53 protein-coding genes and 1 pseudogene (1 of these 54 cut by a window edge) are annotated in these 52,593 nt (G+C 69.4%); 17 read left to right on the top strand and 37 right to left on the bottom strand.

The window, feature by feature from the left end:
- The 6 genes from ABQE44_RS21030 to ABQE44_RS21005 all read right to left on the bottom strand — a co-directional run.
- The coding region (locus ABQE44_RS21030) for a hypothetical protein (protein ID WP_448431741.1) at window positions 1–594 on the bottom strand (594 nt) is incomplete at its 3' end.
- 49 nt (window positions 595–643) lie between these two features.
- Window positions 644–994 (bottom strand): hypothetical protein, encoded by a 351-nt coding sequence (locus tag ABQE44_RS21025; RefSeq protein ID WP_448394119.1) that lies wholly within the window; start codon window positions 992–994, stop codon window positions 644–646.
- 90 nt (window positions 995–1,084) lie between these two features.
- Window positions 1,085–1,315, bottom strand: coding sequence for a hypothetical protein (locus ABQE44_RS21020; RefSeq protein WP_448394120.1), 231 nt, complete (start codon window positions 1,313–1,315; stop codon window positions 1,085–1,087).
- Window positions 1,302–1,532: a DUF6400 family protein gene (locus ABQE44_RS21015; RefSeq protein ID WP_448394121.1), complete on the bottom strand. Its 231-nt coding sequence runs from the start codon at window positions 1,530–1,532 to the stop codon at window positions 1,302–1,304. The genes ABQE44_RS21020 and ABQE44_RS21015 overlap by 14 nt, the downstream gene beginning before the upstream one ends.
- A gap of 100 nt (window positions 1,533–1,632) precedes the next feature.
- Window positions 1,633–2,328: an MBL fold metallo-hydrolase gene (locus ABQE44_RS21010; protein ID WP_448394122.1), complete on the bottom strand. Its 696-nt coding sequence runs from the start codon at window positions 2,326–2,328 to the stop codon at window positions 1,633–1,635.
- Window positions 2,325–3,719 carry a xylulokinase gene (locus ABQE44_RS21005; protein WP_448394123.1) on the bottom strand — a complete coding sequence of 465 codons (1,395 nt, stop codon included), beginning with the start codon at window positions 3,717–3,719 and terminating at the stop codon, window positions 2,325–2,327. The genes ABQE44_RS21010 and ABQE44_RS21005 overlap by 4 nt, the downstream gene beginning before the upstream one ends.
- Window positions 3,720–3,799: 80 nt before the next feature.
- Between ABQE44_RS21005 and ABQE44_RS21000 the strand changes: the two genes are divergently transcribed.
- Window positions 3,800–4,309, top strand: coding sequence for a DUF6328 family protein (locus ABQE44_RS21000; protein WP_448431739.1), 510 nt, complete (start codon window positions 3,800–3,802; stop codon window positions 4,307–4,309).
- Window positions 4,310–4,358: 49 nt separating this feature from the next.
- The gene (locus ABQE44_RS20995; protein ID WP_448431737.1) at window positions 4,359–5,213 is read left to right on the top strand and encodes a DoxX family membrane protein; all 855 of its coding nucleotides are present in this window, start codon (window positions 4,359–4,361) and stop codon (window positions 5,211–5,213) included.
- Window positions 5,214–5,215: 2 nt separating this feature from the next.
- On the opposite strand, the gene ABQE44_RS20990 is transcribed toward ABQE44_RS20995, so the two are convergent.
- The gene (locus tag ABQE44_RS20990; protein WP_448431735.1) at window positions 5,216–6,649 is read right to left on the bottom strand and encodes a GntP family permease; all 1,434 of its coding nucleotides are present in this window, start codon (window positions 6,647–6,649) and stop codon (window positions 5,216–5,218) included.
- A gap of 14 nt (window positions 6,650–6,663) precedes the next feature.
- Window positions 6,664–7,155, bottom strand: coding sequence for a gluconokinase (locus tag ABQE44_RS20985; protein WP_448394127.1), 492 nt, complete (start codon window positions 7,153–7,155; stop codon window positions 6,664–6,666).
- Window positions 7,156–7,276: 121 nt separating this feature from the next.
- Between ABQE44_RS20985 and ABQE44_RS20980 the strand changes: the two genes are divergently transcribed.
- From ABQE44_RS20980 to ABQE44_RS20970, 3 genes are all read left to right on the top strand, one after another.
- Window positions 7,277–7,987, top strand: coding sequence for a FadR/GntR family transcriptional regulator (locus ABQE44_RS20980; protein WP_448431733.1), 711 nt, complete (start codon window positions 7,277–7,279; stop codon window positions 7,985–7,987).
- An 8-nt stretch (window positions 7,988–7,995) separates the two neighbouring features.
- Entirely contained in the window at window positions 7,996–8,874 is an 879-nt protein-coding gene (locus ABQE44_RS20975; protein ID WP_448431731.1) for an SCO6745 family protein, read from the top strand.
- A gap of 92 nt (window positions 8,875–8,966) precedes the next feature.
- The gene (locus ABQE44_RS20970; protein WP_448394312.1) at window positions 8,967–9,293 is read left to right on the top strand and encodes a YnfA family protein; all 327 of its coding nucleotides are present in this window, start codon (window positions 8,967–8,969) and stop codon (window positions 9,291–9,293) included.
- Window positions 9,294–9,411: 118 nt separating this feature from the next.
- Here ABQE44_RS20970 and ABQE44_RS20965 read toward each other — a convergent pair whose 3' ends face one another.
- Window positions 9,412–11,403: a DUF7064 domain-containing protein gene (locus ABQE44_RS20965; protein WP_448431729.1), complete on the bottom strand. Its 1,992-nt coding sequence runs from the start codon at window positions 11,401–11,403 to the stop codon at window positions 9,412–9,414.
- A 71-nt stretch (window positions 11,404–11,474) separates the two neighbouring features.
- On the bottom strand, window positions 11,475–12,983 hold the full coding sequence (locus tag ABQE44_RS20960; protein WP_448431727.1) for a carboxylesterase/lipase family protein: 1,509 nt from the start codon (window positions 12,981–12,983) through the stop codon (window positions 11,475–11,477).
- Window positions 12,984–13,059: 76 nt separating this feature from the next.
- On the opposite strand from ABQE44_RS20960, the gene ABQE44_RS20955 reads away from it, so the two are divergent.
- Entirely contained in the window at window positions 13,060–13,719 is a 660-nt protein-coding gene (locus ABQE44_RS20955) for a hypothetical protein (protein WP_448394132.1), read from the top strand.
- Window positions 13,720–13,731: 12 nt separating this feature from the next.
- Here the strand turns inward: ABQE44_RS20955 and ABQE44_RS20950 are convergent, their stop codons facing one another.
- Window positions 13,732–14,061 carry a hypothetical protein gene (locus ABQE44_RS20950; RefSeq protein ID WP_448394133.1) on the bottom strand — a complete coding sequence of 110 codons (330 nt, stop codon included), beginning with the start codon at window positions 14,059–14,061 and terminating at the stop codon, window positions 13,732–13,734.
- A 127-nt stretch (window positions 14,062–14,188) separates the two neighbouring features.
- Here ABQE44_RS20950 and ABQE44_RS20945 point away from each other — a divergent pair, with 127 nt between their 5' ends.
- Window positions 14,189–14,530 (top strand): RNA polymerase-binding protein RbpA, encoded by a 342-nt coding sequence (locus ABQE44_RS20945; protein WP_448394134.1) that lies wholly within the window; start codon window positions 14,189–14,191, stop codon window positions 14,528–14,530.
- Here ABQE44_RS20945 and ABQE44_RS20940 read toward each other — a convergent pair.
- Genes ABQE44_RS20940 through ABQE44_RS20925 form a run of 4 tightly spaced genes read right to left on the bottom strand, consistent with a single transcriptional unit; the run spans window position 14,527 to window position 18,999 of the window.
- Window positions 14,527–15,303, bottom strand: coding sequence for a polyprenol monophosphomannose synthase (locus ABQE44_RS20940; RefSeq protein WP_448431725.1), 777 nt, complete (start codon window positions 15,301–15,303; stop codon window positions 14,527–14,529). The two genes, ABQE44_RS20945 and ABQE44_RS20940, sit on opposite strands and share 4 nt — an antisense overlap.
- Complete coding sequence (gene lnt / locus ABQE44_RS20935) at window positions 15,300–16,946, bottom strand: apolipoprotein N-acyltransferase (protein WP_448431723.1); 1,647 nt, start codon at window positions 16,944–16,946, stop codon at window positions 15,300–15,302. The genes ABQE44_RS20940 and lnt overlap by 4 nt, the downstream gene beginning before the upstream one ends.
- Window positions 16,939–18,525 carry an amidohydrolase gene (locus ABQE44_RS20930; protein ID WP_448431721.1) on the bottom strand — a complete coding sequence of 529 codons (1,587 nt, stop codon included), beginning with the start codon at window positions 18,523–18,525 and terminating at the stop codon, window positions 16,939–16,941. Before ABQE44_RS20930 ends, lnt begins: the two co-directional genes overlap by 8 nt.
- Window positions 18,526–18,999, bottom strand: a complete 474-nt coding sequence (locus tag ABQE44_RS20925; RefSeq protein ID WP_448394138.1) for an FxsA family protein — start codon at window positions 18,997–18,999, stop codon at window positions 18,526–18,528. It lies immediately after the preceding gene.
- 48 nt (window positions 19,000–19,047) lie between these two features.
- Here ABQE44_RS20925 and ABQE44_RS20920 point away from each other — a divergent pair, with 48 nt between their 5' ends.
- Window positions 19,048–19,743: a dienelactone hydrolase family protein gene (locus ABQE44_RS20920; RefSeq protein ID WP_448394139.1), complete on the top strand. Its 696-nt coding sequence runs from the start codon at window positions 19,048–19,050 to the stop codon at window positions 19,741–19,743.
- On the opposite strand, the gene ABQE44_RS20915 is transcribed toward ABQE44_RS20920, so the two are convergent.
- The 4 genes from ABQE44_RS20915 to ABQE44_RS20900 form a co-directional block, all read right to left on the bottom strand.
- Window positions 19,740–20,126 carry a PPOX class F420-dependent oxidoreductase gene (locus tag ABQE44_RS20915; protein WP_448394140.1) on the bottom strand — a complete coding sequence of 129 codons (387 nt, stop codon included), beginning with the start codon at window positions 20,124–20,126 and terminating at the stop codon, window positions 19,740–19,742. The genes ABQE44_RS20920 and ABQE44_RS20915 overlap by 4 nt on opposite strands.
- Before the next feature lie 2 nt (window positions 20,127–20,128).
- Complete coding sequence (locus tag ABQE44_RS20910) at window positions 20,129–20,509, bottom strand: PPOX class F420-dependent oxidoreductase (RefSeq protein WP_448394141.1); 381 nt, start codon at window positions 20,507–20,509, stop codon at window positions 20,129–20,131.
- 99 nt (window positions 20,510–20,608) lie between these two features.
- Window positions 20,609–24,193 (bottom strand): cobaltochelatase subunit CobN, encoded by a 3,585-nt coding sequence (gene cobN, locus ABQE44_RS20905; RefSeq protein ID WP_448394142.1) that lies wholly within the window; start codon window positions 24,191–24,193, stop codon window positions 20,609–20,611.
- Between the two features lie 340 nt (window positions 24,194–24,533).
- On the bottom strand, window positions 24,534–24,755 hold the full coding sequence (locus ABQE44_RS20900; RefSeq protein ID WP_448431719.1) for a hypothetical protein: 222 nt from the start codon (window positions 24,753–24,755) through the stop codon (window positions 24,534–24,536).
- A 118-nt stretch (window positions 24,756–24,873) separates the two neighbouring features.
- On the opposite strand from ABQE44_RS20900, the gene cobG reads away from it, so the two are divergent.
- The 3 genes from cobG to ABQE44_RS20885 are packed head-to-tail and all read left to right on the top strand — an operon-like array spanning window position 24,874 to window position 28,088.
- Entirely contained in the window at window positions 24,874–25,992 is a 1,119-nt protein-coding gene (gene cobG, locus ABQE44_RS20895; RefSeq protein WP_448394144.1) for a precorrin-3B synthase, read from the top strand.
- A 9-nt stretch (window positions 25,993–26,001) separates the two neighbouring features.
- A complete protein-coding gene (locus ABQE44_RS20890; protein WP_448394145.1) occupies window positions 26,002–26,628 on the top strand; it encodes a precorrin-8X methylmutase in 627 nt (208 codons plus the stop codon).
- Window positions 26,625–28,088 carry a precorrin-2 C(20)-methyltransferase gene (locus ABQE44_RS20885; RefSeq protein WP_448431717.1) on the top strand — a complete coding sequence of 488 codons (1,464 nt, stop codon included), beginning with the start codon at window positions 26,625–26,627 and terminating at the stop codon, window positions 28,086–28,088. Before ABQE44_RS20890 ends, ABQE44_RS20885 begins: the two co-directional genes overlap by 4 nt.
- 75 nt (window positions 28,089–28,163) lie before the next feature.
- On the opposite strand, the gene ABQE44_RS20880 is transcribed toward ABQE44_RS20885, so the two are convergent.
- From ABQE44_RS20880 to ABQE44_RS20865, 4 genes and pseudogenes are all read right to left on the bottom strand, one after another.
- Complete coding sequence (locus ABQE44_RS20880) at window positions 28,164–28,658, bottom strand: cupredoxin domain-containing protein (RefSeq protein ID WP_448431750.1); 495 nt, start codon at window positions 28,656–28,658, stop codon at window positions 28,164–28,166.
- Window positions 28,659–28,880 (bottom strand): annotated as a pseudogene (locus ABQE44_RS20875) (multicopper oxidase domain-containing protein); the annotation flags it as partial.
- 1,837 nt (window positions 28,881–30,717) lie between these two features.
- On the bottom strand, window positions 30,718–31,806 hold the full coding sequence (locus ABQE44_RS20870) for a DUF8744 domain-containing protein (protein WP_448431715.1): 1,089 nt from the start codon (window positions 31,804–31,806) through the stop codon (window positions 30,718–30,720).
- On the bottom strand, window positions 31,799–32,440 hold the full coding sequence (locus ABQE44_RS20865) for a helix-turn-helix transcriptional regulator (RefSeq protein ID WP_448431713.1): 642 nt from the start codon (window positions 32,438–32,440) through the stop codon (window positions 31,799–31,801). Before ABQE44_RS20865 ends, ABQE44_RS20870 begins: the two co-directional genes overlap by 8 nt.
- A 115-nt stretch (window positions 32,441–32,555) precedes the next feature.
- On the opposite strand from ABQE44_RS20865, the gene ABQE44_RS20860 reads away from it, so the two are divergent.
- Both ABQE44_RS20860 and ABQE44_RS20855 read left to right on the top strand, forming a co-directional pair.
- A complete protein-coding gene (locus ABQE44_RS20860) occupies window positions 32,556–33,311 on the top strand; it encodes a DUF2249 domain-containing protein (protein ID WP_448431711.1) in 756 nt (251 codons plus the stop codon).
- 34 nt (window positions 33,312–33,345) lie between these two features.
- Complete coding sequence (locus ABQE44_RS20855) at window positions 33,346–34,410, top strand: phosphotransferase family protein (protein ID WP_448431709.1); 1,065 nt, start codon at window positions 33,346–33,348, stop codon at window positions 34,408–34,410.
- On the opposite strand, the gene ABQE44_RS20850 is transcribed toward ABQE44_RS20855, so the two are convergent.
- Genes ABQE44_RS20850 through ABQE44_RS20835 form a run of 4 tightly spaced genes read right to left on the bottom strand, consistent with a single transcriptional unit; the run spans window position 34,394 to window position 37,839 of the window.
- Window positions 34,394–35,119, bottom strand: coding sequence for a cobalt-precorrin-6A reductase (locus ABQE44_RS20850; RefSeq protein ID WP_448431707.1), 726 nt, complete (start codon window positions 35,117–35,119; stop codon window positions 34,394–34,396). The two genes, ABQE44_RS20855 and ABQE44_RS20850, sit on opposite strands and share 17 nt — an antisense overlap.
- Window positions 35,119–35,874 carry a precorrin-4 C(11)-methyltransferase gene (gene cobM / locus ABQE44_RS20845; RefSeq protein ID WP_448394153.1) on the bottom strand — a complete coding sequence of 252 codons (756 nt, stop codon included), beginning with the start codon at window positions 35,872–35,874 and terminating at the stop codon, window positions 35,119–35,121. The genes ABQE44_RS20850 and cobM overlap by 1 nt, the downstream gene beginning before the upstream one ends.
- Window positions 35,871–37,052, bottom strand: coding sequence for a precorrin-6y C5,15-methyltransferase (decarboxylating) subunit CbiE (gene cbiE, locus ABQE44_RS20840; protein WP_448431705.1), 1,182 nt, complete (start codon window positions 37,050–37,052; stop codon window positions 35,871–35,873). Before cbiE ends, cobM begins: the two co-directional genes overlap by 4 nt.
- A 28-nt stretch (window positions 37,053–37,080) precedes the next feature.
- The gene (locus ABQE44_RS20835; protein ID WP_448394155.1) at window positions 37,081–37,839 is read right to left on the bottom strand and encodes a decaprenylphospho-beta-D-erythro-pentofuranosid-2-ulose 2-reductase; all 759 of its coding nucleotides are present in this window, start codon (window positions 37,837–37,839) and stop codon (window positions 37,081–37,083) included.
- 35 nt (window positions 37,840–37,874) lie between these two features.
- Between ABQE44_RS20835 and ABQE44_RS20830 the strand changes: the two genes are divergently transcribed.
- The gene (locus tag ABQE44_RS20830; RefSeq protein WP_448394156.1) at window positions 37,875–38,300 is read left to right on the top strand and encodes a F420-dependent biliverdin reductase; all 426 of its coding nucleotides are present in this window, start codon (window positions 37,875–37,877) and stop codon (window positions 38,298–38,300) included.
- 7 nt (window positions 38,301–38,307) lie between these two features.
- Here the strand turns inward: ABQE44_RS20830 and ABQE44_RS20825 are convergent, their stop codons facing one another.
- Window positions 38,308–39,447: a M24 family metallopeptidase gene (locus tag ABQE44_RS20825; RefSeq protein WP_448431703.1), complete on the bottom strand. Its 1,140-nt coding sequence runs from the start codon at window positions 39,445–39,447 to the stop codon at window positions 38,308–38,310.
- Window positions 39,448–39,485: 38 nt separating this feature from the next.
- Between ABQE44_RS20825 and ABQE44_RS20820 the strand changes: the two genes are divergently transcribed.
- Entirely contained in the window at window positions 39,486–40,445 is a 960-nt protein-coding gene (locus ABQE44_RS20820; RefSeq protein WP_448431701.1) for a 5'-3' exonuclease, read from the top strand.
- 6 nt (window positions 40,446–40,451) lie between these two features.
- Here the strand turns inward: ABQE44_RS20820 and ABQE44_RS20815 are convergent, their stop codons facing one another.
- From ABQE44_RS20815 to pafA, 8 genes are all read right to left on the bottom strand, one after another.
- Window positions 40,452–41,237 (bottom strand): DUF4333 domain-containing protein, encoded by a 786-nt coding sequence (locus ABQE44_RS20815; protein WP_448431699.1) that lies wholly within the window; start codon window positions 41,235–41,237, stop codon window positions 40,452–40,454.
- A gap of 54 nt (window positions 41,238–41,291) precedes the next feature.
- Entirely contained in the window at window positions 41,292–44,054 is a 2,763-nt protein-coding gene (locus ABQE44_RS20810; RefSeq protein WP_448431697.1) for a DEAD/DEAH box helicase, read from the bottom strand.
- On the bottom strand, window positions 44,038–44,988 hold the full coding sequence (gene tatC, locus ABQE44_RS20805) for a twin-arginine translocase subunit TatC (RefSeq protein WP_448431695.1): 951 nt from the start codon (window positions 44,986–44,988) through the stop codon (window positions 44,038–44,040). Before tatC ends, ABQE44_RS20810 begins: the two co-directional genes overlap by 17 nt.
- A 51-nt stretch (window positions 44,989–45,039) precedes the next feature.
- Entirely contained in the window at window positions 45,040–45,294 is a 255-nt protein-coding gene (tatA, locus tag ABQE44_RS20800) for a Sec-independent protein translocase subunit TatA (RefSeq protein WP_448431693.1), read from the bottom strand.
- Between the two features lie 30 nt (window positions 45,295–45,324).
- Window positions 45,325–46,311 (bottom strand): helix-turn-helix transcriptional regulator, encoded by a 987-nt coding sequence (locus ABQE44_RS20795; RefSeq protein WP_448394163.1) that lies wholly within the window; start codon window positions 46,309–46,311, stop codon window positions 45,325–45,327.
- Window positions 46,308–47,312, bottom strand: a complete 1,005-nt coding sequence (locus ABQE44_RS20790) for a helix-turn-helix transcriptional regulator (protein ID WP_448394164.1) — start codon at window positions 47,310–47,312, stop codon at window positions 46,308–46,310. The genes ABQE44_RS20795 and ABQE44_RS20790 overlap by 4 nt, the downstream gene beginning before the upstream one ends.
- Before the next feature lie 84 nt (window positions 47,313–47,396).
- On the bottom strand, window positions 47,397–48,284 hold the full coding sequence (locus tag ABQE44_RS20785; RefSeq protein ID WP_448431691.1) for an endonuclease domain-containing protein: 888 nt from the start codon (window positions 48,282–48,284) through the stop codon (window positions 47,397–47,399).
- 133 nt (window positions 48,285–48,417) lie between these two features.
- A complete protein-coding gene (gene pafA, locus ABQE44_RS20780) occupies window positions 48,418–49,776 on the bottom strand; it encodes a Pup--protein ligase (RefSeq protein ID WP_448394166.1) in 1,359 nt (452 codons plus the stop codon).
- A gap of 113 nt (window positions 49,777–49,889) precedes the next feature.
- Here pafA and ABQE44_RS20775 point away from each other — a divergent pair, with 113 nt between their 5' ends.
- Together ABQE44_RS20775 and ABQE44_RS20770 are read left to right on the top strand one after the other, a co-directional pair.
- Window positions 49,890–51,503, top strand: coding sequence for an alpha/beta hydrolase (locus ABQE44_RS20775; RefSeq protein WP_448394167.1), 1,614 nt, complete (start codon window positions 49,890–49,892; stop codon window positions 51,501–51,503).
- Between the two features lie 94 nt (window positions 51,504–51,597).
- Window positions 51,598–52,476 (top strand): alpha/beta fold hydrolase, encoded by an 879-nt coding sequence (locus tag ABQE44_RS20770; protein WP_448394168.1) that lies wholly within the window; start codon window positions 51,598–51,600, stop codon window positions 52,474–52,476.
- On the opposite strand, the gene prcA is transcribed toward ABQE44_RS20770, so the two are convergent.
- Window positions 52,473–52,593 carry the end of a proteasome subunit alpha gene (prcA, locus tag ABQE44_RS20765; protein ID WP_448394169.1) on the bottom strand. It continues 602 nt past the right edge of the window, so 121 of the gene's 723 nt are visible here — the last part of the coding sequence; its start codon lies off the right edge, out of view; its stop codon occupies window positions 52,473–52,475. The genes ABQE44_RS20770 and prcA overlap by 4 nt on opposite strands.

Here is a 52,593-nt window from a genome sequence, read left to right as displayed (position 1 = left end):
GTCCTCACCTCGCCACCACGCGCGTGACCCGGCCACCGCCCACAATTGCGTCGGCGCGATCATGAACCGCTGACCGTTGGGAGCAAGACCGGCAAGCCTGACCCGCCCGCTGCGCAGCACCGGCCCGACGACCCGTCCGATCACCGCGAGCGCCGACCGGTTCGTCCACGTCGCAGCCGGCAGCCGCCGTCCGATGCTGCTCATCAGCCGCGTGCCGGGGGTCGTCTCCAGCTCGATCGTCCAGTCGAGCAGCCCCGCGATCCGCACCAGCAGCGACCACGGCGTCAGCCAGGCGACGTCGATATCGCATTCGATCGGGTCCCCCGTCGCGGCGCTGAAGTACCGCGAGCAACTCTGCTGGCCGGGCGTGGTGGCATAGAACGACCACTCTCCGGATGGACCGCGATGCCATACCGATCGGTAGGCGGGTGAGAAAGAGGTTGCCGGGAAATCCCGCAGGGCCAGGTAGTGCCCACTTCGAAACGGCAGGCCCATCACGCCATAGCCGACGAACCGTTCGTCGTCGCCGGGGGGCAGGGTGGCGTTGCGCGTGACGGCCGCGGCGGCCTCTGAGGGTGTGAGTGTGTTCGTCATACCCCGTATGGTTGGCCGGCCGCCGGCCGCGGCGCATGGGGCGGCTGCCTCATCTCGGGGTGACGGTGACCGTGACGCGGCCTTTGGCGTCACGGTGGGCCACGGCGTGCCCGGCGCGGTCCTGCCCGTCGAATCCGACCAGGGTGAGCGGGCCGCCGTCGTCGAGGAAGTTGCGCCACCAGGTCTTCGCGTCGGGGGCCATGACGTTGATGACGATGTCGTCGCCGGCGCGCCGGTAGTTCACCGGGGTCTCGAACGTCTTGCCTGATCGGCGGCCGACATAGCGAATCTTCACAAATCCTCTGCGCATGATCGAACCGAGCACCGGCGCATCGAGCAGGCCGACGACGAACCCGTTGAATCCATGGACGGCCGGCGAACCGAAGAACCCACGTCCCATGAGGCAAGGGTAACTAGCGAGACCTCCATGAGGGCTGCGATTCTCGCCGGTTCACGACCCGTTCGCAGCATTCGCGGCGATGCTGCTGCGTCAGGCGACCTGGCCCGCACCACCGCGGCGGTGCGTGTCCGTCGACCACAGATGGGCGCAGCCCGGACACTGCATGTGCACCACGGTGGCGTCGTTGCCCAGCAGGTATTGCCAGTGCTCCGAGCAGTTGCGGCGATCCTCGCAATCCTCGCATCCCACGCCGTGGCGGCAGTTGGGGCAGTCGAGCCATACCCGACGTGCGCGGTCGGCGGTGGGATCAATCGGCAGCACGGTTCACCGTCCGATCGGGCAGCACCCCGGCAGCGACCAGGTCGTCGTAGATCTGCTGCTGGTCGGCATCCAGATCGGAGTACAGCATCTCGTATGCGCGCTGCTCCTCGGCGAGCACCGCAATGGGGTCCCAGTCGTCGCCGATGGCCGCCAGCACGGCGGTTCGCCGTCTGGCCTCGTCGAGGGTCAGGTCATAGACGAAGTCGAGACCGGCCATACCGGCACCTCCAAACCATTCGTGACAAAGCGAACGGTTAGGGTGGCCTAAGTAGGCCGCGCCCGGCAATGACGCACGTCACATGTCGTCGCCGACTACGTCACACCTGCTCAGCCAGCCAGCGTCGTTGCCGGCGGACGAATTCCGCGTCGACGACGGCGCCGTGCCCGGGCACGTAGACCGCGTCCGCGCCGCCCACCTCGAGCAACCGGTCCAGCGTGGCGGGCCATGCCACCGGATCGGAGTCATCGTCGATGCAGGGGTCACCGGACTCCTCGACGAGGTCTCCGCAGAACACCACCGCGGTATCTGATGCGGGCACGATCGCGATCAGGTCATGGTCGGTGTGGCCGGGCCCCGGGTGCCCGATCGTCACGGCGATGTCGGTCAGGTCGATGACGGCGGCGTTGGTCAGGTGCTGCGGTACGGACAGGCCCTGGATCGCGCGGTCCACCTCTGCGACGTCGGCGCCGTGCCGGACGGCGTCGTCGCGAAGGTGGTGCCGACCATCCGACATGGTCGCCGCCACTTGCGACGCACAGTAGATCCGCGCGTCGGGGAACGCCGACGATCCGAGGATATGGTCGAAGTGGTTGTGGGTCAGCAGGATATGGCTGACATCGCGGTGCCCCATCGCCGCGATGTCGGCGGTGATGGCCTCGGCTTCGGTCAGGGTGGTGCCGGTGTCGATCAACAAGGTTCCCGCGCTACCGGCCACCACGCCGATAGTGACGTCGAGAAACGGTAGGCGGCAGCGGAATACGGCGTCGGCCAGACGCTCCCACGAGTAGTTCACCGCAGCGTCAGCGGTTGCGCCGATCGGTATTGGTCGAGCACCTGCGGAGTCGGTTCAGCGGTGTAGGGCGTCGTCACGCCATATGACCATACCGGTGGTGAATCCTGTTGTGTCAGAGTCCACGCCGCCTGTCTGGCCGCGCCGAGCGCGACGTACTCGGCGGGTTCCGGCACGTCGACCGGCCTGCCCCACACCGCGGGCGCGATGCGGCGAACGGCTTTCGAGCGCATGGCGCCGCCGACCAGGATGAGACGTCTGACGTCGACGCCCTGCGCGGAGATCTTCTCGATGCAGTACGCCATCGAGGCGAGCAAACCCTCGACTGCGGCGCGGGCAACGTTGGCCGGCACCAGGTTCCGCGTGGTCACGCCGTGCAGGGCGCCCGCCGCTTCCGGCAGGTTCGGTGATCGCTCGCCCTCGAAGTAAGGCACCAGCGTCAGCCCCTCCGCGCCCGCGGGCGCCGACAACGCCAGCCTGTCGAACTCGGCGAAGTCCACGTTGAGCATGCGCGCGACCGCCGCCAGCACGGGTGCGCCGTTGAGCGTGCACACCAGCGGCAGTTGGCGCCCGGTCGCGTCGGCGAATCCGGCGACCAGTCCCGCGGCGTCGTGTGGGGCGGTGTCGCTGACGGCGCTGACCACCCCCGAGGTGCCCAGCGATACGACGCCGTCGCCCAGCGCCGCCCCGAGGCCGAGCGCCGCAGCGGCGTTATCCCCGGCACCCGGGCCGAGCACTGCCCCGGATGCGGTGCGTCCGGCTTCGTCGTGCGGACCCAGCACGGTCGGCAGCAACGGGCGGCGGCCGCGCATCGCCAGCTCGAGCAGATCGGGATGGTAGGCGTCGTGCTCGGCGGAGTAATAGCCGGTGCCGCTGGCGTCGCTGCGGTCGGTACGCAGGTCCGCCACATCGGCGGAACCGGTCAGCCGCCACGTCAACCAGTCGTGCGGAAGACACACCGCGGCTGTCGCGTCGGCGTGCGCGGGTTCATGGTCGGCCAGCCACCGCACCTTGGCTGCGGTGATCGCCGCGACCGGCACCACGCCGACACGTTTGACCCATTCGGCTGCGCCGCCGAGCTCGCGGACCAGTTCGTCGGCCGAGGCGCTGGACCGAGTGTCGTTCCACAACAATGTATCTCGAACGGCACGCCCCGATGCGTCCAGGCACACCATGCCGTGTTGCTGGGCGCCAACCGACAGCGCCGCCACGTCGTCGAGGCCGCCTGCCTCACCGATGGCGGTTTGCAACGCGGACCACCACGACTCGGGGTCCACCTCGGTGCCGGCTGGATGCGGCGAGGAGGCCGATCTGATGATCTCCCCGGTGTCGGCCCGGCACACCACGACCTTGCACGACTGGGTGGACGAATCGATGCCCGCAACGAGATCCACCCTTACGAACCTACCTCGACGGGCGGAGGTGAATGCGTGATCGATATGCACCGTGCCGGTGGTGCTGCGAGAATCGCCAGGTGGATATCGAGCACCCCGGCGCCGTCGAGCGATGGGACGAGAACCGCAACGAGACGGAAGCCCAACGGCTGGACCGCAATTGGACCAGTCTGCTGCAGGAGCTCAGGGTAGCCCAAACCGGTGTCCAACTGCTGACGGGCTTCCTGCTGATCCTGCCGTTCTCCGACCGGTTCGACAAACTCGACGTCCTGATGCGCGGGGTCTATCTGGCCACGGTCGTCTCTTCGATCGGTGCGACCGTCCTGCTTGTCGCGCCGGTGACCTTGCACCGGATACTGTTCCGCCGCCATCGGCTCAAGACGCTGGTGGCCACCTCACACCGGTACGCCGTGGTGGGAACACTGCTGTTGGGTATCACGCTGGCCGGGGTGGCGACCATCATCTTCGACGCCGTGACGGGCCGAATCTTCGCCTGGGTCGCCGGTGGCTTCGCGCTGCTGGCCCTGGGCGTGTTCTGGTACGCGATACCCCTGCTGCGACGCCGACGTTCACAGGGCGACCCATACTGAGGATTGGTCCGGGCGTTTGTCCCGGCGTGGCCCGGGGAACACACGGTTCATGTTGATCCGACGAATCGCGCGCCCCATGCTCTCAGCGGTGTTCATCACACGGGGCGTCGACGCCCTCCGTAGCCCCAAACCGGCGGCCGACGCGACGCGCCCAACCCTCGAGGGGCTGAGCAAGCTGCCCGACCCTGTCGGCACGAACGTCCCCTCCGACGCCGAGACCGTCGCCCGCATCAATGCCGCGGCACAAATCGGCGGCGGCCTGCTGTTGGCCACGGGCAAACTGCCCCGGCTGGCGTCGGCGGCGCTGGCGCTCAGCGTGGTACCGGGCAGCCTTGGCGGCCACGCCTTCTGGCAGGAGACCGACCCGCAGCGCAAGACCGACGAACGACGGGCCTTCGTCACCGACATCAGCCTCATCGGCGGGCTGATCATCGCGGCCGTCGACACCGAGGGCAAACCGTCGCTGGGCTGGCGGGGCCGTCGCGCCGCGCACAAGGTCACCGGAGCCGTCGGCGCCGCGCTGCCCGCCGGTGCGGCCACGGGCGGAGCGCTGGCCGACAGTGCGCTCGCCGAGAAGGTCGGCCACGGGCTTCAGGTCGGCGCCGAACGGGGTCGTGAACTCGCCCACGTCGCACGTGAGCGGGGCACCGAACTGGCCGAGGTGGCTCGCGAACGCGGCCCGGAGTGGGCCGAGGTGGCGCGCAAGCGCGGTGCCGAGCTAGCCGACGTGGCTCGCGAGCGCGGTGCGGAACTGGCCGAGGTCGCCCGCGAGCGGGGCCCCGAACTGGCGGAGACCGCGCGCAAACGCGCGCCCGAACTGGCGGAGACCGCGCGCAAACGCGCGCCCGAGTTCGCCGGCACCGCGCGCGCACAGGTCAAACAACGTCGCGGCCGCAAGCGCTGACGTCACACCACCATCCAGAGGGCCAGCGCTAGTAGGAACGCGCTGAGACCGAGCGTCGTCTCCATCACGGTCCAGGTCTTCAGGGTGGTCTTGACGTCCATCCCGAAGAACCGGCTGACCAGCCAGAAGCCCGAGTCGTTGACGTGTGAGAGCACGGTCGCACCCGCGGCGATGGCGATCACCAACAAGGTGAGGTGCAAGCTGGTCAGGTCGGCCTCGGCGGCCGCGGCGGCGAGCAAGCCGGCCGTCGTCGTCAAGGCGACCGTGGCGGACCCCTGCGCGACGCGCAGCAGCGTGGCGATCACGAAAGCCTGCACGATCAGCGACATTCCGAGGTCAGACAGTGAGTCGGACAGCGCATCGCCGATACCGCTGAGTTCGAGCACACCACCGAACATGCCGCCGGCGCCAGTGATCAGGATGATCGAGCAGATCGGGCCGAGCGCGTTGTCCAGGATCGTGTTGACGTCGGCCATCCGGTGCTCGCGCAGGCCCAGCACGACGATGGCCACGATGACCGTGATCAGCAGGGCAACCGTGGTGTTGCCGAGCAACATCAGGTACCGCGCCCAGGTGGCGTCGTCGGCGACCACACCGGCGGTGATGAGCGTGTTGAACACGGTGTTGAACGAGATCAGCACCATCGGCAGCAGCAACAACGCGAGCACGGTCGGAAACGACGGAGCCGTCCGGGTCCGGGTCTGTGTCCCCGCACCGCTGCCCGCGGCGTCGTCGCCGCCGGCGTCCTCGTCACGTCCGCCGTTCAAGGAACCGAACAGCGTCTCCGGAATGTCGACGTGCACCCGGTGTCCGAGCACCCGTGACACGAGCATCACACCCACGAACCACGACACGATCGCGATCGGCGCACCGACAAGCAACGTCAACCCGATGTCGGCGTCGAGTGCCTCAGCGGCCGCGACGGGCCCGGGGTGCGGCGGCACCAGGGCGTGCATCGCGGCGAAGGCGCCGGCGGCCGGCAGCGCGTACAGCAGAAGCGAACCGCCGAAGCGCCGCGCGACCGTCATGATGATCGGCAGGAAGACGACAAGACCGGCGTCGAAGAAGATCGGAAAGCCGAACAGCAGCGCGGCCACCCCGAGCGCCAGCGGTGCGCGCTTCTCGCCGAACCGGCCGATGAGCGTGTCGGCGAGCACCTGTGCGCCGCCGGTGATCTCGAGCAGGCGCCCGAGCATGATGCCGAAACCGACGAGGATAGCCACCGAGCCGATCGTGTCGGCGAAGCCGAACGAGAGCGCGTCGGGGATGTCACCGACGGGGATGCCTGCGGCGATCGCGGTCAGCACGCTCACCAACACCAGCGCCACGAACGCGTGCAGCTTCAACTTCATGATCAAGAGCAGCAGAAGGGCGACAGCTGCCGCGGCGATCAAGAGCAGTGTGCCGGCGCCGTACGCCGGTTCGATTGCTTGCACCAGGCCTCCCAGACCTATTCGGTTGTGCTGACGTAGGTCTCGATAATCGAATCGATGCTCTGATCGACGTCGATGGTGACGCCGTCCTCATCGCTCTCGAGCGGCTCGAGGGTGGCGAACTGGGATTGCAGCAGTGATGCGGGCATGAAGTGGCCGGGACGGCTGGCCTGGCGCCTGCCGATCACCTCCGGGGTGCCGCTGAGGTGCACGAATTCAATGGCGGGACAGTGACGGCGCAGTTGGTCGCGATACCTGCGCTTGAGCGCCGAGCAGCTCATCACCCCGCCGCGATCGCCCCGCTCGGCCAGCCACTCCCCGATCGCGTCCAGCCACGGCCGGCGGTCGTCGTCGTCGAGCGGTTGGCCCGACGTCATCTTGGCGATGTTGGCCGGCGGGTGGAAATCATCGGCGTCGGCGTACGGCACCCGCAACCGCTGCGCCAACGCCGCCCCGACGGTCGACTTGCCCGACCCCGATACGCCCATCACGACGATTGGCGACGTCATCTATTGCACCTATCCGTTGTGGCTGACGTCACAACCATGCCGCGATGGTCATATGATTGCAAGGCTGTTACAGAAAGATATGCCTTTAAGTGTTGCGATGCAGTTATGACAGGATGTATCCGTGTCGTCGGAATCGAACGTCGGCGCCTTGCACGCCAGTTTGCTCACCGCATTGGGCACCGCGATCGTGTCCGGTGCATATCCGGCGGGCCATGTGCTCACGCTCGACGGGGTGAGCACACAGCACGGTCTGTCGCGCAGCGTCACCCGTGAGGTCGTGCGCGTGCTCGAATCGATGGGTCTGGTCGAGTCCCGCCGTCGAGTGGGGCTCACGGTCCAGCCGGTCGAGAAGTGGAATGTGTTCGATCCCATGCTCATACGCTGGCGCATCGACGTCGGCGACCGCACCGCCCAGCTGATGTCACTGTCGGAGTTGCGGCGCGGCTTCGAACCCATCGCCGCCGCCCTGGCCGCGCGACGCGCGAACCCCGACCAGTGCCGGACCATGGCCGCGGCCGTCTCCGACATGGTGGTGCACGGCCGATCCGGCGACCTCGAGTCATACCTATTGGCCGACAAGCTCTTTCACCGAACCGTGCTGGAGGCCAGCGGCAACGAGATGTTCCGCGCGCTCGACGGCGTCGTCGCCGCGGTGCTCACCGGCCGCACCCACCACGGCATGATGCCCAGCACACCCAACCCGGACGCCATCGAACTGCACGACGAGGTGGCCCGCGCCATCAGAACCGGCGACGGGGCCGCCGCCGAGAAGGCGATGCGTGCCATCATCGACGAGGCGGCGGCCGACCTATGTCGTGAGCTGAATGGTTAACTGCCACCGTGGACAGGGAACCGAAACTCGCCCGGCGATTCTTCGATCGAATCGAACCAGTGCACGCCGTCACCTACTTCGCGCCGGAAGCCCGCGCCGCCCTCGATGGGCTTGGCTTCAAAGGCTTCTGGATGGGTTACTTCGCGGCCCGCTCGGCCCCATTCGGGATCGTGCCGCCGCAAGTGGTGACCGCCGCGTTCTACAACTTCGCGCCGCTCCGAGTGGCCAGGGCCCTGCCCGCCGCCTGGGACGTCGCCACGCCGGCCGACGCGCTTCAGGCGCGTAGGGAGGCAGCGGTGGCGGCGCTGCGCCGCAACGGCGTCGCCGACGACGAGAACGTGCGCCAAGCCGCCGAACTGGCCGCCAAGGCCGCCCGCAGCGCACCGCTGGACGGCCGCGCGCTGTTCGCCGCCAACGCGGCGCTGGACTGGCCCGACGAACCGCTGGCCAAGCTGTGGCACGCCGCCACGCTGCTGCGTGAACAACGCGGCGACGGCCACATCGCCGTGCTGGCGGCCTGCGGGATCTCCGGACGCGAGGCCAATGTCCTGCATGCGGCCGCGGGCCGGGTGCCCAAAGAGATGATCATGCGCAGCCGCGACTACGACGACGAACAGTGGCGGCTCTACAGTGACCGGTTGGCCCGGCGTGGCTTGCTCGACGGCGACGAACTGACCGCGGCCGGACGCGAACTCAAAGCCCATATCGAAGACACCACCGACCGGCTTGCGCTGTCGGCGCTCGAGGCGTTAACCGACGACGAGGTGGAGACGCTGTTCCGGGCGTTGACGCCGATCACCCGTGCCGTGGTGGCCGGCGGCGATCTGCCCGCCGCGACGCCGATGGGGCTGAACCGCGACGACCTCGACAACGACTCGGCCCGCTAGTTGGCGCATTTGGCGCGAGCGTGCGGGTTTGCGGGCGACACGCCGTGGAATAGCCGAAGTTTGCGCACGCTCGCGGCACGCTGGAAGCCGTGATAGTGCTCAAGTCGATGCTGTTGTTCGCGTTGGCCGCGGTGCTCGAAATCGGCGGCGCCTGGTTGGTGTGGCAAGGGTTTCGCGAACATCGCGGTTGGCTGTGGATCGGCGCCGGCGTCATCGCGCTGGGCACCTACGGGTTCGTTGCGGCGTTTCAGCCCGACGCCCACTTCGGAAGGGTGCTCGCCGCGTACGGCGGCGTCTTCGTGGCCGGCTCGCTGGCGTGGGGAATGGTCGCCGACGGCTTCCGGCCCGACCGGTGGGATCTCGCCGGGGCGGCGATCTGCCTACTCGGCGTCGGCGTCATCATGTACGCGCCCCGATGATGCTGCTGCGAGGCCGCCGTGAGCGTGCGCAAACTCCGGCGATCTCTCGGCGTGTCGCCCTCAAACTCGCACGCTCGCGGGAATGGGGTGGGCTCGCGGCTAAGGGGGCTACGCGGCCCTATTGGTTGCGATTCCATTCCAGCCATCCGACGCCGGTGCGGCCATCGACGGCGGTGACGGCGGCCCACGCCCGCGGGAACTGGCTGACCCGACCGTCGGGTGAGGTCAACCGCACCGGTGCGTGACCGTGCACGGCGATGCTCACCGTGACGTCACCCGGCGCCAACGTGAGCGTCGTCTGCAGTGGTAACCCGTTGTCGCCCATCTCTTCTCGCGCCGCCACCGTCTGCAGTTCGATCAGCTCGCGGTCCGGGTGCTGGATGTAGCCGATACCCACCGGCGGTGCGCCCGGGACCCGGACGTCGACGCCGTGCAGACGAGTGCCGTCGTCGAGGTGCAGCGCGCTCCACACCCACTCCATGGACCACCAGTCGCGCACCCCCCACGAGTGGTCGCGCTGGCCGGGCACCGAATCCAGTTGGTAGCTCTGCCCGTCGGCGGACACGGTGCCCGACACCCCGCACGGGATCTCGTAGCGCGGCGTGATCCGGTACTGGTATGGCACGCCCTCGGTACGCAACACCAGGTCCATCGTCAGCTCGGTCGGCCGGCCGGCCTCGCCGCGCAGCAGCGCGGCCGGATCGTCGTAGGCTTGCGCGGGCCCGCGCAGTGTCACTCGGTAGCTCTGCAGCGGCTCGGTGATCTCCATCGTGAGATCCCCTGCCGCACAATGCACCTGCATCGGATCGTCCGGCAGCGGGGCCTCGAGGTCGACGATCGCGATGGTGGGCATATCCGGCCCGCACAGCAGCCCGTTGATCCACGCGACGTTCTGGTTCGGCACTAGGCCCAGCCGGATCCAGCCGCCGATCTTCTGCGCGGGGTCGACGAAGTCGAAGTACCAGCTCTCGTTCCACAGCTCCTCATCACCAGGTGCGTGGGCGCCTTCGTCGGTGGGCTCGGGCCGCAACGGTTCGAGCCCAACGGGTTCTGGCAGGATCGCCGCGGCGTCGGTGTCCAGCACATGGTGGCAATGCCGATCCAGCATGGTCATGAACATCTGATCGCCGCGCTCGGTGCGCTCGACCAGCATCGAGGACACGATCGACATGACCACCCCGAAGTAGCTCTGCCTGCGTACGCCCTCGCGGACGTCGTCGAGGGTCAGCGGCGCGTCGGGGCCCAGGGCCTCGTGGTAGGCGCGCAGCAGCGCGTCGTAGTGCTCGCGGCGGTCTTCGACGGGCAGGGCGCAGCCGAGGAAATAGGCGACGTCGGTCAGCGCCGGTCCCCACGTGACGGTCTGCCAGTCCACCACGGTCAGCGCGCGGTCGGCGCCGGGTCCGCCGAAAAGCAGGTTGTCCAGCCGATAGTCGCCGTGGATCAGCCCCATCGGGCGCTGCGGATCGGCTTCGACAGCGAGGTAGGCGTCGAAGCTGGCGACCAGCCGCTCGCAGACCTCACGCTGTTGGTCGGTGATCCGGTCGGTGAAGCGCTCGGCGAACCCGGCGTAGAGCTGGCCGATCAGCGCCTGGTTGATTGGCGTGTCGCGGTTTAGCCAGTCGGCTTGCGCGGCCGCCGGATCACCGAGCAGCGGGGCGTGCACGCGGCCCAATTCGGCCAGCGCTAGCTTCGCCTGCTCGACTGTGGCACCGCGGATTTCATCCCCGACGGTGGCCGGCGCCGCGTCGCCGAGCAGAAGGTGAAACGCCCCGGTCTCGCTGTCATAGCCGGCGGAATGGCACGGCGCCACCGGACCACCGATGCGCGGCGCGATGTCGGTGTAGAACCTGACCTCCCGTTCGTAGAGGCCCAGCGTCAGGCCGGCCTGGCGACTGGCGGGGTCGGTCGCGGCGACCTTCAACACCACCGACGGTGGGCCTTCCTCGCCGTCGGCGTAGGTCAGCGTCACGCGGTAGCACTCGCTCATCTGTCCGGTACCGATGCGTTCGGTGCCGAATTCGGTGACGGTTCCGGCGCCGATGGTCGCGGTGAGCCAGTCGGCGTTCAGGTCGGTGGGCCGTTCGATCACGGCGCTCTGCGTGGGGGCCATACCTGGCAACCTAGCAGTGGGCGAAATCACAACGTTGACGGGTGTCAAAAAATTGTCGGATTCGCTGCGAATCACCGGCTGGCCAGGGAAAACCCTTCCCATGCCTGCCTGCGGGCGGCGTGCGGATCGAACTCGACGCGGGGTCGATGGTCGAGCACCATCACCGCCCGCTCGGCGGCGGTGTAGGCGGGCCAGTCCCCCTTCGGCATCCCGGTTCGAGCGAAGGCGTGCCACCGGCTCTGGATGTCGTCGCTGACCCGCAACGCGGTGCGACGGTCGGCGACGGCGGTCAGTAGCCGTCCGAAACCGCTGCGGTAGACGTCGAACACCGCCAACAGCTCGGTGGCGTGGGTGGCGCCCAGTCCCGACCACCGCAGCGTGCGCGGGGCATAGTCGTAGCGGTACAGGTAGGTCGGGGTGTGCACGCTGTGCGACTCCGCGATCTGCCATGCTGCCGACCCGAACGCGAAGTCGCCGCCGAACTGGACGCACGCGCGCGGATCCGGATAGCCCGGGTAGGCGGCGGTAATACGTTCGCGCTCAGCGGGGTCGACCTGCGCCAGCAGGCGCTCGATCATCGGCTCGGTCATCGGCAGCAGTTTGAGGAAACGGCCGAACAACCGGGCCTCCTCTTTGTTCGTGCCCACGATCAGCGGTACCCGGTGGGCTTTTCCGTTGCGCATCGCCTCGACCGGATCCAGCGGCAGGTAATCGCCGCCGCTGGTGGGGCCGGCCGCGAACGCGCCGAGCATCTCGCGTTGCCCATGTTTGATCAGCCGGTCGAACGCGGTCACCAAATCGATTGGGTGCGCGGCCATCACCGCGTTGGCGCCGTCCGCCTTGCGCGCGCCGAGCAGTGCGGCGAACCGTTCCGCGTACTGCTCCGCGACTTCCTTGGTACGCACCATACCCGCCGCGGGGCTCTCCGAGATCGCTTGCGTAAAAAGGCCTTTGGCTTCCGGTACGGCCAGCAGGGTGGCGACGGCGTGCGCGCCGGCGCTTTCGCCGAAGATGGTGACGTTGTCGGGGTCACCGCCGAACATTGCGATGTTGTCGCGCACCCACCGCAACGCCATCACCAGGTCGCGCAGGTACAGGTTGTCGTCGAAGGTGAACTCGTCGTTGGACAGCGACGACAGGTCCAAACATCCCAGCGCGCCCAGCCGGTAGTTCACCGAGACGTAGACGCAGCCGTTGCGGACCAGCGACGCCCCGTCGTAGATCGGGGTGGCCGACGTGCCCATGAAATAGCCGCCGCCGTGGATGAAAACCATGACCGGAAGCCGCGCTTCGGGCGGCCGCTTGGGGGCGACCACGTTGAGCGTCAGACAATCCTCGCTCATCGGCTGGTATTTGCCGGGCGCCAGCATCGTGTACATGCGCTGCTGGGGCGCACAGTTGCCGTACCCGTGGCAGTACCGCACACCACGCCACGGCTCGACGGGCTGCGGCGCACGCAGCCGCAGCGAACCCACCGGCGGGCGGGCATAGGGAATGCCACGCCAGCGGTTCACTCCGTCACGGTTGAAACCTTCGATGGTTCCGGCGTCGATCTTTGCGCGGACGGTGTGTTCGTGCATCACCCGACGGTAGCGAATGCGCGCCCGCCGCCGCGCCTGGCCGGGCCCGCCGTGTCGGCCCGCTAACCTGGCCGGTATGCGAATCGCTGGGCTCATCGCGGTCTCGGTGCTGCTAGCCGGATGTTCCCAGTCGGTCGGCGGCGAGGCCGAACGGATCGAGCCGATCCCCCCGGATCCGGGCCGCACCACCACGACCGCCCCGACCACCACCGCACCCGCCCAGCCTCCCGATGCCGGCACGCCTATCGCCGACGTCATCGCCTGGATCGAGGCGGGCGACCCGGCCGACCCGGCCCAGTACAACGTCGCGTTCCGCGACGGCACCACAACGCAGTTGGGCGACGATGTCGCGTTCCGGACCCCGACGAGCACCACGCGATGCATGACCGACGGCGCACTGGTATGCCTGCTCGATTTGGCCGACCCGCCGCCGCGGCCCGCCGACGCGTACGGCGAGTGGAAGGGCGGCTGGGTCGACTACGACGGCACCACCGTGGCCGTCGGCTCCGTGCACGGCGATCCGGGACCCTTCACCGCCGGTGTGGGCGCGGAACTGCCCTACGGCCAGGTGTTGGCGTTCGGCGACTACCGGTGCCGTTCCGACACTGTCGGCCTGTTCTGCGTCAACTACGCGCACCAGTCCGCGGTCAAGTTCAGCGACGCGGGCGTCGAACCGTTCGGCTGCCTCCAACCGGTGACCGCCCCGCCGCAGATCGGGCAGATGTTCAGCTGCTGAGGAACTTCCCGGCTAGCGCCAGCCGTCGGCGGCCTTGGCGGCCCGCATCAACTCGGTGCACAGGTGGCGCAGTTCGTCGTTGTCGGCGCCTTCTTCTATGGCGGTCGCGACGTCTTCGGCGGCGCAGCGGACCTGATACACCCGGTCAGCGAGTTCGGTGGCCTCTTCGGCGGTGAGCACCACCGCGTCGGGCGCCAGGGATGTGCCCTTGACGAGCGTGCGTTGTTCGTAGGCGCGCTGCCGGCACGACTGTCGGCAGTACTGTCGACGCCTGCCCAGGCCTGCGTCGGCGACTTCGCGCCCGCACCAGCGACAGGGTTGGGGACGTAATCGCCGTGCCACGGAACCTGACTGTAAACGTAGGGACCGGCCGATCCCGGTATCATGGACGGTCGAGTCGGGAACTTATCTGGCGCGTTGGGGCGTTCATGTACCGGACAACCAGGGTTTTATTTGAGGAGTGTTGACGATGGCTGATCGTGTCCTGAGAGGCAGTCGCCTCGGAGCTGTGAGCTACGAGACCGACCGCAACCACGACTTGGCGCCGCGTCAGGTCGCCCGGTACCGCACCGACAACGGCGAGGAGTTCGACGTCCCGTTCGCCGACGACGCCGAGATCCCCCACACCTGGCTGTGCCGCAACGGCATGGAGGGCACGCTGATCGAGGGTGACGCGCCCGAGCCGAAGAAGACGAAGCCGCCGCGGACCCACTGGGACATGCTGCTCGAGCGTCGTTCGATCGAGGAACTCGAGGAACTGCTCAAGGAGCGCATGGACATCATCAAGGCCCGGCGGCGCGGCACCAGCTAGCGGGTGACACCGACTCCGCGGGCCCGGTCCATGCGCCCGCGGATTCCCCACTCCGCGACCTTGAACAGGGCTTCGCGGATGTTGGATCCGCTCATCTTGGACTGCCCGAACTCACGTTCGGTGAAGGTGATCGGCACCTCCACCACCTGAAACCCGTTGTTGATGGTGCGCCAGGTCAGGTCGATCTGGAAGCAGTAGCCCTTGGAGTCCACGGCGGTCAGGTCGATCTTCTCCAGCACCTCACGCCGGTAGGCGCGGTAGCCGGCGGTGATGTCGTGGATGTCGACGCCGAGCAGAATGCGCGAGTAGCCGTTGGCCGTGCGTGACAGCACCAGCCGCCGCTTGGGCCAGTTGCGCACCTCTCCCCCGGGCACGTAGCGCGAACCGATCGCCAGATCGGCTCCGGCGTCGACGGCGTCGAGCAGGCGGTGCAGCTGTTCGGGCGGATGGCTGCCGTCAGCGTCCATCTCGATCAGGACCGCGTACTCGCGGCGCAGTCCCCACTCGAAACCGGCCAGGTAGGCCGCGCCCAGACCGCCTTTGGCGGTGCGGTGCATGACGTGCACCGTGTCCGGGTCGGCCAGCGCGAACTCATCGGCGAGGTCGCCGGTGCCGTCGGGGCTGCCGTCGTCGACGATCAGAATGTGCACCTCGGGGCACGACTGCTGAACGCGCCGCACGATCAGCGGCAGGTTCTCCCGCTCGTTGTACGTGGGGATGATCACCAGCGCACGCTGGCTTGGGCGTTCCCCGGGGCCCGGGCCCGTCGTCATGTGGCTCCTCTTACCTTGTCGCCGCTGGATCGACGACGCGCAACTGTCCAATTGTGCAGTATCGCGGCGATCACGCTGCCGACGCCGACGGCGATCAGCAGCCCCTGGATCGCCGGACCCCACCCGGTCGCCACTGTGAGCTGGCTTTTCAGCCGGACCGCGGTGTCGAGGTAGGCGGGTTCGAAGAACTCGGTGCGGGCGATCTCATGGCCGTCGGGAGCGATGACGGCGCTGATCCCGGTGGTGCCCGCGACGACGGTGTAGCGGTCGTGCTCGACGGCACGCAGCCGCGCGAACGCGAGCTGCTGTTCGCTCATCGCCTCGTCGAAGGTGGCGTTGTTGGTGGGTACGGCCAGCAGTTGCGCGCCGTTGCGCACCGACTCGCGTGGGGCACGATCGAAGATGACCTCCCAGCACGTGGCGACCCCGACCGGAATGCCCGCCGCCGTCACCACCCCGTCCCCGTCCCCGGGGATGAAGTAGCCCGCGCGGTCGGCGTACGGCGACAGGTGGCTGAAGAAGCTGCGCCACGGCAGATACTCGCCGAACGGCTGTACGATCCGCTTGTCGTGGCGATCCGCGGGACCACGCTCGGGATTCCACACGATCACCGAGTTCGTGGACACCGGGTTATCGGGGCTGTGGCCGTCGGCCGCCACCACCCCGCCGACCAGGATCGGCGCGTCGATGGCCGCTGCGGCGTTGGAGATCAGCTTGTTGGCGTCGGGGTTGCGCAGCGGATCGATGTCCGACGAGTTCTCCGGCCACACGACGAACATGGGCTGCGACGCCCGGCCGGCGCGCACGTCGGCGGCCAGCCGCATCGTCTCGCGCACGTGGTTGTCGAGAACCGCGCGCCGTTGGGCGTTGAAGTCCAGCCCGAGGCGCGGCACGTTGCCCTGGACGACGGCGACGGTCACCGGCTGGTCTTCGCCTGCCCCCATGCCGGATTGGCGCACCGCCGGCCAGACCAGCGCGGTGGCCAGCAACACGGCGGTGATACACGCCCCGGCCAGCACCACGGCCGGCGGGCGCGCCTTGTGCGCTTCGTCGCGGCGCCACCACTGCACGACCTCGAAAACGATGGCGGCGAAGCTGAACCCGACCAGCACCACGGCGAACGACAGCAGCGGCGCCCCGCCGATGCGGGCCAGCGGCAACAGCGGCGCATCGGTCTGGCTGAAAGCGACTACACCCCAGGGAAATCCGCCGAACGGCACGGTGGACTTCAGCCACTCCTGTGCCGCCCATAGCCCCGCGAACCACAGCGGCCAGCCCGGCAGGCGTCGCACCAGCACGGCCAGTGCGCCGAACAACGCCGGGAACAGCGCTTCGACGAGCGACAAGGCGATCCACGGGACCGCCCCGACGAACCCGCTGACCCACGGCAGCAGCGGCAGGTAGAAAGCCGCCCCGAAAAGAAACCCGTATCCGAAACCGCCTGCAGTCGTGGTCGTTTCACGGGTCAACACCCATGCCAGCGCCCCGAACGCGACGACGGCCAGATACCACCAGTCAAACGGCGGGAAGCTCAGACACAGCAGCAGGCCCGCGACGATTGTCACCGTCAGCTGCGGCAGCCGCGCCAGCACCGCCCGGCCGAACCGCTCGGCCCGTGCGCGCCATCTCGGCGGCTCAGCCATGGATGACGACACCACGATGGACCGTCTGTCGGCAACGGGGCAGTTCCCCGTCGAGTCGTGGCAGCGCGGGCACCCGCGAGCGTTGATCCGTCGACCAGCGTTGCACCGCGTTATCAGGTGCGGCCACCTCGAGCTCGCCGGTCTCCCAGACCGCGTACGAGGCGCGCGCGCCGGGAACCAGCGTGCCGGTGATGCCGTCGCGCACCCCTGCGGCCCGCCAGGCGCCCCTGGTGGCCGCCGAGAACGCCGCGCGCGCCGACAGCGCGCTGCCCTGCGTGCGGTGCCGGATCGCCGCACGTACCGTCGCCCAGGGATTCATGCTGGTGACGGGTGTATCGGAGCCGAAGGCGAGTGGCACGCCTTGGGATGCTAACAGCGCGAACGGGTTGAGCGCCCCGACGCGGTCGGGTCCGAGACGCTGCGCGTACATGCCGTCGACGCCGCCCCACAGCGCGTCAAAATTCGGTTGCACGCTGGCGAACACACCCCACGCGCCGAGCTGGCGGGCCTGTTCGGCGGTGATCATCTCGAGATGTTCGAGCCGGTGCCCGCACCGCGCCACGGCGGGCGCGCCGAAGGTGTCGACCACGCGGTCGAGCGCATCGACCACGGCGGTCACGGCCGCGTCGCCGATGACGTGGAAACCCGCGGTGATGCCAGCCTCGGTGCAGGCGTGCAGATGTGCGCTGATCGCATCGGTGTCGAGATAGGTGTTGCCGCAGCAATTTTCGGCGTCACTGTAGGGCTGGTGCAACCACGCCGTGCGGGAGCCCAGCGCACCGTCGACAAACAGGTCGCCGGCCAGCCCGTGGGTGCCGGTGCGCTCGATCAGCGCTCGGGCCTGCTGCGCGTCGGTGACCGCCTCACCCCAGTAGCCGACGATGTCGACGCCGTGGTCGATGCGCCGGATCTCGGCCCAGTCGTCGAGGCCGCCGATGTCAGGGCCCGCGCATTCGTGCACGGCGACGATGCCGAGTGCGGCGGCGGTGTCCAAGGCGGCTGCTCGGGCCTGGTCGCGCTGTTCGGGGGTCAGCCGGTCGCGGGCGGCGGCGCGCACGAGGTGGTGCGCGTCGCCGGTCAACGGCTGCTGCGCGGCGTAGCCGGGCGCGTCCGGCAGGCCGGAGATGAGCCGGCGCAGCGCGGTGGTCGCGACCGCCGAGTGGACGTCGACGCGGGTCAGGTAGGCGGGCCGGTCGCCGACCGCGGCGTCGACGTCAGCGGTGCTGGGTGGGGTGCGCTCGGGCCATCCGGACTCGTCCCAGCCGTGCCCCCAGATCACGCCGTCGGGATGGGCGGCGGCGTGCTCGCCGAGCAGCTGCAGGCAGTGCCGAAGCGAGGTGGCCGCGCGGAGGTCGAGCCCGATCAGGGTCAGGCCCGTGGCGGTGAGGTGGACGTGGCTGTCGACGAACGCCGGCGCGACGAAGGCGCCGTCGAGGTCAGTGATCTGGGCCTCGGGGAACTGTGCGCGGCCAACGTTGTCGCTGCCCAGCCACGCGACGACGCCGTCGCGCACCGCCAGCGCGGTCGCGTCGGGCATGGCGGGGCTGTGCACCCGCCCGTTGAGCAGGAGGTCAGTCACTTATTCGGGCTTGCGCTCCACGGTGTGCGGATCGGTGTCGACGACGTCGATCACCTCGCCGTCGATGTAATCACCGCGCGGCTGCGCGGTGTGTCGCAACCCCGCGACGCCGACGGTGATCAGCGGCATCCGGCGCGCGGCCAGCGCCGTGACCAGCGGGCGCACCGCCGCCCTGGTGGGCGGCAGGAGGAGCAAGGCACCGAGCATCGAGCTGGCCAGTCCGGGTATGACGACGAGCACGGTACCCAGCGCGACGAGCAGGCTGTCTTTGGCCGCGTCCGGTACGGCGGCGGCGCTGAGCCCGGACTGCAGGCGGCGGAGTTGCCGTCGCAGCTGCGATCCGGCCAGCACGAGGCCCACGGCGAAGGCCGCGACCAGCATCAGAAGGGTCCAGCCGATGCCGATGGTCGCGGTCAGCGCCACGATCACCGCGATCTCGAGGACCACGTACAGCAGGAACAGCCGCATCGCCATATCCGCACAACGTCCGAAACAGCCGGTCTGGTTCCGTAGATTGGCCACGTGACCAAGATCAACCTCGAAACCCCGGACGGCCCGATCGACGCGCTGCTGGGCGTTCCGCAGGGCGACGGACCTTGGCCGGGCGTGGTGGTGGTGCACGACGCGATCGGTTACCGGCCCGACAGCGAGGCGACCTCGGCGCGGATCGCGGCGGCCGGGTTCATCGCCGTCACACCGAACTTGTACTCGCGCGGCGGCCGCGCGCGGTGCGTGACCCGGGTGTTCCGGGAGCTGCTCAGCAAGCGTGGCCGTGCGCTCGACGACATCCTGGCTGCCCGCGACCATCTGCAGGCCATGCCGCAGTGCACGGGCGCGGTCGGCATTGTGGGGTTCTGTATGGGCGGGCAGTTCGCGTTGGTGATGTCGCCCAACGGTTTTGGTGCCTCAGCCCCGTTCTACGGCACACCGCTGCCGCGCGATCTCAGCGACACGCTGGACGGGGCGTGTCCGATCGTGGCCAGTTTCGGCCGTCGCGACCCGCTCGGGCGCGGGGCGCCGGCACGGCTGCGCGAGGTGGTCCAGGACAAGGATATTCCCGCCGATATCCAGGTGTATGCCGACGCCGGCCACAGTTTCGCCAACAAACTGCCTGCTCAGCCGCTGCTGCGGATCGCCGGGTTCGGCTATGACGAGGCGGCCGCCGACGACGCGTGGCGGCGCGTCTTCGCGTTCTTCACCGAGCACCTGACGACCTAAGTCGCCGGCTGTACCTCGATGGCTGAGTGCACCTTGTCGATGCCGCCGCGCAGGATTGCCTGCGGTATCCACCACCACGCGTGGTACCAGTAGCGCTTGGTGACCTTGTCGAAGACCCGGCGGGTCTCGGACTTCGGCAGGTTGCGCGCGACCGCCTCCACCGGATCGCCCTTGGGTTTGCCGAGTGCACCGGACTTCTGGATGGTGACCCTCGGAGTGTTGTTGATCCGCTTGGTTTTCCAGGAGCCGTCGTCGGTGATGATCAGCAGCTTGTCGCCGTCGCGGACGCCCCACACCGGTGTGCGCTTCGGCCTGCCGTCCTTGGTGAACGTGGTCAGCAGGATGTACTTGGACTTGGCGACGTCGGCGAAGGTGTCAGCCATCCTCACGCCGCCTTCAGTTCGATCGAAACGTTGTTCTTCATTCCGCCGCGCAGCTTGCTGAAGAAGTTGAACGTCTTGCCGAGCAGCCCGTAGCGCTTGCCGAGCGCGTCGTAGGTCTCGGCGTTGGCCGATTTGTCGAGGATCGTCGCGACGGCCTCGACGGGTTCGCCCTTCGGGTTGCCGCGCGCATCGCATTTCGCGATGGTCACCCGCGGTGTGTTGCGGATCCGCTTGACCTTCCACGACTTTTCCTGCGTGATCACCAGCAGCCGGTCACCATTGGGCGCCGCCCAAACCGCGGTCGGCTTGGGCCGACCGTCTTTGGTGAACGTCGTCAGCAGGATGTATTCGGATTTCGCAACGTCGGCGAAGGTGACAGACACGCTCCCAACTTACTGGGCAGGCCGGGTGGCCGTTGACTCTGCGCTCAGGGCGAAAAATTCGACGAAACCGCGCCCTGGACGCAGAGTCACGCGCGGACGTCAGCCTTCGAGGTCGCCTTCGGTTTCGAGCAGCACCTGGCGCAGGCTTTCCAGCGTCGCCGCATCGGGTTGCGCCCACATGCCGCGGTCCACGGCCTCCAACAACCGTTCGGCCATCCCGTGCAGCGCCCATGGGTTGGATTCGACCATGAATTTGCGGTTCTCGTCGTCCAGCACGTACTCGGCGGTGAGTTGCTCATACATCCAGTCGGCCATCACGCCCGCGGTCGCGTCGTAGCCGAACAGGTAGTCGACCGTGGCAGCCATCTCGAAGGCGCCCTTGTAGCCGTGCCGGCGCATCGCGTTCATCCAGCGCGGGTTGACGACGCGGGCCCGGAACACGCGGGTGGTCTCCTCCGACAGCGTGCGGGTGCGCACCGAGTCGGGCCGGGTGTTGTCGCCGATGTAGGCCGCGGGGTCCTTACCGGTCAGCGCTCGCACGGTGGCGACCATGCCGCCGTGGTACTGGAAGTAGTCGTCGGAGTCGGCGATGTCGTGTTCGCGGGTGTCGGTGTTCTTGGCGGCCACCGCGATCCGGCGGTACTGGCGGCTCATGTCTTCAGAAGCAGGCCAGCCGTCCAAATCTCGGCCGTAGGCAAACCCGCCCCACGCGGTGTACACCTGGGCCAAGTCGGCATCGTCGCGCCAGTTGCGGCTGTCGATCAGCTGCAGCAGCCCTGCGCCGTAGGTACCGGGTTTGGATCCGAAAATCCTTGTAGTGGCGCGTCGTTGGTCACCGTGTTCGGACAAGTCGACTTGGGTGTGGGCGCGCACATAGTTGGCCTCGGCGGGCTCGTCGAGGTTGGCGACCAACTGCACGGCGTCGTCGAGCATCGTGACGACGTGCGGGAACGCGTCGCGGAAGAACCCGGAGATGCGCACGGTCACGTCGATGCGGGGCCTGCCGAGTTCGGCGAGGCCGATCGGTTCCAGGTCGACCACGCGCCGCGAGGCCTCGTCCCACACCGGCCGCACCCCAAGCAGGGCCAGCACTTCGGCGATGTCGTCGCCTGCGGTGCGCATCGCCGAGGTGCCCCACACCGACAGCCCGACCGACTCCGGCCACCGGCCGTGGTCGTCGCGGTACCGGGCCAGCAGCGAATCAGCAAGTGCCACACCGGTTTCCCACGCCAGCTTGGACGGCACGGCGCGGGGGTCCACGGCGTAGAAGTTGCGTCCGGTGGGCAGCACGTTGACCAGCCCGCGCAGCGGTGAGCCCGACGGGCCGGCCGCGATGAACCGGCCCTCCAACGCGCGCAGGATCTGATCGATCTCGGCTGCGGTACCTGCCAACCTGGGTACCACCTCGTTGGCCGCGAACCGCAGCACCGCGGCGACGTCGGCGTTGTCGGTCAGCGTGTCGACGATATCCGGGTTCCACCCCGACCCCTGCAGCGCGGCAACGAGTTCGCGGGCTTGAGATTCTGCTGCGTCAACGGCGGTGCGTTCGTCGTTGCCGTCCTCGGCCAGGCCGAGCGCCTGGCGCAGCCCGGGCACGGTGTGCTCGCCGCCGAACAGCTGGCGGGCCCGCAGCACCGCCAGCACGAGGTCGAGTTCGGCTTCGCCGGCGGGTGTTTCGGCCAGGATGTGCAGACCGTCGCGGATCTGGACGTCTTTGATCTCGCACAGCCAGCCGTCGACGTGCAGCAGCATGTCGTCGAACGAGTCCTCGTCGGGCCGGTCCTCGAGCCCGAGGTCGTGGTCCATCTTCGCCGCGCGCATCAGCGTCCAGATCTGCTGGCGGATGGCGGGCAGCTTGCCGGGGTCCAGCGCGGCGATGTTGGCGTGTTCGTCGAGCAGCTGCTCCAAACGGGCGATGTCACCGTAGGTTTCGGCTCTGGCCATCGGCGGGATGAGGTGGTCGACCAACGTCGCGTGCGCGCGGCGCTTGGCTTGGGTGCCCTCACCGGGGTCGTTCACCAGGAACGGGTAGACCAGCGGCAGGTTGCCCAGCGCGGCATCCGGTGCGCAGGCGGCCGACATACCCAGCGTCTTGCCCGGCAGCCACTCCAGGTTGCCGTGCTTGCCGAGGTGCACGACGACATCCGCGCCGAAACCCTGGTCCAGCCAGTGGTAGGCGGCCAGATAATGGTGGCTCGGCGGCAGGTCGGGGTCGTGATAGATGGCGACCGGGTTCTCGCCGAAGCCGCGTGGCGGCTGCACCATCAGCACCACGTTGTCGGCCTGCAGCGCTGCGATGACGATTTCACCGTCGCGGTCCTGGCTGCGGTCGACGAACAGCTCACCGGGCGGCGGACCCCATTGCGCCGTCACGGCATCGGTGAACTCCGCGGGCAGCGTGTCGAACCACGCCCGATAGTCCTTGGTGGACACCCGGATCGGGTTACCTTCCAGTTGGCCTTCGCTGAGCCAGTCGGGGTCCTGTCCCCCGCGTTCGATCAAGGCGTGGATCAGCGCGTCCCCATCGCCGGCGTCCAGGCCCGGAATGTCGCCGACCGCGTACCCGTGCTCGCGCATCGCCCGCAGCACGGCGACGGCGCTGGCCGGTGTGTCCAGGCCGACGGCGTTGCCGATGCGGGCGTGCTTGGTGGGATAGGCGCTGAACACCACCGCGACCCGCTTCTGCTCCGGCGGGATCGCGCGTAACCGGGCATGGCGCACCGCAAGCCCGGCGACGCGGGCGCAGCGTTCCGGGTCGGCGACATAGGAGATCAGCCCTTCGTCGTCGATCTCCTTGAACGAGAACGGAACCGTGATGATGCGCCCGTCGAACTCGGGAACCGCGACCTGGCTGGCGACGTCGAGCGGGGACAGCCCGTCGTCGTTGTCGTGCCACTGCGCCCGCGAGCTCGTCAGGCACAGCCCTTGCAGGATCGGGATGTCGAGGGCGGCCAGATGCGCCACGTTCCAGGTGTCGTCGTCACCTCCGGCGGTGACGGCGGCCGGGGTGGCGCCGCCGGCGGCCAGCACGGTGGTCACCATCGCGTCGGCGGTACCGAGCAGCTCGAGCAGTTCGGCGTCGGCCGTGCGCAGCGACGCGCAGAACACCGGCAGTGCCCGCCCGCCCGCGTCTTCGATAGCCGCGCACAGCGCATCCACATAGGCGGTGTTACCCGCCAGGTGTTGGGCGCGGTAGTAGAGCACCGCGACGGTGGGGCCGTCGGCGTTGCGGACCGGACGCTCGAGAACGCCCCAGGTCGGGGTGGTCACCGGAGGAGCGAACCCAAAGCCGGTCATCAACACCGTGTCGCACAGGAACGCGTGCAGCTGCCGCAGGTTTTCCACCCCGCCCTGCGCGAGGTACAGGTGGGCCTGCACGGCCACACCGGCCGGCGTGGTGGAGTGGCCCATCAACTCCGCGTCGGGTGTCTGTTCGCCGCTGACCACCACCGTGGGCAGCCCGCTGGCCACCACCGAATCGATGCCGTCCTGCCACGCCCGGTAGCCGCCGAGGATGCGTACCACCGCGATGTCGGCCGCGCCGAGCAGTTCCGCGAGTTCACCGTCGACGAGCCGCGACGGGTTGGCCCACCGGTACTGCGCGCCGCTGGCGCGCGCGGTGATCAGGTCGGTATCGGAGGTCGACAGGACCAGGACGGTCGGGGTGCGTTGGGGCGGAGCCACGCCCCATTACTACCCCATCACCAAATTTCGCGGTTTGTGGAGCCGTAGCCGCGGTCAGCGCGGCTAGGACTCCTCAAGTCGCCCAGCCGGGGATCAGCGCCGATTCCACCGATCGTGGGTGGTGTTCGGATACGGCAAGCCCAGCGCGGCGACTAGGACGACCAACAGCGCGCCGAAGATCAGGAGTTCGAACATCGTTGTTCCTTCCAAGAGATCCAGATGTGCAGAAGCTACGACCAAAACCAGCACAAGTGATCGATATGTGTGGCACGGATCACCGCGGCCAGCGCTGTGGCCGGCGTCACACGCAAGGGGGTTTAGAGGCGGTCCGTTTGGCGGCTCATGAGGGAGTTTCGAGCCACGCGTACCGCTTCGGGTACTGGCGTCGCACCGGCTTCTGCTTCTTCTGCATTGCGGCCGGTTTCGCGCAGCGCGGGGCCGCGGTGCCCCACAGCACCTGCTGTTCGGTGATCAGGACCGGCTCGTCGACGGGCGCCTGCGCGCGGACGCTACGGGTAGTCGGGGTGGCTGTTGGGTCAGAATTGGTTGTCAGACTGCTCATTTCATACTCTCCACCGTGGTTGCCCGGTATCTGATGAGAAAGCTTCGACCGCTGACGCCCGGGCGTCATGCGTAGCCGACTACCTGTGTTTCAGGTGACCCCGGCGTACGGTGAGCCCATGGCTCGTACCCGCGATCACGACGCCTGCCCCGGCGCCTTGCACGTGCACCGCGCCGCCGACGGTGCGCTGGCGCGGGTGCGGCTTCCCGGCGGGATGATCACCGCCGCGCAACTGCGGGCGGTGGCGGGCGCCGCGGCGCGGTGGGGTTCTGGCACTGTGGAACTCACGTCGCGGGGCAACATCCAGATCCGCGGCATACAGGACGACCCGGTCGGGGTGGCCGATGCTCTCGCGGCTGCGGGGCTGCTGCCGTCACCGACACATGAGCGGGTGCGCAACATCGTGGCCTCCCCGCTGTCGGGCCGGACAGCGACGGCCGCCGACGTCCGCTTCACCGTCACCGATCTCGACGACGCGATCCAGGCGCGGCCCGGGCTCGCGGCGCTGCCGGGCCGGTTCCTGTTCGGCATCGACGACGGCCGCGGCGACATCTCCGGGCTGGCCGCCGACACCGGGGTGCACTTCGTCGGTGATTCGGCGGCGCTGCTGCTGGCGGGCCGCGACACCGGCGTGCGGCTGTCGGCACCGCAGGTGGTGCCCACGCTGGTCGACGTCGCTGCGCGGTTCGTCGACATCTGCGGAAAGGCTTGGCGCGTCGCCGAACTCGATGACGCCGGTGCGTTGATCGCCGATCTGGCGGTGACGGCCGATGCCGGTGCGACGTGGGAACCGGTCACGCGCCCACCGGTCGGCTGGATCGAACAGCACGACGGCCGCATCGCGTTGGGCGCGGCCGTGCCGCTGGGCGTGTTACCCGCCCGCACGGCCGAGTTCCTGGCCGCCATCGACGCGCCGATGGCGATCACCCCGTGGCGTTCGGTGTTGGTCTTCGATCTCGACGAAGCGCGCGCCGACACCGCGCTGCGGGTGCTCGCCCCGATGGGTTTGGTGTTCGACGAGCGCTCGCCGTGGTTGTCGGTCAGCGCGTGTACCGGCAGCCCGGGCTGCGCGCACTCGGCTGCCGACGTGCGCGCCGACGCCACCGCCGCAGCGGGCGAACCGGCCACCGGCCACCGCCATTTCGTCGGCTGCGACCGGGCCTGCGGCAGCCCGGGCGTCGGCGAGGTGCTGGTGGCCACCGGAGACGGATATCGGCCGCGCACCGCGCCACCGTAGGGTGAGCGGGTGCTCGACTACATTCGCGACGCCGCCGAGATCTATCGGCAGTCGTTCGCGATCATCCGCGACGAGGCCGACCTGGCGCGCTTCCCCGCCGATGTGGCCAGGGTGGTCGTGCGGCTGATCCACACCTGCGGGCAGGTCGACGTCGCCGAGCACGTCGCCTACCGCGAGGGCGTGGTCACCAAGGCCCACGCCGCGCTCGCCGCGGGCGCACCGGTGCTGTGTGACTCGTCGATGGTGGCCGCGGGCATCACGCGGTCGCGGCTGCCCGCCGACAACGAGGTGGTGTCGCTGGTCGCCGACCCTCGGGCACCCGAACTGGCGGCGCGACAGGGCACCACCCGCTCAGCAGCCGCGGTGGAGCTGTGGGCCGACCGCCTCGGCGGCGCCGTGCTGGCCATCGGCAACGCGCCGACCGCGTTGTTCCGGCTGCTCGAACTGCTCGACGACGGCGCCCCCACCCCGGCGGCGGTGCTGGGCGGCCCGGTCGGTTTCGTCGGGTCGGCGCAGTCCAAGCAGGAACTCATCGACCGGCCGCGCGGGATGTCCTATCTCGTCGTGACGGGTCGCCGCGGCGGCAGCGCGATGGCCGCCGCGGCCGTGAACGCGATTGCCACCGAAGAAGAATGACCGAAGTTCCCGGAAGACTGTGGGGTGTCGGGCTCGGACCCGGCGACCCCGAACTGGTGACCGTCAAGGCGGCACGGGTGATCGGCGAGGCCGACGTCGTCGCCTATCACAGCGCGCGGCACGGCCGTAGCATCGCGCGCGGCATCGCCGAACCGTATCTGCGGCCGGGCCAGATCGAGGAGCATCTGGTCTATCCGGTGACCACCGAGACCACCGACCATCCCGGTGGATACGCCGGCGCGATCGAGGACTTCTACCGCGAGGCCACCGACCGAATCGCCGCCCATCTGGAGGCCGGCCGCAACGTGGCGCTGCTCGCCGAGGGCGATCCGCTGTTCTACAGCTCGTACATGCATATGCACACCCGGCTCACGCAGCGGTTCGACGCGGTGATCGTGCCCGGTGTGACGTCGGTGAGTGCCGCGTCCGCGGCCACCGGCACCCCGCTGGTGCAGGGCGACGAGGTGCTGTCGATCCTGCCCGGCACGCTCGGCGTCGACGAGCTCAAGCGGCGCCTGGCCGACACCGACGCGGCCGTGGTGCTCAAGCTGGGTCGCTCGTATCCTGCGGTGCGCGAAGCGCTTTCGGCGTCTGGGCGGCTCGACGAGGCGTTCTACGTGGAACGGGCCAGCACCGACGCGCAGCGGGTGCTGGGCGCGGGCGAGGTCGACGAGCACGCCGTCCCGTACTTCTCGCTGGCGATGCTGCCGGGCCGGCCGCGACGCGCGCAGACCATCGGCAGCGTCGCGGTCGTCGGGCTGGGTCCCGGCGACACCGCGTGGATGACGCCGCAGAGCCGCCGTGAACTGGCCGCGGCGACCGACCTGATCGGCTACGGCCCCTACCTCGACCGCATCGGGGTTCGCGACGGCCAGCGCCGCCATCCCAGCGACAACACCGACGAGTCCGCGCGTGCGCGGTTGGCCTGCACACTGGCCGAGCAGGGCCGTGCGGTCGCGGTGGTGTCCTCCGGGGACCCGGGTGTGTTCGCGATGGCCACCGCGGTGCTCGAGGAAGCCAAGCAGTGGCCCGGCGTCGACGTGCGGGTGATCCCGGCGATGACGGCCGCGCAGGCCGTGGCCAGCCGCGTCGGTGCCCCGCTGGGCCACGACTATGCGGTGATCTCACTGTCGGACCGGCTCAAGCCGTGGGACGTGATCGCGGGGCGGTTGACCGCTGCGGCGGCCGCCGATCTGGTGCTGGCGGTCTACAACCCGGCGTCGAAAAGCCGCACCTGGCAGGTCGGCGCGATGCGCGATCTGCTGCTCGAGCACCGCGACCCCGGCACGCCGGTGGTGATCGGCCGCGACGTGTCGGGCCCCGCCGAAGAGGTGAAGGTGGTGCCCCTCGCCGACCTGGACCCGGCCGACGTCGACATGCGCTGCCTGCTGATCGTCGGGTCGTCGCAGACCCAGTGGTACGGCGAGCGGGTGTTCACCCCGCGCCGCTACCCCTCCTGATGCCGCCAGCGCTCAGTTAGGTACGGTTTCAGCCCGCCATTGCGTACCCAGGTGAGCGCTCGCGACAGATGTTCGCTAGCCGACTTTGATGATGCCGTGCGCGCCGCGTTCGGCGTCGACCATCGCGTGGGTGACGAACGGGTAGTGCCCCGGCTCGTCGAAGCTCAGCTCGACGAAACCGCCTTGGGCCGCGGACAATCCGAGGCTCTGCGCGCCGCCGGGGCCCGGCCGCAGCCGGTAGTCGCCTTCTGCCCACACGGTGTCGAACTGGCCGCCGACGACGTGAAAGGAGCTGCCGCGATTGGGTCCGGCGGCCAATACCCAGATCCGTACCCGTTCGCCGACGTTCGCGGTCAGCGGCGCATGGTCGTACTGGTTGGCATAACCGTTGAACACCACCAGATCCGGGGTGTCGGCGGCGACCTTCGCGGCGTCGACCTCACCGCCGGGCGAGCCGAGGTAGAACTCCGACTGCACCATCAGGTATTCGCGGTCGACCGGCGCCAAATCCGGCGGGTCGATGACCACCGCGCCGAACATGCCGTTGGCGATGTGCACCGACATCGGCATCGTCGCACAGTGATACAGCCACACGCCGGCGCGCGGCGCGGTGAACCGGTAGACCAGCCGTTCGCCCGGTTGGATCGTGCGCATCGGGCCGTCGGGGGCCAGCGCCCCGGCGTGAAAGTCGATCGAGTGTCCGATGGTGCCGTCGTTGACGAGGGTGATCTCGAAGACGTCGCCGACCTTGCCGCGCAGCGTCGGGCCCGGTGCCGAGCCGCCGATGTCCACAGCCGCTGGGTGATTCCCGGTGACACCTCCTGCTCGGTCTCGGTGACGGACAACGTGACGCGGTGGTCGGGGGTCGCGGCGGCCAGCACCGGGTCGTGCGGGGCGAAACCGGCGCCGGGGTGCGCGGTGAGACTGCGCGCGATGTCGTCGGCGCCGATCGATGCGACGCCGCCGTCATCGTGGTGGCCGGGGTGCGCCTCGGCGCCGACCGCGCGCACCACCAGCGACATTCCCATCTGACGGTGCCCGGCCACCGAACACCAGCCGTCGACGTCGGCGCCGATCACGCCGGCGTCGAGCACGGCGCTCTCCCCCGGCGCGAGGCGGCCGGTGCGGGTGCCGTTGGCCAGCACCAGATCGTGGCGGTCAGCGCCGGTGTTGACCAGCGTGACCACCAGCCGGTTGCCCGCGGGCACGTCGATGTTGTCGGGCACGTAGCGCATGCCCTCGACGTGCACCTCGACCTCGGTGGTCTGCCCGGTGGCGGTCACCGACGCCTGGGGCCCGCTGGCGATGCCGACCGCGGCGGGGTCGGCGGCCACCGCGGCCGCGGCCGTCAGCACCACGACGCCCACCCCCGCGGCGGCGACGCCGAGCCGGTATCGCACCGACGGCCCGGACGGCGGCGGCCCCGGCTTCGACGGCGTATCGCGGTGTTTGCGCGCTTGCCACACCGCCCGCACCAGCAGCGGCAGAAATGTGCCGTAGGCGATCAGCACCAGCACCGACGCCGCGACCCGCAGCAGGCTGGGGGTCGGCAGCACGCATAGCAGCAGCGCGGAGTTGGCGACCGCCAGCCGCCACGGCGCGCCGCGTTCCAGTTCGGTGGTCGCGGCGATCGCGGCGGCACGCCCGCCCACCACGATCGTCGTCAGATACGACAGCGCACCGAGCAGCACCTGGACCAGAAAGCCCGCGAGCACCACCACGGTGAGCGGGCCGGCCCGGTCCAGCACCGCGGGCCAGGTGGGTGCGGTCGCGAACGCGACGACGGCATAGCTCAGCGAGCCCAGCAGCCACACCACACCGGAAAGCACCGACAGCGTCGCAAAGCTGCTCGGCCGCTTGCGGCGCACCTCGTCGAGGTGGGGCCAGAGCACATATGCGGTCGCGGCGAGGTAACCCAGGGCGCCGGCGGCGGTGAACGCCGGTGAGCCCGCCAGCGCTCCCGACACCACCGCGGCCAACCCGGCGACCAGCGCGGGCAATCCGCGCCGGGCGGCCACCTCGACGCCGTCGGCCATCCGGGTGCGCAGCATCGTCGGCCACAACGTCACCAGCGTGCCCAGCACCGTCAACCCGACGAACCCGAACAGGTTCACCGCCGCGTGGGCGATGATGAACCGATCATGCAGCGCGCCAGGCAATGTCGCGTTGGCCATCGCCACGCCGAGGCCGGCGCCGACCGAAAGCAGCGCTGCCGCAGCGATGTAGTAGCGCACGGTATCGCCGAAGCGGGACGGCAGTGCGCAGCGCAGCTGACGTAGCAAGGTCGCGGCGTGGGCCAGCGCGACGGCAGCGACCGCGATGCCGCCGGTCAGTACCGCGGGCCAGAAGCCGACGATCATGCCGGCGACCACCGCAACGGCGCCGATGTTGAAAACCGCCAGCGCCCAGGCCTGCCCGGCCCGCGACGGGTCCGGCGGGCGACGCAGCAGCGCATCGGCGAAGTGGCGGCTCCAGATCAGGATCGCGTTGCTCGCCGCGCCGAGGCCGAGCAGATGCACCAGCAGCCAGCCCGATACCGGCACCGACCGGTGCACGAGCGCTATGCCGACAAGTGCTGCCAGCCAAGCGAATACGATCGACCCGACCCGAAGATGCCATCTACCGCGGTTCATGCCGGCACCGCGATCCGTCGGCGCGCCGCCGAACGCACGGCTACCGCGGCGAAGGCGAGCACCGCCACGATGTTGAGCACGCCGCCGACCTGCACCGCCCACTCGACACCGCGCACGTCGCCGGTCACCACCCGCAGCAGCAGCGAGGCGTGCAGCAGCGCGACCGGGCCGTACATCATCGGGGTGTACGGCAGCGGGCGCCGCAGCACCGCGGGCAGGATGACCGGTGCGTGCGCCATGATCATCGACAGCACGAAACCGAGCATCACCGCGTGCACGATCGCGTCGTAGCCGCCGCCGAAGTTCACCGGCCCGACCAGCAGCCACACCGAGCCGGGCACCAGCAACCACGCGTACCCGGCCAGCAGGCACACCGCCGTATAGCGCGTCAACCCGGTCGTGTGGACGGTGCGCCTGGCGACGTCGAACCGGAAGAGCCACAGCGCAATGGCCAGCACCGCTGCACCCAGCAGCGTGAAACCGACTGTCGGCCAGAGCAGTTGGGCGAGCGCACCGAAGACCAGCGCGGCCGCTGCCGTGCCGAGCAGCAGTTCCGCGTTGGTGCCCTGCATCGCCACCCGCGCCAGCTCGAGGCGTTCCCCGGCGATGGTCAGGATCAGGAATCCGGCCAGCCAGCCCAGCAGATCCGGGGTCGGCAGCCCGGCCGCCCACAGCAGCGCCGCTCCGGTCGCCAACACCGCGCCGGCGGCCTGCACCAGCACCGCGGCGTCCCAACTGCGCCGCCACAGCGGTACGTACACCGCCACCAGCAGCGCGGCGCCGGCCAGCAGCGTGACATCGGCGAGGTGACACGGCGCCGGGCTGACGAGCAGCACGCCGCCCAGCCCGAGCAGCGCCGGCGCGGCGTAGCACCACCGCCGTCCCGCCGCGACGGCGCGTTCGACCGCGATCAAGGTCCCGACGAAGCCGAGCACCAGCACGATGCCGTGCACCTCGGCCAGCCGGACCGTTTCGACGGGCGCGGGCAGCCCGAGGCGCAACAGCGCGGCGTCCAAACCGGCCAACAGCGCAACGGCTGCCGGCACCATCCAGACCGACCGAAGAGGAATTCGCTTCTCAGCCATGCCTTTTCACCACCGGATCGGGGAGGAACAGCCGGCAGGCACCGGGTTCGGCGAACGGAATCAGGTCCAGGCCCGGTCCGGTCGGTGCGCCGATGCTCTGCAGCAGTCCCTCGACGATGCCGAGGTGGACCTGGCAGACCACGCTCGGATAGCGGCGTGCGGCATCGAGCAGCGGGCAGCGGCGCAGGGCCACCCCGTTTCCGGAGCCGTCGTCGTCGGGGGCGAAGCCCAGCCGTGTCAGCGCATCGAGCACGGCCTGCTGTTGGTCGCCGTCGGCGCGGGCGGTCCCCTCGACCAGCTCGCGTCCCCACTCGACACCGGCAGCACGGGCGTCACGCTCCGGGTCGGCGCTGGTGCGGGCCAGATGCCCAGCCAGCGCGGTGGCTAGGCCCGCGTAGTCGCGGGCGGCCAGGGCGGGGTCGGCGGCGGACGGCCGATACAGGGCGGCCGGCCGCCCGCGCCCGACGGCGGGTTCGGTGGCGCGTTCGACGAGACCGTGGTCGACGAGCGCGTCCAGGTGTTCGCGGACGGTGTTCTGGTGCAGCCCCAACGCGGCGGCCGCGTCGGTGGTCCGCACCGGGGCGTGTGTGCGCACGTGCTCGAGCACCCGCAGTCGCTGTCCGGACAGGGGCACGTGACCAGCCGCCGGCGGAGTCGGTGGAGGGCCGAGATGCGGTGCACTATTTACCACGGAAATTATTGTAGTAAATTGCTGGGTGTCGGACCAGCCCAGCGGAAAGGAAGTCACCATGACCATCAACGAGGTGCTCGTCGCCACTACATCTGCCGATGCGGAGGCGGCCGAAACGGTCAAGAACCATCACGCCGAGCTGGCCGGACACCTGCAGGCGCTCACCGACGCGATGCTGGCGGCGGCCGAGCGCGGCAGCGACTTCGAGGCCGCGCGGTCGGCCGCAGCACAGTTCCTGACCGGCGAGCTGCTGCCGCACGCCGCCGCGGAGGAGGACCGGCTGTATCCGGCCGCCGCTCGCACCGAGCGGGCCCGGCCGTTGATCGAGTCGATGATCGCCGTGCACCGCATCCTGGCCGGCCTGGTGGACACGATCTGCACCGAGCCGTCACCGATGCGCGCCGCCGCGGCGGCGCACGCGCTGCGGGTGATGTTCGACGCGCACCTGGTCGACGAGAACGACCGGATCCTGCCGATCGTGGCCGCCGAGCCCGACGTCTCGCTCGCCGATGCTCTGGGTGGGATGCACGAGTTGCTCGGCGACCACCACGGCGGCGGGGGGCACACGTGCGGCTGTGCGCACGACGCCGAGGAGCCGGTGCTCGACGTGCGCGAGGTCCCGCACGCGATCCGGCATGCGACGGTCTTCGGCGCGTTCGACGCGGTTCCGGCGGGCGCCAGCCTGGTGCTGGTCGCCCCGCACGATCCGGTGCCGCTGCTGCGCCAGCTCTACGACCGGACGTCGGGGCGGGTCGCGGTGGATTACCTCGAACGCGGACCCGACGCGTGGCGGCTGCGGCTCGCGCGACTCTGAGGAGCTTTGGCGTCGCGGGTGTTATGTTCGGCGCGTGACCGGCATTCCACGTGGCCCCGAAGATGTAACGCCTGACTGGCTCGGCACGGCGCTCGGCGTCGACGTGCGCGCCGTCGACGTCGAGCCGATCGGTACCGGGCAGACCGGCGCCACCTACCGGGCGACGGTCACGTACGCGACGGCGCAGACCGCGCTGCCCGGGTCGTTCGCGATCAAGCTGCCCGCCCAGGACGACGCGGTCCGGGAGCGGGTGGCACTCGGCTACCGCTCCGAGGTGGAGTTCTACACCGACGTCGCCGAGAAGGTGGCCATCCCGGTCCCGGGCTGCTTCTACAGCGACATCACCGAGGACGGAACGGATTTCGTGCTGATCCTCGCCGATATGGCGCCGGCGGTGCAGGGTGATCAGATCGCCGGATGCAGCGAGCAGGAGGCCGCGCTGGCGGTCGAGGCGCTCGCCGGCCTGCACGCGCCGACGTGGTGTGATCCGGCCTGGACGCAGCTGGCGGGCATCGCGATGCCCAAACCCGGCGATGAAGCGGCAGCCGGCGGCATGGGTGAGGTGTGCAAGATGGCCGCCGAGATCACCATCGACAAACTCGGCGACTCGATGAGCGCCGAGGACCGCGAAACCCTTTCCGCCGCAATGGACGTCGTGACCCCGTGGCTGTTGACCGAACCGCAGCGGTTCGCGGTGATGCACGGTGACTACCGGCTCGACAACATGCTGTTCGACCCCGACCGCAAGCGCATCAGCGTGGTGGACTGGCAGACCGTCGGCGTCGGCCTGCCCGCCCGCGACCTGACGTATTTCACCGCGACCAGCCTGGTGCCCGAGATCCGCTCCAGCGTCGAACGCGACCTGGTGCGCCGCTACCACGAGGCGCTGACCGGTCACGGTGTCACTGACTACGACCTCGACACCTGTTGGCGCGACTACCAGTTGGGCGCGGTCCAGGCGCCGGTGCTCACCGCGCTGGGCTATGCGTTCGCCTCGTCGACCGAACGCGGTGACGAGATGATCCTGACCATGCTGAGCAGGGGCTGTCAGGCGATCCGCGACCTCGGCACGCTCGAGCTGATCACATCGTCGACCTGACCCACGCGACCGCGTCGTCGACGGTGCTCACGGTCATGACCCCGGCGGGCAGCGGCGGTCGGTCCACCACCACCACCGGGATGCCCAGCGCGTCCGCCGCATCGAGTTTGGGCCTGGTCATCGACCCGCCGCTGTTCTTGGTGACCAGCGCGTCGATGCGGTGCTCGCGCAACAGCGCCAGCTCGTCGTCGTAGCGGTAAGGGCCTCGCGACAGCACCACCTGGTGGCGACGCGGAAGGTCCACCGGCTCGGGCTCGGTGACGGCGCGGATCAGAAACCACGCGTCGACGCCGGCGAACGCGGCGATGCCGGACCGCCCGGTCGTCAGGAACACCCGCGAGTACCCGTTCTCAGCAACGGTTTTCGCCGCTTCGGTATCGGAGCTGACCAGGATCGCGTCACCGGGCGGCCAGGCGGGCCGGGACAGCAGCAGATGCGGGATCTCGAGTGCGGCGCACACCTCGGCGGCGTGCGCGGTCATGGTCGCGGCGTACGGGTGGGTGGCGTCGACGACGGCGTCGACGGGGTTGTCGCCCAGCCAGCGTCGCAGCCCATCCACCCCGCCGAACCCGCCGATCCGCACCTGACCCACCGGCAGCGCGGGGTCGGGCACCCGACCGGCCAACGAGCTGATCACCTCGACGTCGGGGTGCAGCTGTGCGGCCAGCGCGCGGGCCTCCGATGTGCCGCCCAGCAACAGGATTCGCATCAGTGCCGCTCTCCGCGCACCCGGTGCGCCGAGTACAGGTAGCTGTCGGCGAAACCCTCGGCGCTGAGCACGTCACCGACGACGATGACCGCGGTGCGGGTGATGCCCGCAGCCGTGGTCTTTTCGGCCAGTTCGGCCAGCGTGCACCGGACCACCCGCTCCTGCGGCCAGGATGCGAACGCGACGACCGCACAGGGTGTTTCGGGTCGATATCCGCCTGCCAGCAGCTCCGGCACGATCGAGTCGATCTGCGCGGCCGCCAAATGCAGCACCAACGTCGCACCCGACTGCGACAGCGTGCGCAGGTCCTCACCGGGCGGCATCGCCGTCGACAGCGTCGCCACCCGGGTCAACGTGATCGTCTGCGCGACACCGGGAACCGTCAACTCGCGACCGAGCGCAGCGGCCGCCGCAGCGAATGCGGGTACGCCGGGCACGATCTCGTAGCCGATGCCCAGCGCGTCGAGGCGACGACACTGTTCGGCCAGCGCACTGTAGATCGACGGGTCACCCGAGTGCAGCCGCGCCACATCCAGACCCGCGGTATCGGCGTCGGCGATCTCGGTGACGATCTGATCCAGCGTCAACGGGCCGGTGTCGACCACCCGGGCCTCGGGAGGGCACAGCGCCAGCAGGTCGTCGGGCATGATCGAACCGGCGTACAGGCAGACCGGGCATCGGTTCAGCAGCCGCTGCCCCCGCACCGTGATCAGATCGGCGGCGCCCGGACCCGCGCCGATGAAGTAGACGGTCATCGCTTGGTCACCGACCACTGCGTGACCGGAAATGCAGGCCGCCATCCGGTGAACCCGCCCAGCGGTTCTCCGGAGTAGTGCTGGTAGCGGCTCAGCTCACCGCCTAGCCGCGAATACCATTGAGCAACAACGGATTCTGATTCGGTGGTGACGGCGTTGACGACCAGCCGGCCGTCACCGGGCAGCCGGTCGAAGCACTCCTGCAACAGCCCGGGGCGGGTCAGCCCGCCGCCGATGAAGATGACGTCGGGCACCGTGGCGTCGTCGAAGGCCTGCGGCGCGTCGCCGCGGACGTCGACGTTGACCCCGAACGCCGTCGCGTTCTCGGCGATCCGGCTACGGCGCTGCTCGTCGCGTTCGAATGCCACTGCCCGGCAACCGATTCCGCTGCGGCACCATTCGATCGCAATGCTGCCGGAGCCGGCGCCGACATCCCACAGCAGCTCCCCCGGCCGTGGCGCCAACGCGGCCATCGTGACTGCGCGCATGGGTTGTTTGGTGATCTGGCCGTCGTTGGCGTAGGCGGTATCGGGCAGGATGCCGAATTGCCGCTCGTCGGGTAGATAGCGCACGGCCATCACGTTGAGGTCGTCGACGTCGCGCGGCGGGTCGGCGGCCCATTTTCGCGCCGTCTCCGAGCGGCGCCGCTCGGCCGGGCCGCCGAGTTGTTCGAGCACCGTGAACTCGGAGTCGCCGCGGCCGGTGGCGGTGAGCAATTGGGCCAGGGCCGCGGGGCTGCCGGCGTCGCGCGACAGCACGACGGCGGTGCCACCGCGGCGCACCGCGGTATGCGGTTCGGCCGTGACCAGGCTGACGACCTCGGTGTCGTGCACCGGCCAGCCGAGCCGGGCGCACGCCAGCGTCACCGACGACACGTGCGGCAGCACGGTGACGCGGTGTGCACCGTGCAATCGGACCAGCGAGCTGCCGACCCCGTGCAGCAGCGGGTCGCCGCTGGCCACCACGTGCACGTCGCCGTCGGCGCCGTCGCGCAGCGCGCGCAGGGCGGGCAGCATCGGCGACGGCCACTCGCGCCGCTCCGCTGTCACGGTGTCGTCGAGCAGGTCGAGCTGCCGGGGTGACCCGTAAACGACGGTGCTCCTTGCTAATTCGGCTCGTGCAGCCGGTGCCAGCCCGGCCATACCGTCCGCGCCGATGCCGACGACGATGATGCTCATGGCCGTCCGTTCTTCGCGCAAGCGCTCATCACCGCGGCAACCTCCGCCACACGAACTGCGGAAGCAACCGCATGCCGGCGAACACCGGCCGCAGTATTCCGGGCACCCACACGGTGCGGCGGCCCTTGGCCAGTGCGCGCGCGGTCGCGTCGGCGACCTGGGCCGGCGTGCTGGCGAACGGCGCGGGCGCCATCCCCTCGGTCATGCGCCCGATCACGAACCCCGGCCGCACGGTCAGCAGCCGCACCCCCGAACCGTGCAGCGCGTCGGACAGACCGCTGCAGAAGCCGTCGAGGCCGGCCTTGGCCGAGCCGTACACATAGTTGGCGCGACGCACCCGCACGCCCGCCACCGACGAGAACGCGACGATGGCCCCCGATCCGGCCGCGCGCATGGTCGCGGCGAGCACGGTCAGCAGGCTGACCTGAGCGACGAAGTCGGTGTGCACGATCGCCACGGCGTGCGCCGGATCCTGCTCGGCGTGGGTTTGGTCGCCGAGAATCCCGAACGCCAACACCGCGGTGCCGATCGGCCCGTGCTCGGCGACGATCGACTCCACCAGCGGCCCGTGTGAGGTGAGGTCGTCGGCGTCGAACTCGCGGACCGCGACGGTGGCGGCACCCGCAGCGCGCACTGCGGCCACCTGCTGGTCGAGGTCGTCGGCGCGGCGCGCCGCGAGCAGCACCCTGGCCCCGGGCGCCAGCCGGGTCGCCAACTCCAGCCCGATTTCGCTGCGCCCGCCGAAAACCACCACCAACGCCGCAGGGGTGTCGGCCGTGTCCTTCATGGCTGGGATTATCCACTGCGCTAAGTTGGGCCGTGATGGCCCAATCAAGTCGCAAGGCAACCACCAAGCTCAACAGCGATGCCTTGGCGTTTCTGTCCGAGCGGCATCTGGCGATGCTGACGACGCTGCGCGGCGACAACTCCCCGCACGTGGTGGCCGTGGGTTTCACCTTCGACCCGACCACCCACATCGCGCGCGTCATCACCAGCGGCGGCTCCCAGAAGGCCGTCAACGCCGAGAACCAGGGCGTGGCCGTGCTCAGCCAGGTCGACGGTGCGCGGTGGCTGTCGCTGGAGGGTAAGGCCACCGTCAACACCGACGCCGAGGCCGTCCGCGACGCCGAACTGCGGTATGCGCAGCGCTACCGCACCCCGCGGGTCAACCCCAAGCGCGTGGTGATCGAGGTCCGCGTAGAGCGGGTGCTTGGCTCCTCGAGCCTGCTGGACCGCGGCGAGGTTTGAGCCCGGGTTAGCTGCCCGGCACCACAAGCAGGTCATGCGGGCGGTTGTTGACCGGCTCGGCGCCATCGGCGGTGACGATGACGATGTCCTCGATCCGCGCGCCCCACTGGCCGGGGAAGTAGATGCCGGGTTCGACGGAGAACGCCATACCCTCCTCGAGCGGTAGGTCGTTGCCCGCGACGATGTAGGGCTCCTCGTGCACCGACAGCCCGATGCCGTGGCCGGTGCGGTGCACGAACGCCTCGGCCAACCCCTCGGCGGCCAGCGCATCGCGCGCGACGGCGTCGATCTGCTCGGCGGTCACGCCGGGACGCACGGCCTCGACGGCGGCGCGTTGCGCCCGCTGTAGCACCGCGTAGCGCCGCGCGATCGCAGGGCTGGGTTCGCCGATGCTGTAGGTGCGCGTGGAGTCGGAGTTGTACCCGGGTTCATAAGGGCCGCCGATGTCGACGACGACGACGTCGCCGGCGCGCAGTTCGCGGTCCGAGCATTCGTGGTGCGGGTCGGCGCCGTGCGGCCCCGAGCCCACGATGATGAACGCCACCTCCGAATGTCCTTCGGCGACAATGGCATCGGCGATATCGGCGGCGACGTCGGCCTCGGTGCGGCCGGGTTTTAGGAAGTCGGGCACCCTGGCGTGAACCCGGTCGATCGCCGCGCCCGCCCTGCGCAGGACGTCGATCTCCGCGACGTCCTTGATCATCCGCAGCCGGCGCAGCACGTCGGTCGCCAGCACCGGCGTCGCGCCGAGCACGTCGGCCAGCGGCAGCAGGTGCAGCGCGGGCATCGAGTCGGTGACGGCGATTTCGAGGGTGCGGCCGCCCAGCACATCGCCCATCACGTTGGCCACCATCCGGTACGGATCGTCGCCGTCGACCCAGTCGTGCACCGGCAGGCCGAGTTCAGGCACCGCCGAGGCCTTGAGCGCGGCCAACTCCAGGCGCGGCACCACGACCGTCGGCTCCCCGTCTGCGGGCAGCACCAGCGCGGTCAGCCGCTCGAAGGTCTGCGCACGCGACCCGATCAGGTAGCGCAGGTCGTAGCCCGGGCTGATCACCAAGCCGGCGAGCCCGGCTTCGGCGGCGGCGGTGGCGGCGGACTGCAGCCGTCGGGCATACACGTCGGCGCTGAAACGACTGGCGGTCATGGCTTTCAGGCTAGTGCGCCCCTGGCAGGATGACAGCCATGCCCGCACCCCTGTTGCTGCTCGACGGCGCCAGCATGTGGTTTCGCTCGTACTTCGGCGTGCCGTCCTCGATCACCGCGCCCGACGGGCGGCCCGTCAACGCGGTGCGCGGATTCGTCGATGCCGTCGCGACCGTCATCACCCGTGAGCGCCCCGAGCGGTTGGTGGTGTGCCGCGACGACGACTGGCGCCCGCAGTGGCGCGTCGACCTGATCCCGTCGTACAAGGCGCACCGCGTGGAGGAACCCCAGCCCAAAGGGGTGCCCGACATCGAGGAAGTGCCCGACGATCTGACGCCGCAGGTCGACATGATCTCCGAACTCCTCGACGCGTTCGGCATCGCGACCGCGGGCGCCGCGCAGCACGAAGCCGACGACGTGCTGGGCACCCTGGCGTATCGGGAACGACGCAGCCCGGTGGTGGTGGTCAGCGGCGACCGGGACCTGCTGCAGCTGGTGACCGACGATCCGGTATCCGTGCGGGTGCTCTACATCGGGCGCGGGCTGGCCAAGGCGACGTTGTTCGGGCCCAAGGAGGTCGCCGAGACCTACGGGGTGCCCGTGCACCGCGCCGGGCCGGCCTACGCCGAGCTCGCGTTACTGCGCGGCGACCCGTCGGACGGGCTACCGGGTGTTCCTGGGGTCGGCGAGAAGACGGCGGCCACGCTGCTGGCCCAGCACGGGTCGCTGGAGGCCATCATGGCCGCCGCGCACGACCCGAAATCGAAGATGTCCAAGGCGTTTCGGACCAAGCTGCTGGGCGCCACCGACTACATCGAGGCGGCGGGGCCGGTGGTGCGGGTGGCCACCGACTGCGACGTCGACCTCTCGACGCCCGACGACACGTTGCCGCTGGCCGCCAAGCATCCCCGTAAGGTCGCCGACTTGGCCCAAACTTACGGGGTCACCTCGTCGATCGGCCGACTGCAGAAGGCGCTCGACGGTCTGCCTGCGCGCTGATGGCCGCTACTTGGGGCGGCCGACCTCATAAGTGCCGCTGTCGTCCTGGAACGTCACGGTGACCTGACGTTTGGTGCCGTCGATGCTGACCTCGCAGTCGAAGGTGCCGCCCTTCTCGACGACGGGGTTCTGGCCGTCGTTGCACTTGACGTCCTTGACGTTCTTGGCGCCGTAGCCGTTGGCCTCGTCGGTGAGGATCTGCTGCACACCGCTTTGGGCCGCGTCGATGTCGAGCTTGGTGGTCACGAAGAAGCCGGGCGTCCAGAACCCGAGCACCAGCACCACCGCGATGATGACCGCGGCCAGCACGCCGACGACGCCGCCGATCACCTTCAGCGAACGCTTGGAACCCTCTTCACCGCCGGGCTGGCCGTACTGACCCGGCTGCTGACCGTACTGGCCGGGTTGGCCGTAGGGCTGACCGTACTGGCCGGGCTGGCCGTACTGGCCCGGCTGCTGACCGTACTGGCCGGGTTGGCCATAGGGCTGGCCGTACTGGCCGGGTTGACCGTACTGCCCTGGCGGATAGCCCTGCTGCCCGTACTGCTCGGTCGGCGGGTACTGCTGCGGAGGCTGGTAGGCGGGCTGCTGGTACTGCGGATACTGCTGCGCCTGCTGGGGATCGTAGGCGGGCGGCTGCCAGGCAGGCTGCTGCTGCTCGCCGGTGGGCTGCTGCCACTGCTGGTTCGCCTGATCGGTCGACGGCGCATCGCTCGATGGCTGGTCCGTCGGCTGTTCCGGCTGCTGGCCGGGCCACGGCTGCGTCGGATCAGATCCCTGCGGTCCGCTCATCTCACTCCTTCACCCGCGGCCGCGCCGCGGTTCGGTTCCCGTTCTGCGCACACACTACCTCGCGTCAACTGCCACGACGCCGCGTCGAATATCGCTGACGGCGCGTTTTGCCGACGCGCGCAGCGCCGGGCTCGGGGCGGCGTTGCGCACCTGGTCGAGCAGGTCGAGCACCTGGCGGCACCAGCGCACGAAGTCACCGGCCGATAGCGGCGACCCCGATCCGGTGGCGTCGCTGGCCGCCAGCGCAGTGGGCAGATCTCCGGTGGTGGCCCAGCGATAGATCGCGGCGACGAATCCCGGGTCGGGCTCGCGGCTGTGCGCGATGCGGTGGCGCTGCTCGTCGGTGCGCAACTCGGCCCACAGCCTGATGGTCTGGTTCAAGGCCCGGCGCAGCCGGCCCGTCGGCACCTCGACGTTCTCGGGTGAACCGGGCGTGTCACCGCGCGACTCGAAGAGCACCGCCGACAGCACCGCTGCCAGCTCGGCGGGCTCCAGCCCCGCCCAAATGCCGCTGCGCAGCGATTCGGCGACCAGCAGGTCGCTTTCGCTGTAGATGCGGGCCAGCAGCCGGCCGTCGTCGGTGACCGTCGGGTCCTCCCCCGCGGCGATGTAGCCGCGTTCGGTGAGCAGCACCACGATCCGGTCGAATGTGCGCCCCAGCGAGTTGGTCGCCGCGGCCACCTTCTGCCGGATCTGCTCGTTGTCGCGCTCGATGCGCAGGTACCGCTCGGCCAGCCGGGCCTTCTCCTCGCGATCGGGCAGCTGATGGGCGGAATGCCGGCGCAGCCGCTCCCGCAGTGACGCCAGCTCGGGGTCGACGTCGCGATCTTTGACCGGCCCCCGACGTTTCCCCCTCGCCGACGGCACATCCAGCTCGGCCGCGGTCGAACGCAGCGCCGACGCCAGATCGCGTCGCACCCGCGGGCTGCGGTGTTCGACGCGCTTGGGCAGCGACATCGACCCCAACGGGTCGGAACCCGAATAGTCGGCCGACGAGATCCGCCCTGCCCACTTGTGCTCGGACAGCACCAGCGGACGCGGATCGTCCTTGTCGCGTGCCGGGTCGAGCACCACCGCCAGCCCGCCGCGGCGTCCGTGGCTGATGTCGATGATGTCGCCGCGGCGCAGCGCGGCCAGCGCATCGTTGACCGCCTGGCGGCGCTGCAACCGCGACGCGCGTGACTGCGCCTTCTCCCGGTTCGAGATGTCCTGGCGCAGCCGCACATACTCCAGGACCGGCGCGTCGTGGCCGCCGTCGAGTTCGGCGGCGATCTCGTCGAGCATCCGCTCACCGCGCTCGATGCCGCGACGTAGACCGACCACCGACCGGTCCGCCTGGTACTGCGCGAACGAACTCTCCAAGAGTTGGTGCGCCTGCGCAGGGCTCATGTGCTGCACCAGGTTGATGGTCATGTTGTAGGACGGCGCGAACGAACTGCGCAGCGGGAAGGTGCGGGTGGAGGCCAGCCCGGCCACTTCGGCGGGATCAGAGGTGACGTCGTTGGGGTGCCACAGCACCACCGCGTGGCCCTCCACGTCGATACCGCGGCGCCCCGCACGGCCCGTCAACTGGGTGTATTCCCCCGGCGTCAACGGCATGTGTTGCTCACCGTTGAACTTCACCAGCCGCTCCAGGACCACCGTGCGTGCCGGCATATTGATCCCCAAAGCCAGTGTCTCCGTGGCGAATACGGCCTTCACCAGGCCCGCGGTGAACAGCTCCTCCACGGTGTGGCGAAACACCGGCAGCATCCCGGCGTGGTGGGCGGCCAGCCCGCGCAGCAGGCCCTCGCGAAACTCGTGGTAGTCCAACACGATCAGATCCGATTCGGGCAGATCGCCGCAACGGCGGTCGACCACCTCGGCGATGGCCTTGCGCTCCTGCTCGGTGGTGAGCCGAAGCGACGAGCGCAGACACTGCTTGACCGCCGCGTCGCACCCCGCCCGCGAGAAGATGAAGGTGATGGCGGGCAGCAGCCCTTCGCGGTCCAGCATGCTGATCACGTCGGGCCGCGACGGCGGCCGGTACATGGTGGGCCTGCCGCGGTGGCTGCTCCTGCCGCGACCGCGTGGCTGCCAGTCCGACAGCCGATCGGCTTCGCGGCGATGGGCGATGTGGCGCAACAGTTCCGGGTCGACCACCAACTCGCGTTTGGACTTCTCCGATTTGGTGTTGCGGTAGTCGAACAGGTCGAACAGCCGCTTGCCAACCAGAACGTGCTGCCACAGCGGCACAGGGCGGTGCTCGTCGACGACGACCGCGGTGTCCCCGCGCACGGTCTGCATCCACCCGCCGAACTCCTCGGCGTTGCTCACCGTGGCCGACAAGCTCACCAGCAGCACCTCGTCGGGCAGGTGCAGGATCACCTCCTCCCACACCGCACCGCGCATCCGGTCGGCCAGGAAATGCACTTCGTCCATCACGACGTAGGAAAGTCCGTGCAGCGTAGGCGAGTTCGCATAGAGCATGTTGCGAAGCACTTCGGTGGTCATCACCACCACGTCGGCGTCGCCGTTGATCGACTGATCACCGGTGAGCAGGCCGATGTTCTGCGGCCCGTACCGGTGCACCAGATCGTTGTGTTTCTGGTTGCTCAACGCCTTGATCGGCGTGGTGTAGAAGCACTTTCCGCCCGACGCCAGCGCCATGTGCACCGCGAACTCACCCACCACGGTCTTTCCTGCGCCGGTCGGGGCGCACACCAGCACGCCGTGTCCGTTCTCCAGGGACTGGCAGGCATCCCGCTGGAAGTCGTCGAGCGCAAACGGCAGTTGCTTGGCGAACTCGGCCAGTTGCCCGCTAAGTTGCATCGTCATCGACCACGGGCCGCGCCGACGTCGGCACGGCCGACGACGTATCGATCGATTCGGGGCTGCCGATGGGCGCCGCTTGGTCGTCGGGCACCTCGTCGACCGCGGCGCGGCGCGCCTTGCGCTTGTCGTTGAACCGGGCGACCTGGATCGCGACCTCGAGCAGCGCGGTCAACGCCAGCGCCAGCGCCAGCATCGAGAACGGGTCCGAGCCCGGGGTGAAGATCGCGGCGAACACGAACAGCGCGAAGATCAGGCCCCGCCGCCACGCCTTGAGCCGCTCGTAGGTGAGCACGCCGACCAGGTTGAGCATGATGATCAGCAGCGGGAACTCGAAGCTGAACCCGAACACCAGCAGCAGGTTGATCAAGAACCCGAAGTACTGGTCGCCCGAGAGGGCGGTCACCTGCACGTCGGCGCCGACCGTCAGCAGAAAACCCAACGCCGTGGACAGCACCACGTAGGCCAGCACCGCGCCCGCGACGAACAACGCGGCGCCCACGACCACGAACGCGATCGCGAACCGGCGCTCCTTGCGGTACAGGCCCGGGGTGATGAACGCCCACAGCTGGTACAGCCACACCGGGCAGGCCAGCACGATGCCGGCGGTCAGGGCCACCTTCAAGCGCAGCATGAACTGGTCGAACGGCGACGTCGCAAGCAGTCGGCAGCCACCGTCGGCGGTGATGTCGGCACGCGACGACGCGGGCAATTCACAGTAGGGTCCACGCAGCCAGTCGCCCAGGCTGGGCAGCCCGAAGACGCCGTGGCTGTACCAGAGGAAACCGAGGATTGTGGTCACGACGATCGCGGCCGCGGCGATCAGCAACCGGTTACGCAGCTCCTGCAGATGTTCGACCAGCGACATGGTGCCGTCCGGGTTGGCCCGGGAACGACGCTGACGAGGATCGAGTTTCTTGAGGATCGCTGAGGGCTGCACGGCAGGCCTATCGACGCGGCGTCATGCCGCGGTCGGCTTCGTCGGCGACGGTCAGGCTGAACGTTTGTCCGACGGCTGCCCGGGGGGCGGCGTCGTATCGTCGACGCGTTCCGAGGCGATCGGTGTGGCCTGCTGCGTCGTCGTGTCGTCCTGCTTGGAGTCGGACTGCATCTCCTTGATCTCGGACTTGAAGATCCGCATGGACTTTCCGAGCGAACGCGCTGCGTCCGGGAGCTTCTTGGCACCGAAGAGCAGCACGAACACGGCGATGACGATCACCCAGTGCCAGGGTTGCAAACTACCCAATTTGGTTACCTCCAGAACGTCGTGGCCAGTCTACCGTCCCGCGGCGTCCGCGTCGTAGGCCCGCAGCGCCGCGGCGGCCGTTTTCTGGACCTGACGCGCCAGCGACTCCGGCGCCAGCACCCGCACCGCCGACCCGAAACCGAGCACGAAGCGCGCCATCCAGTCCTCGGCCGCGTAGGTCATCGCGGCCTCGACGGCGCCGTCGGGCAGCTCGCGGATCTCGCGCAGCGGGTAATAGTCGAACATCCAGGCCGCGGAGCGGTCGATGAGTAGAAGTGCGGAGGGCAGGGAAGGATCAGCCGGGTCGGCGTCGAATAGCGAGGTGTCGGGTTCGGCCGCCACGGCCGGCGGCGGCGGGTCCGACGGCTCGTCGAGCACCTGCGCGTCGACGATGCGGTCGAACCGAAACAGCCGCACCCCCTCGGCCGACCGGCACCACGCCTCCAGGTAGCTGTGGTCGCCGACCAGCACCACCCGGATCGGGTCGACGGTGCGTTCGGACAACATGTCATGCGACGCCGAGTAGTACTCGAGGGTCACCGCCCTGCCGTCGCGCACCGCCTCGCGTACCGATGCGGCCGCCTCGCTCTCGATCGGGGCGCGCTCATCGACCGCGGCCACCGATGCCCCGGTGTCCTGGCCCAGCGCGCCGGCAGCCGACTCGATCTTGGCGATCGCGCTGCGCGCGGCTTCCGGATCGACCATGCCGGGCACGTCGGCCAGCGCGCGCAGCGCCACCAGCACACCAGTGGCCTCCGGCGACGTCAGCCGCAGCGGATGGTCGATACCGGCTGAGAAGGTGACTTCGATTGTGTCACCGGAGAACTCGAAGTCGATGAGGTCACCGGGCCCGTAGCCGGGCAGCCCGCACATCCACAGCTGGTTGATGTCGTCGCGCAGTTGTTTGACGCTGACCCCGAGGTCGGTTGCCGCTTCGGCATAGGTGATCCGTGGGTTGGCCTGAAAGTACGGGACCATGTTGAGCAGCCGCACCAGCCGCGCCGAGACGCCCGTCACGCCGTGACCCCCTCGGGTCGGTGCGCCTGTGCGCGCAGCCGGGCCACCACGTCGTCGCGCAGCGCCTGCGGCTCGAGTGCCACCGCGTCGGGACCGTAGCTGGCGACTTCGCGGGCCAGCCGGTCCAGCATGCCGATGTCCACGCTGATCTCCTCACCGGCGCGGCCGTCGAGCCGGCGTGGGCCGATGACGGTCGCCCGGCGGCGCAGGGCGGTGGCCCTGCCCTCGGCGACCCACACCCGCGCCTCACCGGTGCTCGGCCACTCCCCGACCGCGCGGTCGACGATCCCGCGCAGGTTCACACCCTCCGGGCGGGAAACCGCCCCGGCCGGCCCGATCGGGGTGACGTCGGCGCCGATGCGGGACAGCCGGAAGGTGCGCGTCGCGTTGCGGTCGCGGTCGTGACCGACCAGGTACCAGCGGCCCTTGTCGGTCAGCACGCCCCACGGTTCGACGGTGCGGGTGGTGTAGGGATCGCTGCGCGAGGGTCGGTGCGGAAACTGCACCGCCCGGCCGGCGTCGATGGCCGACAACAGGATTCCCAGCACGTCTTCCGAGCCACGCAGGCCCGGCAACGCGGCCGTCGACGTGATCGAGACGGCGGCGTCGACGGCGTCGATGTCGACGCCGGCGGCCCGCAGTTTGAGCAGTGCACCCTGGGTGGCGGTGATCAGCTCGGGCGACTCCCACAGTTGGGTGGCGACGGCGACGGTGGCGGCTTCGTCGGCGGTCAGCTCGACGGCGGGCAACGCGTAGGCCTCGCGGTTGATGCGGTAGCCCTCGGTCGGGTCGAACTGCGACACCCGGCCGGTCTCCAACGGGATGCCGAGGTCGCGCAGCTCGTTCTTGTCCCGCTCGAACATCCGGGAGAACGCCTCGTCGCTGGGGCTGTCGGCGTAGCCGAACACGGTCTCGCGGATCCGTTCGGCGGTGATGTAGGTGTTGGTGGACAGCAACGCGATGACCAGGTTCATCAGCCGTTCGACTTTGGAGATCGCCACTTGGCTCAGCCTAGCGTGGTCGGCCCACCGCGAGCGCTCACCCTGGTACGGGATTTCGCGCCAGAACCGTACGTGGTTGAGCGCTCACGCGGCCAACGTCCGCGTGAGCTGGGCGCGGATGCGGCGGACCATCGCATGGGGGTGCCTTCGCACATCGTCGCTGACAATGGACATCATCCCCCACCCGATCTCTTCGAGGGCAGCCCTCTTCTGGCGGTCCTTCCGTAGCGATTCTCGCGAGCTGTGGTAATCGAATCCGTCGAACTCGACGGCGACCCTGCGATCCGGCCAGGCAAAGTCGACCCGCCACAACCGGCCGTCTCTGTCGACGATCTCGTATTGCAGAACAGGTTCGGGTAGTCCGCCGTCGAGCATGACGAGGCGGGCCTCGCTTTCCATTGGCGACTCGGCCCCGGGCCGGGCCAACGGAATGAGCTCTCGAACCCCGACGATGCCGCGTCGGCCGGCCTGTGCCTTCGCCGCTGCCAGCAGATCGCCGCGATTGCACGTCTGGCTGCGCAAGGCGGCATCGAGCGTTGCCAATGCACGCGGTCGACCCAGGCCCCGCGCGACCTCGACCGCCGTCCAGCTCGGCGTGGTGAGCGGGCGACCCCGGTAGCTGGTGAGGGGCGCGCCCTGCCGCCGATGCACTTTGAGGCTGTCGTGGTCCCGCAGCAGGTGGCCCTCGGCATTAAGCACATGCAGGTCGGTGACGTCTTCGGTGTCGAAGCCGAAGAGCGCTGCGGCCGTGCCCAAACACACCGCGACCGGTGTGCCGCAGCGGAGGTCCAACCCGCGTAGCCGTGTAAAGGTGTCGGGGGTGCCAAAGCTGTAGACGTTCGGAAACATCTTGACGAGTTCGGCGCTACGGAGCCGACGCTGCATATCGCGTCGGCTCAAATGAGCCAGAATCTGAGCCGAGGTGGCGACTCCACCCTGCGCGGCAAAGATGGCGCGGAGCTCTGGCGGCATGCGGGAATTGTTGGCCGCAACTGCGCCCGACCGCCAATAGACCCTGTGGATAACCGTCGAGCGCTCAGCCTTGTACGGATTTTCGCCGCGAAACCGTACAACAGTGAGCGCTCACGGACCGCTAGACGGTCGGTCACATGCTGGCGATCAGCCGCTTGACCCGTTCGTCGACCGAGCGGAACGGATCCTTGCACAACACCGTGCGCTGCGCCTGGTCGTTGAGCTTGAGGTGCACCCAGTCGACGGTGAAGTCGCGGCCGGCTTCCTGAGCGGCGCTGATGAACTCACCGCGCAGCTTGGCGCGGGTCGTCTGCGGCGGTGTGGTGACCGCGGCTTCGATCTCCTCGTCGGTGGTGATGCGCGCTGCCAGCCCCTTGCGCTGCAGCAGGTCGAACACCCCGCGCCCGCGCTTGATGTCGTGGTAGGCCAGGTCGAGTTGGCTGATCTTCGGGTCGGACAGCTCCATGCTGTAGCGGTCCTGGTAGCGCTGAAACAGCTTGCGCTTGATCACCCAGTCGATCTCGGTGTCGACCTTGGCGAAGTCCTGGCTCTCGACTGCGTCGAGTTGGCGCCCCCACAGATCGACCACCTGCTGGATCTGCGTGTCGGGTTCGCGGTTCTGCAGGTACTCGACGGCGCGCGCGTAGTACTCGCGCTGGATGTCCAGCGCGCTGGCTTGCCTGCCGCCGGCCAGCCGCACCGGGCGGCGGCCGGTCAGATCGTGGCTGACCTCGCGGATGGCGCGGATCGGGTTGTCCAGCGAGAAGTCACGGAACGCGACACCTGCCTCGATCATCTCCAGCACCAACGACGCCGTGCCCACCTTGAGCATGGTGGTGGCCTCGGACATGTTGGAGTCGCCGACGATGACGTGCAGCCTGCGGTACTTCTCGGCGTCGGCGTGCGGTTCGTCGCGGGTGTTGATGATCGGCCTGCTGCGGGTGGTGGCAGACGACACGCCCTCCCAGATGTGCTCGGCGCGTTGGGACAGGCAGAAGGTCGCGGCCTTGGGCGTCTGTAGCACCTTGCCCGCGCCGCAGATCAGCTGGCGGGTGACCAGAAACGGCAGCAGCACATCGGAGATCCGGGAGAACTCGCCCGCACGCACGATCAGGTAGTTCTCGTGGCAGCCGTAGGAGTTGCCCGCCGAGTCGGTGTTGTTCTTGAACAGGTAGATATCGCCGCCGATGCCTTCGTCGGCGAGGCGTTGCTCGGCGTCGATCAGCAGGTCTTCCAGCACCCGCTCGCCTGCGCGGTCATGGGTGACCAACTGCGTCAGGCTGTCGCATTCTGCGGTGGCGTACTCGGGGTGGCTGCCGACGTCGAGGTACAGGCGCGCACCGTTGCGGAGGAACACGTTGGAGCTGCGGCCCCACGACACCACCCGCCGAAAGAGATAGCGGGCGACCTCATCGGGACTGAGCCGCCGATGGCCGTGGAACGTGCAGGTGACACCGAATTCGGTCTCGATGCCCATGATTCGTCGCTGCACCTCATCGAGACTACTGGTTGCCGGGCGGCGATGGTGTGCAAGCCGCGCCGATGCCGGCCCCGCCCCTGTGGATAACCGCAGCGCAGCCGCCCGCGGCTGTGCTTGCATGAGGCGTGGGCGAAGGGACGCGTCCGACCGTGTCGCAGGCCGAGCAGTGGCGACCTGATGACCTGCGCGAGTTCGCCGACCACCTGTGCGCCGCGGCGGCCGACGTCAACGACCGCGTCGAGGCCACCGTGCGCGGCGTGCTCGCCAGCGCGGACTTCTGGACCGGCGCGGCCGCCGAAGCCGCACGGCGCGAGGCGCTCTCGATCGGCGAGGAGTCCGACGCGGTCGCGCGGGCCGCGGTGCGCGCGGCTGTCGCGGCCTCCGACGGCGCGCAGCAGATCGCCGCCGCCCGCGAGGTGGTGCTGGCGCGCGTCGCCGACGCCACCTCCGAGGGGTTCACCGTCGGCGACGACGGCTCGGTGTCAGTGGGTGCGGATCCGACGTCGCTGCTGGTGGCGCTCTCCGGCGGCGACGACGGCGTCGCACGCGGCATGCTGGCGGTGCGCGCCGACGCGCTGAGCGCCCAGATCGTCGAGGCGCTCGACCGGTTGGCCGCCGCCGACGCCGACGCCGCCGACGATATCGCCGACGCCCTCGCGCTACCAGTGGCCGCCGCGCCCTCGACAGTGCCGGCCGGGGCATGGCCCGTGCATGCCGGCGACGTGGTGGCGGGCTGGCCGGCGCTGAGCCAGGACCGCATCGCCGAGCAGATCACGGCGATGACGCCCGAGCAGCGGCAGCGGCTGATCGTTGAGTTTCCGCACCAGGTAGGCAACACCGACGGAGTGCCCTGGGCGATGCGGGTCGAGGCCAATCGCACCAACATCGCGCAGGCGATCCTGGACGAAGAGGATCCCGACCGGCTGGCCGTCTACCGCGACCTGCTCTCCGAGGTCGACGACCCCGCGGGCAGCGGGGGCCGTATCGACCGGCAGATCCTTGCGTTTGACCCCGCCCGCGCGTCGCTGGTGGAGTTGCACGGCGACGTGTCGAGGGCCACCAGCGTGGCGGTGCTGGTGCCCGGGCTCAACACCACGATTGCGGGGTCTGCCGCCGTCAACGACACCGCCCGTCGGTTCGTCTCGGCGACCCGGGGCGAGGCCGCCGCGATCAGCTATCTGGGCGGCCCGTTTCCGCGCGGTGACAATCCGGCCACCGCGCTGGTCTCGGCGGCCGACCCCCGCTACGCCCTGCAGATGGCGCCGCGGCTGGTCGCGTTCAGCGAGGACGTCGACCGCACCGTCGGCACCGCAGCCGCGCCGGAACAACCGGTACCGGTGACATTCATCGGCCACTCCTACGGCGGTTCGATCCTCGGCACGGCCGAGGCGCTGGGCCTGACCGCCGATCGCACGCTGTATGTGGCGGCCGCCGGGGCCGGCGTCGGTGTCGACGATCCGGGTGACTGGCACAATCGCAACCCCCATGTGCTGCGCTTCTCGATGACCGCGCCCGGCGACTACATCCAGGCCGTGCAGGGTATCCCCGGCGGCCCACACGGCGCCGACCCCGACGAGATGCCCGGCGTAATCCCATTGGCCACAGGCCATTACGACGACGGCCGGCTGATGGCCGGGCCGTGGGCGCATTCCGATGTGCTCAACCGTCAGTCGGACGCGTGGCGCAACATCCTCGCGGTGATCACCGGGGACCGGGCCGCGATCCAACTGCCGGGTTGACTTCCCTCGGTGAGCAGACGCGAAATCGCACTTGAGCACCGCCAAATAGACGAGTTCGTGTCTGTTCGCGGGGGAACGCGGCCAAAATGGGGCGATGTGGTCGCGCAGCGCGCCGGTGGACGGGTTCCGCCTGGCCTTCGACCGGTTCGGCACCACAGGTGCGCCGCCAGTGGTGCTGCTGCACGGGTGGCCCGGCAACCGCCACGATTACCGCCACGTGGTGCCGCTGCTCGCTGGTGCCGCCGACGTCATCGTGCCCGATCTGCGCGGCTTCGGCGGCTCCGACAAACACGCCGTCGCGGTGCGGCACTTCTACAGCGCGACCGCCCAAGCCAGCAGCATCATCGGACTGATCAAGGAACTGGAGCTGCCGCCGGTGGTGCTCGGCGGATACGACGTCGGCAGCCGCGTCGCACAGAGCGTGGCCCGGATGCAACCGGACCTGGTTGCGGCGCTTGTGCTGTCTCCCCCACTACCCGGCGCCGGCGACCGCGTGCTGAGCGCACACGTCCAGAGCGAGTTCTGGTACCAGGCCTTCCACCAGTTGCCGATGGCCGCGCAGCTGATCGACGGCAACGCCGACGCGGTACGGGAGTACTTGCGGCACTTCTGGATTCACTGGTCAGGACCAAACTTCACCCTGCCCGAGGATGAGTTGGAAAGACTGGTGGGCGATTACGCGCTGCCCGGTGCGTTCACCGCGTCGATCGCCTGGTACCGCGCGGGGGCGGGGATGATCGCCCAAGCGCTCACCGAGCTACCACCCGAGCGGGCCATCAGGATCCGCGTCCCCGCCGATGTGTTGTGGCCCCACCACGATCCGCTGTTTCCGCGCGAGTGGGCCGACCGGATCGACCACTACTTCACCGACGTGACGCTGAACTACGCGTTCGACTCCGGCCATTTCACTCCGTTGGAGTGCCCGGAGCAGTTCGCCGAGTTGGTCCTGGTCCGCGCCGCGACAAACCCTTAGGAGCCGGCAGCCTGGTCCTCGGGCAGCAGCGCCTCGAGCGCAGCACCGGTGTAACGGCGAAACGCCCGGCGCGGCCGGTTGGCATCGAGGATGGCGACCTCCAGCGTGGCGGGTCCG

Source organism: Mycolicibacterium sp. XJ2546, from assembly GCF_053483195.1.
The sequence above is the reverse complement of the archived record's forward strand: the minus strand, read 5'-3'. Positions and strand labels throughout refer to the sequence as shown.

Bases quoted from the DNA above. Each gene is read 5' to 3' on its own strand.
- ABQE44_RS21015 (WP_448394121.1), bottom strand. From the start codon at position 1,532: ATGGCCGGTCTCGACTTCGTCTATGACCTGACCCTCGACGAGGCCAGA.
- ABQE44_RS20770 (WP_448394168.1), top strand. From the start codon at position 51,598: ATGTGGTCGCGCAGCGCGCCGGTGGACGGGTTCCGCCTGGCCTTCGAC.
- ABQE44_RS20945 (WP_448394134.1), top strand. From the start codon at position 14,189: ATGGCTGATCGTGTCCTGAGAGGCAGTCGCCTCGGAGCTGTGAGCTAC.
- ABQE44_RS20965 (WP_448431729.1), bottom strand. From the start codon at position 11,403: ATGGCCCCCACGCAGAGCGCCGTGATCGAACGGCCCACCGACCTGAAC.
- ABQE44_RS20820 (WP_448431701.1), top strand. From the start codon at position 39,486: ATGCCCGCACCCCTGTTGCTGCTCGACGGCGCCAGCATGTGGTTTCGC.
- ABQE44_RS20900 (WP_448431719.1), bottom strand. From the start codon at position 24,755: ATGAGCAGTCTGACAACCAATTCTGACCCAACAGCCACCCCGACTACC.
- cbiE (WP_448431705.1), bottom strand. From the start codon at position 37,052: ATGAGCATCATCGTCGTCGGCATCGGCGCGGACGGTATGGCCGGGCTG.
- ABQE44_RS20785 (WP_448431691.1), bottom strand. From the start codon at position 48,284: ATGCCGCCAGAGCTCCGCGCCATCTTTGCCGCGCAGGGTGGAGTCGCC.
- ABQE44_RS20955 (WP_448394132.1), top strand. From the start codon at position 13,060: ATGCGAATCGCTGGGCTCATCGCGGTCTCGGTGCTGCTAGCCGGATGT.
- ABQE44_RS20810 (WP_448431697.1), bottom strand. From the start codon at position 44,054: ATGACGATGCAACTTAGCGGGCAACTGGCCGAGTTCGCCAAGCAACTG.
- ABQE44_RS20985 (WP_448394127.1), bottom strand. From the start codon at position 7,155: ATGACGTCGCCAATCGTCGTGATGGGCGTATCGGGGTCGGGCAAGTCG.
- ABQE44_RS20940 (WP_448431725.1), bottom strand. From the start codon at position 15,303: ATGACGACGGGCCCGGGCCCCGGGGAACGCCCAAGCCAGCGTGCGCTG.
- ABQE44_RS20825 (WP_448431703.1), bottom strand. From the start codon at position 39,447: ATGACCGCCAGTCGTTTCAGCGCCGACGTGTATGCCCGACGGCTGCAG.
- ABQE44_RS20850 (WP_448431707.1), bottom strand. From the start codon at position 35,119: ATGCGAATCCTGTTGCTGGGCGGCACATCGGAGGCCCGCGCGCTGGCC.
- ABQE44_RS20885 (WP_448431717.1), top strand. From the start codon at position 26,625: ATGACCGAAGTTCCCGGAAGACTGTGGGGTGTCGGGCTCGGACCCGGC.
- lnt (WP_448431723.1), bottom strand. From the start codon at position 16,946: ATGGCTGAGCCGCCGAGATGGCGCGCACGGGCCGAGCGGTTCGGCCGG.
- ABQE44_RS20925 (WP_448394138.1), bottom strand. From the start codon at position 18,999: ATGGCGATGCGGCTGTTCCTGCTGTACGTGGTCCTCGAGATCGCGGTG.
- ABQE44_RS20915 (WP_448394140.1), bottom strand. From the start codon at position 20,126: ATGGCTGACACCTTCGCCGACGTCGCCAAGTCCAAGTACATCCTGCTG.
- cobM (WP_448394153.1), bottom strand. From the start codon at position 35,874: ATGACCGTCTACTTCATCGGCGCGGGTCCGGGCGCCGCCGATCTGATC.
- ABQE44_RS20870 (WP_448431715.1), bottom strand. From the start codon at position 31,806: ATGGCTGAGAAGCGAATTCCTCTTCGGTCGGTCTGGATGGTGCCGGCA.
- ABQE44_RS20860 (WP_448431711.1), top strand. From the start codon at position 32,556: ATGACCATCAACGAGGTGCTCGTCGCCACTACATCTGCCGATGCGGAG.
- cobG (WP_448394144.1), top strand. From the start codon at position 24,874: ATGGCTCGTACCCGCGATCACGACGCCTGCCCCGGCGCCTTGCACGTG.
- ABQE44_RS20995 (WP_448431737.1), top strand. From the start codon at position 4,359: ATGTTGATCCGACGAATCGCGCGCCCCATGCTCTCAGCGGTGTTCATC.
- ABQE44_RS20880 (WP_448431750.1), bottom strand. From the start codon at position 28,658: ATGCCGATGTCGGTGCACATCGCCAACGGCATGTTCGGCGCGGTGGTC.
- ABQE44_RS20835 (WP_448394155.1), bottom strand. From the start codon at position 37,839: ATGAAGGACACGGCCGACACCCCTGCGGCGTTGGTGGTGGTTTTCGGC.
- ABQE44_RS21025 (WP_448394119.1), bottom strand. From the start codon at position 994: ATGGGACGTGGGTTCTTCGGTTCGCCGGCCGTCCATGGATTCAACGGG.
- ABQE44_RS20815 (WP_448431699.1), bottom strand. From the start codon at position 41,237: ATGAGCGGACCGCAGGGATCTGATCCGACGCAGCCGTGGCCCGGCCAG.
- ABQE44_RS20830 (WP_448394156.1), top strand. From the start codon at position 37,875: ATGGCCCAATCAAGTCGCAAGGCAACCACCAAGCTCAACAGCGATGCC.
- ABQE44_RS20960 (WP_448431727.1), bottom strand. From the start codon at position 12,983: ATGCACGAACACACCGTCCGCGCAAAGATCGACGCCGGAACCATCGAA.